The sequence below is a fragment of the Xenorhabdus thuongxuanensis genome, from assembly GCF_001908095.1.
Lineage (GTDB): Bacteria > Pseudomonadota > Gammaproteobacteria > Enterobacterales > Enterobacteriaceae > Xenorhabdus > Xenorhabdus thuongxuanensis.
Genome location: NZ_MKGR01000010.1, coordinates 1 through 57,671 on the forward strand (window position 1 = coordinate 1; position 57,671 = coordinate 57,671).

48 protein-coding genes, 1 tRNA gene and 2 pseudogenes are annotated in these 57,671 nt (G+C 41.3%); 20 read left to right on the forward strand and 31 right to left on the reverse strand.

Going from position 1 to position 57,671, the window contains the following annotated elements:
- Positions 1 to 193 precede the first annotated feature (193 nt).
- From Xentx_RS08635 to Xentx_RS19365, 3 genes and pseudogenes are all read right to left on the reverse strand, one after another.
- On the reverse strand, positions 194 to 1,705 hold the full coding sequence (locus Xentx_RS08635; RefSeq protein WP_074019853.1) for a DNA methyltransferase: 1,512 nt from the start codon (positions 1,703 to 1,705) through the stop codon (positions 194 to 196).
- Between the two features lie 9 nt (positions 1,706 to 1,714).
- Positions 1,715 to 2,818, reverse strand: a complete 1,104-nt coding sequence (locus tag Xentx_RS08640; protein ID WP_074019854.1) for a class I SAM-dependent methyltransferase — start codon at positions 2,816 to 2,818, stop codon at positions 1,715 to 1,717.
- A gap of 64 nt (positions 2,819 to 2,882) precedes the next feature.
- Positions 2,883 to 3,049: pseudogene (locus tag Xentx_RS19365) on the reverse strand (tyrosine-type recombinase/integrase); the annotation flags it as partial.
- A 99-nt stretch (positions 3,050 to 3,148) separates the two neighbouring features.
- Here Xentx_RS19365 and Xentx_RS08645 point away from each other — a divergent pair.
- Positions 3,149 to 3,910: an IS5 family transposase gene (locus Xentx_RS08645; protein ID WP_074019855.1), complete on the forward strand. Its 762-nt coding sequence runs from the start codon at positions 3,149 to 3,151 to the stop codon at positions 3,908 to 3,910.
- Positions 3,911 to 4,002: 92 nt separating this feature from the next.
- On the opposite strand, the gene abgT is transcribed toward Xentx_RS08645, so the two are convergent.
- Together abgT and Xentx_RS08655 are read right to left on the reverse strand one after the other, a co-directional pair.
- A complete protein-coding gene (abgT, locus tag Xentx_RS08650; protein WP_074019856.1) occupies positions 4,003 to 5,526 on the reverse strand; it encodes a p-aminobenzoyl-glutamate transporter in 1,524 nt (507 codons plus the stop codon).
- Positions 5,527 to 5,566: 40 nt separating this feature from the next.
- Positions 5,567 to 6,883 carry a M20 family metallo-hydrolase gene (locus Xentx_RS08655; RefSeq protein WP_074019857.1) on the reverse strand — a complete coding sequence of 439 codons (1,317 nt, stop codon included), beginning with the start codon at positions 6,881 to 6,883 and terminating at the stop codon, positions 5,567 to 5,569.
- Positions 6,884 to 7,145: 262 nt separating this feature from the next.
- On the opposite strand from Xentx_RS08655, the gene Xentx_RS08660 reads away from it, so the two are divergent.
- Positions 7,146 to 8,045: a LysR family transcriptional regulator gene (locus Xentx_RS08660; RefSeq protein WP_074019858.1), complete on the forward strand. Its 900-nt coding sequence runs from the start codon at positions 7,146 to 7,148 to the stop codon at positions 8,043 to 8,045.
- 95 nt (positions 8,046 to 8,140) lie between these two features.
- Here Xentx_RS08660 and Xentx_RS08665 read toward each other — a convergent pair whose 3' ends face one another.
- Together Xentx_RS08665 and Xentx_RS08670 are read right to left on the reverse strand one after the other, a co-directional pair.
- Entirely contained in the window at positions 8,141 to 8,668 is a 528-nt protein-coding gene (locus tag Xentx_RS08665) for a P-loop NTPase family protein (RefSeq protein ID WP_074019859.1), read from the reverse strand.
- Positions 8,669 to 8,860: 192 nt separating this feature from the next.
- A tRNA-Leu gene (locus tag Xentx_RS08670) sits at positions 8,861 to 8,945 on the reverse strand.
- A 397-nt stretch (positions 8,946 to 9,342) separates the two neighbouring features.
- Here Xentx_RS08670 and ampH point away from each other — a divergent pair.
- Positions 9,343 to 10,545, forward strand: a complete 1,203-nt coding sequence (gene ampH, locus Xentx_RS08675; RefSeq protein WP_074019860.1) for a D-alanyl-D-alanine-carboxypeptidase/endopeptidase AmpH — start codon at positions 9,343 to 9,345, stop codon at positions 10,543 to 10,545.
- A 79-nt stretch (positions 10,546 to 10,624) separates the two neighbouring features.
- On the opposite strand, the gene lptG is transcribed toward ampH, so the two are convergent.
- Together lptG and lptF are read right to left on the reverse strand one after the other, a co-directional pair.
- Positions 10,625 to 11,701, reverse strand: a complete 1,077-nt coding sequence (gene lptG / locus Xentx_RS08680) for an LPS export ABC transporter permease LptG (RefSeq protein WP_074019861.1) — start codon at positions 11,699 to 11,701, stop codon at positions 10,625 to 10,627.
- Entirely contained in the window at positions 11,701 to 12,798 is a 1,098-nt protein-coding gene (lptF, locus tag Xentx_RS08685) for an LPS export ABC transporter permease LptF (protein ID WP_074019862.1), read from the reverse strand. Before lptF ends, lptG begins: the two co-directional genes overlap by 1 nt.
- A 280-nt stretch (positions 12,799 to 13,078) precedes the next feature.
- On the opposite strand from lptF, the gene pepA reads away from it, so the two are divergent.
- From pepA to Xentx_RS08700, 3 genes are all read left to right on the forward strand, one after another.
- Positions 13,079 to 14,587, forward strand: coding sequence for a leucyl aminopeptidase (gene pepA, locus Xentx_RS08690; RefSeq protein WP_074019863.1), 1,509 nt, complete (start codon positions 13,079 to 13,081; stop codon positions 14,585 to 14,587).
- Positions 14,588 to 14,668: 81 nt separating this feature from the next.
- Positions 14,669 to 15,163, forward strand: a complete 495-nt coding sequence (locus Xentx_RS08695; RefSeq protein ID WP_074019864.1) for a DNA polymerase III subunit chi — start codon at positions 14,669 to 14,671, stop codon at positions 15,161 to 15,163.
- Positions 15,164 to 15,176: 13 nt separating this feature from the next.
- The gene (locus Xentx_RS08700) at positions 15,177 to 18,074 is read left to right on the forward strand and encodes a valine--tRNA ligase (protein ID WP_074019865.1); all 2,898 of its coding nucleotides are present in this window, start codon (positions 15,177 to 15,179) and stop codon (positions 18,072 to 18,074) included.
- Between the two features lie 314 nt (positions 18,075 to 18,388).
- Here the strand turns inward: Xentx_RS08700 and Xentx_RS08705 are convergent, their stop codons facing one another.
- The 5 genes from Xentx_RS08705 to Xentx_RS08725 all read right to left on the reverse strand — a co-directional run bounded on the left by Xentx_RS08705 (position 18,389) and on the right by Xentx_RS08725 (position 21,896).
- The gene (locus tag Xentx_RS08705) at positions 18,389 to 18,637 is read right to left on the reverse strand and encodes a colicin E3-like toxin immunity protein (RefSeq protein ID WP_074019866.1); all 249 of its coding nucleotides are present in this window, start codon (positions 18,635 to 18,637) and stop codon (positions 18,389 to 18,391) included.
- A 12-nt stretch (positions 18,638 to 18,649) separates the two neighbouring features.
- Entirely contained in the window at positions 18,650 to 20,407 is a 1,758-nt protein-coding gene (locus tag Xentx_RS08710; RefSeq protein ID WP_083600921.1) for a colicin-like bacteriocin tRNase domain-containing protein, read from the reverse strand.
- A 400-nt stretch (positions 20,408 to 20,807) separates the two neighbouring features.
- Complete coding sequence (locus tag Xentx_RS08715; protein ID WP_074019867.1) at positions 20,808 to 21,125, reverse strand: type II toxin-antitoxin system RelE/ParE family toxin; 318 nt, start codon at positions 21,123 to 21,125, stop codon at positions 20,808 to 20,810.
- Positions 21,122 to 21,391, reverse strand: coding sequence for a ribbon-helix-helix domain-containing protein (locus Xentx_RS08720; protein ID WP_074019868.1), 270 nt, complete (start codon positions 21,389 to 21,391; stop codon positions 21,122 to 21,124). The genes Xentx_RS08715 and Xentx_RS08720 overlap by 4 nt, the downstream gene beginning before the upstream one ends.
- A gap of 97 nt (positions 21,392 to 21,488) precedes the next feature.
- The gene (locus Xentx_RS08725; protein WP_074019869.1) at positions 21,489 to 21,896 is read right to left on the reverse strand and encodes a hypothetical protein; all 408 of its coding nucleotides are present in this window, start codon (positions 21,894 to 21,896) and stop codon (positions 21,489 to 21,491) included.
- Between Xentx_RS08725 and Xentx_RS08730 the strand changes: the two are divergent.
- Positions 21,897 to 22,033 (forward strand): annotated as a pseudogene (locus Xentx_RS08730) (DUF4277 domain-containing protein); the annotation flags it as partial.
- A 254-nt stretch (positions 22,034 to 22,287) separates the two neighbouring features.
- On the opposite strand, the gene Xentx_RS08740 reads toward Xentx_RS08730, so the two are convergent.
- The 3 genes from Xentx_RS08740 to Xentx_RS08750 all read right to left on the reverse strand — a co-directional run bounded on the left by Xentx_RS08740 (position 22,288) and on the right by Xentx_RS08750 (position 24,608).
- On the reverse strand, positions 22,288 to 23,190 hold the full coding sequence (locus Xentx_RS08740) for a pepsin/retropepsin-like aspartic protease family protein (RefSeq protein WP_074019870.1): 903 nt from the start codon (positions 23,188 to 23,190) through the stop codon (positions 22,288 to 22,290).
- 408 nt (positions 23,191 to 23,598) lie between these two features.
- Positions 23,599 to 23,931 (reverse strand): AzlD domain-containing protein, encoded by a 333-nt coding sequence (locus Xentx_RS20095; protein ID WP_074019871.1) that lies wholly within the window; start codon positions 23,929 to 23,931, stop codon positions 23,599 to 23,601.
- On the reverse strand, positions 23,928 to 24,608 hold the full coding sequence (locus tag Xentx_RS08750) for an AzlC family ABC transporter permease (protein ID WP_074019872.1): 681 nt from the start codon (positions 24,606 to 24,608) through the stop codon (positions 23,928 to 23,930). Before Xentx_RS08750 ends, Xentx_RS20095 begins: the two co-directional genes overlap by 4 nt.
- Positions 24,609 to 24,847: 239 nt before the next feature.
- On the opposite strand from Xentx_RS08750, the gene Xentx_RS08755 reads away from it, so the two are divergent.
- From Xentx_RS08755 to Xentx_RS08770, 4 genes are all read left to right on the forward strand, one after another.
- Positions 24,848 to 25,615: an amino acid ABC transporter substrate-binding protein gene (locus tag Xentx_RS08755; RefSeq protein ID WP_074019873.1), complete on the forward strand. Its 768-nt coding sequence runs from the start codon at positions 24,848 to 24,850 to the stop codon at positions 25,613 to 25,615.
- Positions 25,616 to 25,778: 163 nt separating this feature from the next.
- Positions 25,779 to 26,480 (forward strand): amino acid ABC transporter permease, encoded by a 702-nt coding sequence (locus tag Xentx_RS08760; protein ID WP_074019874.1) that lies wholly within the window; start codon positions 25,779 to 25,781, stop codon positions 26,478 to 26,480.
- The gene (locus Xentx_RS08765) at positions 26,458 to 27,222 is read left to right on the forward strand and encodes an amino acid ABC transporter ATP-binding protein (RefSeq protein ID WP_074019875.1); all 765 of its coding nucleotides are present in this window, start codon (positions 26,458 to 26,460) and stop codon (positions 27,220 to 27,222) included. Before Xentx_RS08760 ends, Xentx_RS08765 begins: the two co-directional genes overlap by 23 nt.
- Positions 27,223 to 27,278: 56 nt before the next feature.
- Positions 27,279 to 28,052, forward strand: coding sequence for an amino acid ABC transporter substrate-binding protein (locus Xentx_RS08770; RefSeq protein ID WP_074019876.1), 774 nt, complete (start codon positions 27,279 to 27,281; stop codon positions 28,050 to 28,052).
- A 219-nt stretch (positions 28,053 to 28,271) separates the two neighbouring features.
- Here Xentx_RS08770 and Xentx_RS08775 read toward each other — a convergent pair whose 3' ends face one another.
- Positions 28,272 to 29,426, reverse strand: a complete 1,155-nt coding sequence (locus Xentx_RS08775; protein WP_074019877.1) for a PrpF domain-containing protein — start codon at positions 29,424 to 29,426, stop codon at positions 28,272 to 28,274.
- A gap of 18 nt (positions 29,427 to 29,444) precedes the next feature.
- On the reverse strand, positions 29,445 to 30,194 hold the full coding sequence (locus tag Xentx_RS08780) for a sterol desaturase family protein (protein WP_083600922.1): 750 nt from the start codon (positions 30,192 to 30,194) through the stop codon (positions 29,445 to 29,447).
- A 672-nt stretch (positions 30,195 to 30,866) separates the two neighbouring features.
- Between Xentx_RS08780 and Xentx_RS08785 the strand changes: the two genes are divergently transcribed.
- Complete coding sequence (locus Xentx_RS08785) at positions 30,867 to 31,904, forward strand: helix-turn-helix transcriptional regulator (RefSeq protein ID WP_074019879.1); 1,038 nt, start codon at positions 30,867 to 30,869, stop codon at positions 31,902 to 31,904.
- Positions 31,894 to 33,108 (forward strand): MFS transporter, encoded by a 1,215-nt coding sequence (locus tag Xentx_RS08790; protein ID WP_074019880.1) that lies wholly within the window; start codon positions 31,894 to 31,896, stop codon positions 33,106 to 33,108. Before Xentx_RS08785 ends, Xentx_RS08790 begins: the two co-directional genes overlap by 11 nt.
- A gap of 53 nt (positions 33,109 to 33,161) precedes the next feature.
- Here the strand turns inward: Xentx_RS08790 and Xentx_RS08795 are convergent, their stop codons facing one another.
- From Xentx_RS08795 to moeB, 10 genes are read right to left on the reverse strand one after another with little or no spacing between them, the layout of a single operon-like run.
- Positions 33,162 to 34,328 carry an acyl-CoA dehydrogenase family protein gene (locus tag Xentx_RS08795; protein ID WP_074019881.1) on the reverse strand — a complete coding sequence of 389 codons (1,167 nt, stop codon included), beginning with the start codon at positions 34,326 to 34,328 and terminating at the stop codon, positions 33,162 to 33,164.
- 38 nt (positions 34,329 to 34,366) lie between these two features.
- Entirely contained in the window at positions 34,367 to 36,880 is a 2,514-nt protein-coding gene (gene pigE, locus Xentx_RS08800) for a prodigiosin MAP biosynthesis aminotransferase PigE (RefSeq protein WP_074019882.1), read from the reverse strand.
- Positions 36,881 to 36,890: 10 nt separating this feature from the next.
- Positions 36,891 to 39,302: a hypothetical protein gene (locus Xentx_RS08805; RefSeq protein ID WP_074019883.1), complete on the reverse strand. Its 2,412-nt coding sequence runs from the start codon at positions 39,300 to 39,302 to the stop codon at positions 36,891 to 36,893.
- A gap of 20 nt (positions 39,303 to 39,322) precedes the next feature.
- Entirely contained in the window at positions 39,323 to 40,390 is a 1,068-nt protein-coding gene (locus Xentx_RS08810; protein WP_074019884.1) for a hypothetical protein, read from the reverse strand.
- Positions 40,391 to 40,406: 16 nt separating this feature from the next.
- Positions 40,407 to 41,594, reverse strand: coding sequence for an MFS transporter (locus tag Xentx_RS08815; RefSeq protein ID WP_074019885.1), 1,188 nt, complete (start codon positions 41,592 to 41,594; stop codon positions 40,407 to 40,409).
- A gap of 6 nt (positions 41,595 to 41,600) precedes the next feature.
- Positions 41,601 to 43,265 (reverse strand): class I adenylate-forming enzyme family protein, encoded by a 1,665-nt coding sequence (locus Xentx_RS08820; protein ID WP_074019886.1) that lies wholly within the window; start codon positions 43,263 to 43,265, stop codon positions 41,601 to 41,603.
- A complete protein-coding gene (locus Xentx_RS08825) occupies positions 43,262 to 44,938 on the reverse strand; it encodes a CoA transferase (protein ID WP_074019887.1) in 1,677 nt (558 codons plus the stop codon). The genes Xentx_RS08820 and Xentx_RS08825 overlap by 4 nt, the downstream gene beginning before the upstream one ends.
- Positions 44,939 to 44,983: 45 nt before the next feature.
- Complete coding sequence (locus tag Xentx_RS08830; protein WP_074019888.1) at positions 44,984 to 45,256, reverse strand: MoaD/ThiS family protein; 273 nt, start codon at positions 45,254 to 45,256, stop codon at positions 44,984 to 44,986.
- Positions 45,257 to 45,269: 13 nt separating this feature from the next.
- Positions 45,270 to 45,677, reverse strand: coding sequence for a M67 family metallopeptidase (locus Xentx_RS08835; RefSeq protein WP_074019889.1), 408 nt, complete (start codon positions 45,675 to 45,677; stop codon positions 45,270 to 45,272).
- Between the two features lie 10 nt (positions 45,678 to 45,687).
- Positions 45,688 to 46,854 (reverse strand): molybdopterin-synthase adenylyltransferase MoeB, encoded by a 1,167-nt coding sequence (gene moeB, locus Xentx_RS08840; RefSeq protein WP_074019890.1) that lies wholly within the window; start codon positions 46,852 to 46,854, stop codon positions 45,688 to 45,690.
- A 638-nt stretch (positions 46,855 to 47,492) separates the two neighbouring features.
- Between moeB and Xentx_RS08845 the strand changes: the two genes are divergently transcribed.
- The 3 genes from Xentx_RS08845 to Xentx_RS08855 all read left to right on the forward strand — a co-directional run bounded on the left by Xentx_RS08845 (position 47,493) and on the right by Xentx_RS08855 (position 50,878).
- The gene (locus Xentx_RS08845; protein WP_208607564.1) at positions 47,493 to 48,317 is read left to right on the forward strand and encodes a class I SAM-dependent methyltransferase; all 825 of its coding nucleotides are present in this window, start codon (positions 47,493 to 47,495) and stop codon (positions 48,315 to 48,317) included.
- Positions 48,318 to 48,342: 25 nt separating this feature from the next.
- Entirely contained in the window at positions 48,343 to 49,878 is a 1,536-nt protein-coding gene (locus Xentx_RS08850; protein ID WP_074019892.1) for an aminotransferase class V-fold PLP-dependent enzyme, read from the forward strand.
- Positions 49,879 to 50,374: 496 nt separating this feature from the next.
- Complete coding sequence (locus Xentx_RS08855; protein ID WP_074019893.1) at positions 50,375 to 50,878, forward strand: GNAT family N-acetyltransferase; 504 nt, start codon at positions 50,375 to 50,377, stop codon at positions 50,876 to 50,878.
- Between the two features lie 106 nt (positions 50,879 to 50,984).
- On the opposite strand, the gene rraB is transcribed toward Xentx_RS08855, so the two are convergent.
- On the reverse strand, positions 50,985 to 51,407 hold the full coding sequence (rraB, locus tag Xentx_RS08860) for a ribonuclease E inhibitor RraB (protein ID WP_139292462.1): 423 nt from the start codon (positions 51,405 to 51,407) through the stop codon (positions 50,985 to 50,987).
- A gap of 232 nt (positions 51,408 to 51,639) precedes the next feature.
- On the opposite strand from rraB, the gene argF reads away from it, so the two are divergent.
- The 4 genes from argF (at position 51,640) to Xentx_RS08880 (ending at position 56,651) form a co-directional block, all read left to right on the forward strand.
- Positions 51,640 to 52,653 (forward strand): ornithine carbamoyltransferase, encoded by a 1,014-nt coding sequence (gene argF, locus Xentx_RS08865; protein WP_074019895.1) that lies wholly within the window; start codon positions 51,640 to 51,642, stop codon positions 52,651 to 52,653.
- Positions 52,654 to 53,018: 365 nt separating this feature from the next.
- The gene (locus Xentx_RS08870; RefSeq protein ID WP_074019896.1) at positions 53,019 to 54,164 is read left to right on the forward strand and encodes a trans-sulfuration enzyme family protein; all 1,146 of its coding nucleotides are present in this window, start codon (positions 53,019 to 53,021) and stop codon (positions 54,162 to 54,164) included.
- Between the two features lie 44 nt (positions 54,165 to 54,208).
- Positions 54,209 to 55,633: a Na+/H+ antiporter NhaC family protein gene (locus Xentx_RS08875; RefSeq protein WP_074019897.1), complete on the forward strand. Its 1,425-nt coding sequence runs from the start codon at positions 54,209 to 54,211 to the stop codon at positions 55,631 to 55,633.
- A 22-nt stretch (positions 55,634 to 55,655) separates the two neighbouring features.
- Positions 55,656 to 56,651 (forward strand): D-cysteine desulfhydrase, encoded by a 996-nt coding sequence (locus Xentx_RS08880; RefSeq protein ID WP_074019898.1) that lies wholly within the window; start codon positions 55,656 to 55,658, stop codon positions 56,649 to 56,651.
- 204 nt (positions 56,652 to 56,855) lie between these two features.
- On the opposite strand, the gene Xentx_RS08885 is transcribed toward Xentx_RS08880, so the two are convergent.
- Positions 56,856 to 57,479 carry a LysE family translocator gene (locus Xentx_RS08885; RefSeq protein WP_074019899.1) on the reverse strand — a complete coding sequence of 208 codons (624 nt, stop codon included), beginning with the start codon at positions 57,477 to 57,479 and terminating at the stop codon, positions 56,856 to 56,858.
- Between the last annotated feature and the right edge of the window lie 192 nt (positions 57,480 to 57,671).

A 57,671-nucleotide genomic window follows, 5' to 3' on the forward strand; every position in this document is an offset into this window, starting at 1 on the left:
TTTCCTTATTTAAGTTACGTATATTAGCTTGAACATCTATATCGTAACGGAAAGGTGTTTTTCTTGGTATAACCCTTGAACTCCACCCGCATAGCGGGTGGTTTTATGTTTAAGAAGCTAACGCATCTTAAACTGGCTAAAGCCATAATTAATGAAAAAGGGTATAATTCTTACTAATTATACCCTTTTTCATTCAATCAACCTTTTTCAATATTATCAGTCTTTCACTATTTATGGAATTAGCTTTATGCAAATCATATCTTTTATATACATCTAATTTAATATCATCGACAGAACTAAAACCATTCTCTTCTGCTATCATTTTAAGGTATGTTGGTGTATCAAGGTTAAATAGCTTACCGCCTAATGTAGTTTGATTATGCCCTACTACCAACGCAAAAGTGCCACTACTCTTTAGCATGGCCCACACATTTTTGAACATTAGTTGCATATCAGAAAAATAGCGATATACAATGAAAGGCATCGCCTGTCGACGGAAACCATCGTCACTACCAAGAGAATTTAACATATTATTACAAAGCTTATGCAACTCAATATTTATCTCTTTCGTATTTTGTTCTAACTCTAATCTTAAAAGTTTTTCTTCTTTTTTTGTCAATTCTCTCGAACCAATAAGATTATTTTCTAACTCTTTTACTTGTTTTGGAGATGACAGTCCTAACCAAATCAGGCTTAATCGTTGTGTATCTATATATGGCAGAGCTGTTGCATAAGGAGGGCTGGTTATAGCAGCACTGTACTCTTTATAATCGAGGAGGCTTTCTGTATCTCGAATATCAATATTATGAGCCCGGCTACTAATATGAACATTATCAAAATGACATACTCTTTTTATAGCATTTATACTAAGTGCAATTTCAGATACCGTATTATTAATCTTTGTCAAAACATCAATATCAGGGTATGGGCTTGTGCGACGTCTAATTCTCAAATCAGCAGGTTCCTGCAAAGAATATTCTCGCAGATTATTTGAACATACACAGAGAAATACATTCCTAATATCATTATTATCAATCAGAACCTTTGATAATTGTAATAAACACTCAAATATTTTAAAGTAATTTTGATCTAGCCATCTTGATAAATATTCACTTCGCTCATCAATCTTGATAACCACATCGTTATATTTTTTTCGACACTGAGTGATAACAAGGTCTGAGTATCGAATTAACTCATCGCCAGAAATTTTTACAGTTGAAAGCTTCGCGTTAGATAAAAAACAAGCTAATGGATTATAATCAAACCCTTCTGAGCATATGCCATTTAGCATTGCTTCATAGAGTGTTGTGCCACTCCCACAGAATGGTTCAAGTATCTTATCATTTTCTTTTATACCGCAAAGATTAATTATAGATGATACAATTTGCGGATTAAATTTTCCTTTATATTCATGCAATCCATGTGCGCCATATCTTGTTGATTGTTTTTTGTGGGAACCAACTTTAGGGCAAGATGCTTCTTTTAAAGCCTGATATGTTATTTCTTCGCCATTACCCCATGGTATTGATTTAATATAAGTTAATTTCTTTAAATTATTTAAGTAAGAGCTATCCTTCTGAATATTAAGAAATATACCTTCGGGTGAAACCGAATAACTAACTTGAGGGAAGAGTAATTGAACTTCCTTTTCAGCAAACTCTCTTTCATATTGAAACATACTATAATCAGGAAATTTTAACAACATGATTAAGCCTTATTTTTTTAAAACGACAATTGTTTCTTCTTTAATATTAGCATGATTTAAATTAAACGATTTTCTACTAGACTTTATCACCCTATTAAACTTCCCTACAGACATTAATCCAATACTCTTAGCTGCTTCCTCAATTAACAAGGCATTATCTACTAACTTTCCATGTATTTTAGAGCGACCTACAACTATTGCAATATAGCCGTCTTTTATCAAAACATTATCAATCATCAGTAGTGTTTTTGACATTTGATGATAAAAATCCATTTCGGTATGATGATTTTTTTTAAAGAAATGGGCCCTTGCACCAATCTCGCTTTCCTTAACGGAAACCGGATCATAACCTAACCACCACATACGATACTTATGATACAACCAATATTCATAAGCATTTGGGTATGGTGGCGAGGTAATTACAAGGCCTATTTCTGATGAAATATCAGACTTATCAATCTTTAAAACATCTTTATTTATGACACTAACCTTAGGAGCATTTTTATCAACTTTTACCGTCTCAAGTAGCTTTTCACAGCTATTCTCAAAAAGTTTATACACATCATTTGTTGTTATCTTTTTTTCAACTGCCGCATATCTCGTATCACTTTCCTGATTTGATACTCGAACAAGTATACTTGACAGTGCTAAATTTAATGCATTATATACTGCTTGATTTTCAGAATAATTTTCTATCGCTTTTCTAAACTTTGAAATTTCTTCTTGAATATCAGTTCTAAACCAATGATCAACGTTTGGGATATTATTTCCAACGATAAAATCTTTTCGATTCTTGGCATCTACCAGTACGTTTTTATAAGCACATCTAAAATCATCCGGTAATACTGAAGTTTTCACTCTGCTGATAAGGCACGCGATAGGGTTTAAGTCAATACCAATAGATTCATATCCCATTTTTTGGGCTACCGACATTGTAGTCCCTGAACCACAAAAAGGATCTAATATTACGCCTTTTTTAGGAGCTAGTTCCCTAATTAACTGTTCTGGTATTTCAGGAATAAATTTTGCTGGATACGGATGTATTGAATGTAGACCATCCTTATTATTGCTTCCAGAAAAATCCCAATCCAACTCTTTTAACCTTTCCAACATAACAAAATATTCACTTTATAAAATTAGACTACAATATAATGAAAGAGCTCAATTTAATTACTGATCAACAATCATTATCTGAAAAAAATGGTAATACGGTTCGAATCGAATTTTCATCAATATAATTTGCCCACCACTGCAACATAAGTCTACGCTCCTCCTTATGTATTAAGCCACACGAACATTATTGCGTTCCTGATGGCTCATCTGGCATTCTACCGCATCCTTTGATCATAGACTAGGGAGTGTTGATGTTTTGTGAGGGATTATTAGACAGCATGATGATTTGGTATAATTCCTTTCGCCAAAAAACAACCAGACCTCACCATCATGCCGCGAACTATGTTAACAGATCTCCATTGGAATAAGCTATCTGCGTTAATGCAACACACGGGTTGGGTTTATGAAAAGCCTAGGCACCGTTTGACCTTGGAAGGCATTCTTTATCGAATGAGAACGCGCATTCCCTGGCGCGATTTACCGCCAGAATTCGGCAAATGGCATAGCGTCTTTTCGCGTTTTAATGCCGGGTCAAAGAAAGGGAGTTTACAGCTCATTTTCAAATGGTTATCTGGGATTGCAGACAGGGAATGGTTGTTTATTGATGGCAGTATTGTCCGGACTCATCAGCATAGTGCAGGAGCGGATTCAGAGAAGGATGAAGCGATGGGTAAAAGTCGTGGTGGACATTCAACTAAAATCCATTTGGCCGTCGATAGTTTCGGCTTACCGATTCATTTTGAATTATCCGGGGGACAAGTGCATGACATTGTTCATGCTGAAAGTTTAGTCGAACACTCTCCCCCTTCGGACTTTGTGATAACTGACAAAGGGTACGATAGTCAGTCTTTCAGAAGTCATATTGAACAGCAAGGAGCCACACCGATTATTCCCTACCGAAAAAATAGCCGAAAATCGGACAAGCAAATTGATAAGCGTTTATACCGTTATCGACATTTGGTGGAAAATGCGGTTGCTCGAATAAAACATTTTCGTGTAATAGTAACAGGATACGATAAGCTTGAACTGAATTACGCCAGTATGTTGGCTCTGGCGTTTATCATTGTCTGGTTGCCCATGTGGGCTGAATGAATTATGACCTTAAAAAATCAACAGCCCCTAATAATCCCTCACAAAACATCAAAACGCCCTATTATCAGCCAGACGCTTTAAATAATCATTACTTACAACATCGGATAAATCCCCGGCCCAATCGGCAACCCAGCAAAATACCATCCTACTAATAACACTATCCAAACAGTATAAAACACCAGTGGATAAGGCAGTATTAATGTGTAATAAGTGCCTAACTGGGCATTTTTATAATAACGCTGGAGAAATCCCAAGAAGAGCGGCACAAAAGGTGATAACGGTGCTAAGGGCAAGACAGCAGAATCAGAAATACGGAAGACTATCTGGGCAAAAGCAGGGTGAAAACCCAGCAAGACAAACATCGGCACAAAAATCGGCGCCAGAATCGACCAGATGGCCGATCCACTCGCGATAAACATACACAGGAAAGAGGATAAGAACATTAACCCGATGAAAGCCGGAACACCTGTCATGCCTAAAGTTTCCAGTATGTCGGTTAACCCTATCGCCATAAATTTGCCCATATTGCTCCAGTTAAAGAAAGCAACAAATTGCGCCAAAGGGAAGACCATGATGATAAAACCCGCCATGCTTTTCATGGGATCAACCAGCAGCTCAGGAATATCATTAGGTTTTTTTATCTGTTTTATGGAAACACCATAGGTAATCGAAACCACAAAGAAAAACAGGATAATGACAGGCACGATCCCTTTTATAAATGGCGATGGAATAATTGTTCCGGTCTGTGGATCACGCAGTAAGGCATTTTCAGGGACGACCAATAACGCAATAATTCCAATGAAAACCAATGCTGATAGGCCACTCATTAACAATCCACGGTTCTGTTGCGGGGTGAGTTTTTCCAGCTTCTCATTGTGATTACCTTTCCATGCGGGAAGACGTGGCTCTACAAACTTATCCGTTAAAATTGCCCCTGCAATTGTCAGGACAATCACCGACGTTGCCATAAAATACCAGTTATCAATGACACTAACTTGTAAATCGGAATCAAGTATTTTGGCTGCTTCTGTGCTGATACCCGATAACAGAACATCGGTTGTAACAATCAATAAGTTCGCAGTAAATCCCGAAGCAACTCCCGCAATCGCAGCCAGTAATCCTGCAACGGGATGTCGGCCTACTGCAATAAAAATCAGTGCCCCTAGCGGTGGCATAATAACGAGCGCTGCATCCGAAGAAATATGGCTAAAAAAGGCAATAAATAGCACCATATAACTGGCATAACGTTGATTAATGCCAGAAGCCATTTTGTACATCAGGGCTTGCAATAACCCGACTTTTTCCGCAAGCCCCGCACCAATAACCAAGGCTAATATGGCACCAAGTGGGGTAAAACTACTGAAATTTTTAACGATATTCGGTAAGATCCACTGTAATCCTTCAGCGCCCAATAAATTTTTAACTCTGATAAGTTCTCCATTGGTGGGATTTTTTACACTCAAATCAAACCAGGAAAAAATAGCCGTTGCTATCATTAATACAGCGGTTAAATAAACGAATAAAACAAAAGGATTTGGAATTTTATTTCCGATTCTTTCAATCCAACCAAGAATACGCCCCGGACTTTTATTTACAGGAATAGTTGCTTCACTCATCGTTATTTCCTTTGTGCTTGCTGTCGTTATTATTTTGTCATCAGGTAGCATCGAAATAAGGGAGATGCAGTGCGATAGTCGCCAAGGTTTTTACTGCGGTTGTCATCACATTTTCATCAAAGTCAAACCGCTCATTATGGTGACCCGCGCTCAGTTCTGCGCCGAAAATAAGGTAGGTAGCTTGACCGCCATTCGCTTTGACACGTTCCATAAAATAGGTCGCGTCCTCCGATCCCGCAGATTGCTGACGGCTTTTGACAACAGACGAAAGCTCTGGAATATATTGCTGGGCTTGCTGGTAAATAAAATCGACCCATGCAGGGCTAGGTGGGCTACTTTGCGCAGCTCCCATTAACGCTATTTCATATTCAACACCCTGCATTTTTGCTGCCCCATCAATAATATTCAAGGCTTGATGGTAAACAAACTCATTGATCTCATTGGTTTTACCGCGTGTCTCCACTTTCATTAATGCGTGGTCAGGAATAATATTACGGCCAATACCTGCCCGTAACACCCCAACGTTAATTCGTGAACTACCCTCGCTGTGGTGAGCAATAGCATGCAACCCTAAAGTTGCGTGAGTGGCAGCTAACAAAGCATTTTTTCCCTCTTCAGGTTTGGCGCCAGAATGGGCGGCAACGCCACGATAAGTGATATCGATTTTGGTAGTGGCAAAAAAATTATCACTCCCGCAGACTAGTTCTCCTTGAGGCACACCAAGGCCAATATGGATAGCGATAAATAAATCAACATCATCGACTACCCCCGCTTCCACCATTGATTTTGCCCCTCGTGTTCCCTCTTCCGCAGGCTGAAAAATCAGTTTTATTTTTCCTGTCAGTTGGCTTTCATATTTTTTCAAGATATGGGCAAGCCCCAGGCCGATTGCTGTATGACCATCGTGCCCACAGGCATGCATCATATTTGCGTTGCAAGAGGAAAAACCTTCCGCGTAAGGGAGATGTCGATGAGTTTGCGCCTCATTCTGGTCAAGGGCATCCATATCAACCCGAAAAGCCAGAGTTGACCCAGGTTTGCCTGTATCGAGTGTCGCAACAATGCCCGTAAATCCACCTGAAAAATGAGGCAGCCATGCGGTCAAAGCGCCCTGCTTAATCGCGCGCTGTTCCTGTGCTTGTAATGCCTGCTCCGGCGGTACACCCATTCGGGCGTCTGCTTTGATAACCTCTTTTCCCATTTTCAGGCTATAACCTAAACAATGCAGTTCATCTGCCACGACAGTTGCGGTTCTGAATTCGAACCAACCTGATTCAGCAAACTGATGAAAATCACGGCGCCAGCTTTGTAATTTTCCGGCTATTTGCTGAATAGATTCGCTTAATAAAATATCCATAATCATTATCTCTTTTAGTTGTCTAAAAATATGGAGAGTGTTTTGCTTTATTTCATCAACATTGATTCACGTTAATAAATTAATTTAATCTAATTCTAATTAAATTATTTCTATTTAATTACAAGAATAGTTAATAAATATCTTCACTCTTTAATGTGGAACCTATTTTTATTACTCCACTCTAATGTAGACAGTAAATCCCATTTAAATAAGATACAATTAACTTTTCCTATATAATTAAAAGTTATCTCAAGAGAAAAAAATGACGACACCAATAAAACTCAATCAATTGCGTGCTTTTGTTGAAATCAACCGCCATGGCAGTATCAGGGCTGCCAGTCGTTCTCTGTCACTCTCCCAACCAGCTTTAACTAAAGCAATACGCGAGTTGGAGGATGCGCTCGGTACAAAATTATTTATCCGTAGTAACCAAGGTATTCATCTAACCGAATGTGGTAAAGGTTTTCTACACCGAGCAAGCCTAATACTTGAAGAGCTTAGGATTGCTCAGGAAGATATTCAACAACGTATTGGATTAATTGGTGGTGTTGTTAATATTGGTGTTGCAGGCAGTATTGCACGTACCATTATGCCAAAGATCATCACACAGTTTCACCGTGATTACCCGACAGTAAAATTAAGAGTAGTAGAGGGGCAATTATTGACAATGTTGCCTCAACTCAGACAAGGCGAATTGGATTTTACCGTGAATACCTATTATCCTGGCAGTCTGAATGCAGAATTGAATTTCGAAAAGCTGATGGAAAAAGAATATAAAATTATTGTACGGAAAGGACATCCCAAAGCGAATGCTACTTCTTTAGAGGAATTAGTGGATTGTGACTGGACTATGCCAACACCAAAAAGCACTTATTATCGTCGGTTATTTGAAAACTTTGCATCTCTGAATAAACCACCAATCTTTAGTGTTACATGTGAAACATTGATGTCTTGCATGAGCTTAGTCGCTGAAAGTGATTTTTTAACGATTGTGGCAATAGATGTGGTTAATGAGGCTTTATTTGATCAGCAATTTGTCGCTTTAAACCTTAGAGAACAATTGCCGTTTGCGACTTTTGGACTTATTCAACGCAGGGATACAAAGCTCACTCCCGCAGGAGAACATTTAGCGAGGCTTTTTCGGATGTATTGCCGTGATTGATTTTTAATTGTATCTGCTACATCGGCAAATAAATTCTGTTAGTTTATCCATTTAATGTACTTTTTCCACATGATGAAAATAATTTACATAAGTAACTACCGAATAAGTTCCCATTTATCAAATTGCTCCTTAATTTCTTTAATGGATGTCAGTTTGATCTTAGGTATGGTCACTTGTTCAAACAAGTCCGCATAACGTTTTCTGCTCTTTGGTGCGACAACGGAAATATGATGGATCATTTTCCATTTGATACTATCCCTATTACCTTCCAGACCACCATAGCGATTGCGTTGGAATAGTGTTCTATTGACATAACGGAGCAGGCTTGAGGGTGTTGAGACATCCAATAAAATCATCCCAGTTGCTCTAGATAACCGTTGTGGTAAACATTTTCTATAATTCCCATCTATCACCCAATTCTCTTCTTCTATTGCCATATCATGTAATGAGATGAATTCACCTACGGAACGTTCCTGCCAGTTCGTATTGGGTAAATGAAAAAGCTGATCCAGATGAATGACCTTCAAGTTACACTTCCTTGAGATAGCATTAGCAAGCGTAGATTTACCGCTATTTGAAGGCCCCATAATGCAAATTCTATTGCCTAAATCTGAAAGTTTCATTACATCCACCAGTAGTAATAGCGCCAATTTTTGTTATCGAGATGAGAGCACACGCTCACTTACATTAATGAAGCTATGATATGAGTAAACTCATAATGATATTGATGACCAGAATTCTTATAGAAGCTTTGCAATACGTGAATTTCAGAAATAAAAAAAGACGCTTCTTTTTATTTAGCGTCTTAATTTATATGGTGCCGAAGGCCGGACTCGAACCGGCACACCCGAAGGCGGTTGATTTTGAATCAACTGCGTCTACCGATTTCGCCACTTCGGCACTGAAATGGTTCGGAGAACGGGGGCCATTATACCTGTCAGAAGAGCATTCGCAACACTTATCCTTTCGATTTTGTTCAAGCGCCGAAAAAAGAATCACTTATTCTATTTTTTCACCAGACCTTTACCCGTAACGCTTAAAACCCAACCACCTTTTCCATCACATCCCGCAAATTCCTCTTCACACAATTCCCTCCAACCAATAGACAACCCATAAACTCCTTATATAATTCAAAACAATAAACTGCTATGAGGGAAATTATCATGACTATTATCAGTTGGATTTTTACAGGTATCCTGTTGGGTATCGTTATTGGTGCCATTATGGCGATATTTAAGAAAAACAAATAACAGCTTTATTCCCCCACTTGATCGCTCCCTGATTGGTTAATCCAAAAATGAAAAAACGGCTATATAAACTGTGTGCAGTTTCCGTCATGGCATGGGCGATTTCAGCTTGTGCAGATTCTGGTCATTCACACCAGAAAAAATTTCAGCAATCCAATGTGCAACCTGCAAAATGGGAAGTGTTCGAGAGTAATGACAATATCAAGAAAATAGCTACGGCATTAGTCGACCAGTATTCCCAATCCATCTTCGAAGAGGGCAATCCTTTGGGAATGGCGATGGTGGTCATCGATAATAATCAAGTCATACATCGCAGTTTTGGAGAAACTTATCCAGGGAGCGGCGTTCGGCCACGCCAGGATTCTTTAATTCGTATTGCTTCTATTACCAAATTGATGACCAGCGAAATTATGGTTAAGTTGGCACAGAAGAAACACCTCAAAATTACCGATCCGTTGCAGAAATACACTTATTACGGTGTCCCTGTGCCTAATTACGGCGCAGGTCAAATTCTATTGTATCATCTGGCGAGCCATACTAGTGGGTTGCCACGGGAACAACCTGGCGGAAAATGGGGACGCCCTGTATTTATTTGGCCGACCCAATCGAATCGTTGGGCTTGGCTGAAAACCGCTAGAATAGATGCCGCGCCTGGCACGACGGCTTCGTATTCCAATCTGGCCTATGATTTATTAGCTGATGCCCTTTCTAAAGCAACAGGAAAACCATATGCCCGTCTGCTGCAAGAGGAAATTACTCATCCTTATCACATGAAAGATACGACGCTGACGCCCACACCATCCCAATGCGCCCGTTTGATGGCAGGGGTTAAATCCAGCCCTTGCGTAAATACTATTGCTGCTGCGGGCAGTGGCGGGGTTTATTCTACTCCCGCAGATATGCAGCACTGGATGCAACAGTTTTTATCTTCCCATAATCAGTTAAGGAAACAGACTGCCAGTCGTGAACAAGGTATCTACTTTAAGCGAGCCAATCTGAAATCAATCAAAGGGATGGATGTTGCGGGCCAGGCAGATGGTATCGGTCTTGGCTGGGTATATATGGATGCTAAAGGTATTTATCAAAAAACTGGCGGCGGCGGTGGTTTTAATACCTATATGGCAATGATCCCTGAAAGCAATATCGGCGTATTTGTGGTGATGACGCGCAAAGAGCAAAGTAAATTTAGTAGCGTGACAAGTGGAGTTAATGAATTAGTTGTAGAATTGGCGCGCAATCATAATCAAATTTAGTTTCTTTAAGAAAGGAATCGCCTCCACTATTGAAGGTGGAGGCGATAAATGAATTTTATTATTTATCAGTTTGTTATTGCTATTTTCTATGTAAGAGTAAGTAAACACTCACTGCAAAAAACAACAAACTTGGCAACAGCGCCCCTAATATCGGCGGCATACTATAAACCAGACTAAGTGGGCCGAATATCTCATTCAAGACATAGAACACAAAGCCCATGCTGATACCCACAATAACCCTAAATCCCATCGGCACGCTACGCAGTGGCCCGAAGATAAAGGAGAGAGCCATCAACATCATTACCGCAACCGATAAAGGTGCGAAGATTTTCTTCCACATATTAAGCTGGTAACGCCCTGCATCCTGCTGGCCCTGTTGCAGGTAGGTAATATATTGATGCAGGCCGCGTATGGAAAGCGCTTCAGGATCGAGGGAAACCACGCCCAACTTTTCTGGTGTCAGCCGACTTTTCCAGTCCGCAGAAATACGTTGTGACCCAGTAATCTGCCCATTTTGGGTTAAATCGGATTCTTCAACCTGAGATAACTTCCATTGATGGTTATTTTGGTCATACACCGCTGAAGCCGCATATTTTATGGATAACAGTTTTTGATTGTCATCTACATGATAGATGCTGACGCCATTCAGGGCGTTGTCCTTTCCTACACTTTGGATATAGACAAAATCGTAGCCATCTTTCGCCCAAAGCCCTTTAGTAGTGGACATCAGTGAACCACCATACATTTTTTGGGAGCGATAATTACGGGCAAGCTGCTCTCCTTGCGGGGCAACCCATTCGCCAATTACCATCGTCAGCAAGACTAGTGGGATTGCCGTTTTCATGACGGAACCAGCTACTTGCAGACGGGTAAAGCCAGAAGCTTGCATAACCACCAGCTCACTGCGTGTTGCCAGTGCCCCCAAGCCCAATAACGCTCCAAGCAGAGCAGCCATTGGGAAGAAGATCTGAATATCTTTGGGAACGCTTAGCAGCGTATAAATACCAGCGGAAAGTGCGGTATATTCCCCCTGCCCTACTTTGCGGAGCTGATCGACAAACTTAATAATGCCGGAAAGTGATACCAGCATAAACAAAGTCATCAGGATGGTTTGCAGGATGGTCCGGCCAATATATCTATCCAATACCCCAAACATCATGACGCTCCTTGAGTCTTAAAGCATGAACGCAGTTTACGCATGGGTACGGTATCCCACAGATTAAGCGTCATAGCCAACGCAAAATAGACTCCATTGACCAACCACATCCAAAGTAGGGGATCTAATTTACCTTTACTACCATTGGAGTGCAGGGAGCTTTGCAACAGGAAGAAAATCAAGTAAAGCAACATGGCTGGCAACATACTGAGTATCCGCCCTTGGCGTGGGTTCACGGCACTTAACGGCACCACCATCAATGCCATAACTAGCACCGAAACAACCAACGTCAAACGCCAATGAAACTCTGCGCGGGAGTCGTTATCGGTGTCATGCCAAAGCTGTTCAATCGATTTTTGTTCAACTTTATTATCGATATTTGCTTTTTGATGTCCAATCGCCGCCTGATAATTGATGAACTCAGTAATACGGAAATCACGTAACAGTGCTGTACCTTCATAGCGCGTACCTTGATGGAGTACTGCCACCTGATTACCATTCGGACGCTCTTCCATATGCCCACCATCTGCAATGACTACAGAAGGACGCTGGTCATTCGTTGGACGGAGCTGAGCCAGAAAAACATTTTCAAAAGAATTGCCCTTCACATTACCGATATACAGCACCATGTTACCATCACGAGAAGGCTTAAACCGTCCCTCCACGATCGCCGCAAGGCTTGGATTGGCTTTTACATCCGCCAGTACTTGCGCTTTATATTTGGCAGACCACGGCGTGATCCAGATAACGTTAGCCGCCGCTACTACTGATGTGAATAGAGCCAGAATAAGGGCTGATTTCACCAATACACTTTTACCCAACCCGCAGGCATGCATGACGGTGATTTCACTTTCGGTATAGAGTTTACTAAACGTCATTAATACCCCAAGAAATAAACTCAGGGGCAAAATAAGCTGCGCCATCTCTGGCACACCTAAACCTAACAACGATAAAACCAAATTTGCGGGAATATTTCCTTCTACCGCCGCACCCAATACGTCAACTAATTTCTGGCTGAAAAAGATCAGCGATAAGATGAACAGTATTGCGATTTGGCTTTTCAGGGTTTCCCGTACTAGATATCTAATGATGATCACGCTTATTACGCCTGTGAAAACTTGTCTTTTTGCAGGAAAGTCGCTAACTTCGTCGTATATCTACCATTTATATGAATCAGTTTGGCTTCCCCATCGCTAAAATGATACCAAAGCATTCCATATATTGGTTCCCAATTAGAACATAGTTATCGTTATCTAAGTACCAAAAAATAATATGCTTAGCTTAACATAACCGTTAATTTTCTTTGGGATGAATTAATGCGGAACGCGGTATTTTAGCGATTGTATCCGTCTTTGTCTTTAAGATTCAGGAGAACTCATGGAGTTTAGTGTAAAGAGCGGTAGCCCGGAGAAACAGCGCAGTGCCTGTATTATTGTCGGCGTGTTTGAACCCCGCCGTCTTTCCCCTATCGCAGAGCAACTTGACAAAATAAGTAATGGCTATATCAGTGCCTTATTACGCCGTGGTGAACTTGAAGGCAAGGTAGGTCAAACCTTGTTGCTACATCATGTTCCGAATGTACTGTCTGAGCGTATTTTACTGGTTGGATGTGGAAAAGAGCGTGAACTGGATGAACGCCAGTATAAGCAAATTATCCAGAAAACGATCAATACCCTCAACGAAACCGGCTCAATGGAAGCAGTTTGTTTCTTGACGGAACTGCATGTGAAGGCACGTAATAATTACTGGAAAGTACGTCAAGCGGTCGAAACAGCCAAAGAGTCGCTGTATGTTTTTGATCAACTCAAGAGCAGCAAAAATGAACTGCGTCGCCCACTGCGCAAAATGGTGTTCAATGTACCGACCCGCCGCGAATTGACCAGCGGTGAACGCGCTATTCAGCACGGTCTGGCCATTGCATCGGGTATCAAGGCAGCGAAAGATCTCGCCAATATGCCACCCAATATCTGTAATGCTGCGTATTTGGCATCACAGGCGCGCCAGCTTGCTGACAATGTAGCCAATCTGACTACCAAAGTCATTGGTGAAGAGCAGATGAAAGAGCTGGGTATGAATTCTTATCTGGCGGTTGGCCAGGGTTCGCAAAATGAATCCCTGATGGCAATCATGGAGTATAAAGGCAGCACAGACGCCAATGCGAAACCTATCGTATTGGTGGGCAAAGGGCTGACTTTTGACTCCGGCGGTATCTCGATCAAACCCTCCGAAGGCATGGATGAGATGAAATATGATATGTGCGGCGCCGCTTCTGTCTATGGCGCTATGCGCGTTGTTGCCGAACTGCAATTGCCAATCAATGTCATCGGTGTCCTGGCAGGTTGTGAAAATATGCCTGGCGGACGCGCCTATCGTCCTGGAGACATTCTGACTACCATGTCCGGCCAGACCGTTGAAGTGACAAACACCGATGCGGAAGGTCGTCTGGTACTGTGTGATGCACTGACTTATGTTGAGCGTTTTGAGCCAGAATCGGTCATTGATGTCGCAACCTTGACCGGTGCCTGTGTCGTCGCTCTGGGTGGCCATTATACTGGCCTGATGTCTAACCATAATCCACTGGCACATGAACTACTGAATGCTTCAGAGCAAGCCGGTGATCGAGCGTGGCGTCTGCCGTTAGCTGATGAATATACCGAACAGTTAGAATCCAATTTTGCGGATATGGTAAACTCATGCGGGCGCTCTGGTGGTGCAATTACCGCAGGCGCTTTCCTGTCCCGCTTTGTCAGCAAATACCACTGGGCACATCTGGATATCGCGGGTACAGCATGGCGTTCAGGTAAAGCGAAAGGAGCAACAGGTCGTCCGGTTGCACTCCTGTCACAATTCCTGTTAAATCGTTCAGGTTTGAATTCTGATGATTAATGCTCCTGCCGCTTAATGGAATTAAGGGTATTGCAACTGCAATACCCTTACTGTTTCCAGTAACCTTGCAACCAAGAAACTATGAAAAACGCCACCTTCTATTTATTAGAAAAGCTATCATCATTAGAAAAGCTGTCACCGGAAAAGCGGTTATCGGAACAATCATCGTCAGATGATCTACAGCCACATGAATGGCTGGCATGTCAGCTTGCTGCTGAACAATGGCGTGCAGGGAAGCGGGTTCTGATTGCTTGTGAAAGCCAGCAACAGGCTGAAAAATTGGATGAAGCATTATGGCAACGAGAGCCGAGCCAATTTGTACCGCACAATCTTGCCGGTGAAGGTCCCCGTTATGGAGCACCCGTGGAGTTGTGCTGGCCGCAAAAAAGAGGCAATACTCCCCGCGATGTGTTGGTGACACTGCTTCCTTATTTTGCAGACTTTGCCACAGCTTTCCATGAAGTGATAGACTTCGTTCCTATTGATGAAAATCTGAAACAGTTAGCGCGCGAACGATATAAATCTTATCGTAGCGTCGGCTTTAATTTGACCATGGCAACCCCGCCAACCTATTGAATATCAAGACACAATGGAAAAGACACCCGCTACTCAAACGCAATCTGAGCCATCTCTCGATAAAACATACAACCCGACAGAGATAGAGCAACCCCTTTACAACCACTGGGAACAGAGTGGTTACTTTAAGCCGAATGGCGATACCAGCCGTGAAAGTTTCTGCATCGTCATTCCGCCACCAAACGTCACTGGCAGCCTGCATATGGGACATGCATTCCAGCAGACTATTATGGATACCATGGTGCGTTACCAACGTATGCAGGGTAAAAATACCCTGTGGCAAGCGGGGACTGACCACGCGGGTATCGCGACTCAAATGGTTGTTGAACGCAAGATCGCGGCAGAAGAAGGTAAAACCCGCCATGATTATGGCCGTGAAGCTTTTATCGACAAGATTTGGCAGTGGAAAGCAGAATCGGGTGGCAATATCACCAACCAGATGCGCCGTCTGGGTAACTCCGTAGATTGGGAACGTGAGCGCTTCACTATGGATGAAGGTTTGTCCAAAGCGGTTAAAGAAGCCTTTGTTCGCCTGTATCAAGAAGATTTGATTTACCGTGGCAAGCGCCTGGTTAACTGGGACCCAAAATTGCGCACTGCGATTTCTGATCTGGAAGTCGAAAACCGTGAAGTGAAAGGTTCCATGTGGCACCTGCGCTATCCACTGGCTGACGGCGCTAAGACTGCGGAAGGCAAAGACTACCTGATTGTTGCCACAACTCGCCCAGAAACCATGCTGGGGGATACCGGTGTTGCCGTGAATCCGGAAGATCCACGTTATAAGGATCTGATTGGCAAAGAAATCCTCTTGCCACTGGTGAACCGCCGCATTCCTATTGTTGGCGATGAACACGCAGATATGGAAAAAGGCACTGGCTGCGTGAAAATCACCCCAGCCCACGATTTCAATGACTATGAAGTCGGTAAGCGCCACAACCTGCCAATGATCAACATCCTGACTTTCGACGGCAATATTCGCGAAGCCGCAGAAGTCTTCGATAGCAACGGCGAAGCTTCTGATCACTACCCGACCGACATCCCTGCCGAATACCGTGGTATGGAACGTTTCGTTGCCCGTAAAGCGATTGTGGCCGAATTCGAAAAACAGGATCTGCTGGTTGAGATCAAACCTCATGACCTGACGGTTCCTTACGGCGACCGTGGTGGCGTAGTGATCGAACCAATGCTGACTGACCAATGGTATGTTCGTACCGCACCACTGGCGAAAGTGGCAATTGAAGCGGTTGAAAACGGTGATATCCAGTTCGTACCAAAACAGTACGAAAACATGTACTACTCCTGGATGCGTGATATTCAGGATTGGTGTATTTCCCGTCAGTTGTGGTGGGGTCACCGTATTCCAGCGTGGTATGACGCACAAGGCAATGTCTATGTTGGCCGCGATGAAGAAGAAGTTCGCCGCGAGAACAATTTGGGTACAGATATCATTCTGACCCAAGATGAAGACGTACTGGATACTTGGTTCTCCTCTGGACTGTGGACATTTTCTACCCTCGGCTGGCCTGAGCAGACAGAAGCACTGAAAACTTTTCATCCAACTGATGTGCTGGTCAGTGGCTTTGACATTATCTTCTTCTGGATTGCCCGCATGATCATGATGACCATGCACTTCATTAAAGATGAAAACGGCAAGCCACAGGTGCCATTCAAAACAGTCTACATGACTGGCTTGATCCGCGATGAAGAAGGCCAGAAGATGTCAAAATCCAAAGGGAACGTTATCGACCCTCTGGATATGATCGACGGTATCTCGCTGGAAAACCTGCTGGAAAAACGTACCGGCAATATGATGCAGCCACAAATGGCAGAGAAAATCCGCAAGCGTACCGAAAAACAGTTCCCTGAAGGCATTGAAGCCCACGGTACTGACGCCCTGCGTTTCACTCTGGCAGCGCTGGCTTCTACCGGTCGTGATATCAACTGGGACATGAAGCGCCTGCAAGGCTATCGTAACTTCTGTAATAAACTGTGGAACGCCAGCCGTTTCGTGCTGATGAACACTGAGGGACAGGATTGCGGCCAGAACGGTGGTGAAATGTCGCTGTCACTGGCAGATCGCTGGATTCTGGCAGAATTCAACCAGACCGTTAAAGTTTATCGTGAAGCACTGGATACTTATCGTTTCGACATCGCCGCGAACATTCTTTACGAATTCACATGGAACCAATTCTGTGACTGGTATCTGGAGCTGTCCAAACCGGCAATCAACAAAGGTACAGAAGCTGAAGTCCGTGCGGCTCGCCATACCCTGATTGAAGTTTTGGAAGGTTTGCTGCGTCTGGCACACCCAATCATTCCATTTATCACTGAAACCATCTGGCAACGAGTGAAAGTCGTCAAAGGCATCGAGGCGGATACCATCATGCTGCAACCTTTCCCTGCATTCGATCAGGCGAAAGTTGATGAATTGGCACTGAACGATCTGGAGTGGATCAAGGAAGCGATCATTGCAGTACGTAACATTCGTGCAGAAATGAATATCGCGCCAAGCAAACCTTTGGAAGTTCTGCTGCGTGATGCAAATGATGATGCACAACGCCGTGTCGCTGAAAACCTCAATTTCCTTCAGGCAATGGGGCGCCTTTCTTCTGTTACCGTATTAGCGGCAGGAGAAGAAGCACCTGTTTCTGTCACTAAACTGATCAATGGGGCGGAAGTTTTAATCCCAATGGCCGGTTTGATTAATAAAGATGCAGAACTGGCGCGTTTGGATAAAGAAATCGAGAAGCTGGATAAAGAAATCGACAGCATTGAGGCCAAACTGGCTAATGAAGGTTTTGTCAGCCGTGCACCGGAAGCCGTTGTTGCCAAAGAGCGCGAACGTCTGGCAACCAACAATGTCGCAAAAGAGAAATTACTGGCGCAAAAAGAGACTATCGCTGCACTATAATTTTTCCTAGTTGAAATTTCTTCATATAAGCCACTGTAATGTAATTTGCAGTGGCTTTTTTGTGCTATCTATTCTGCATTAACAGTATAGTATCCTGCACGCAGAATGGGGCATCATAAGGATATTAACGCAGCGGTTAATATTGCTGCATGGCTGTTTGATGATTTAAATAGGGCGAAATCCGCGAAAAATTTTGTGGGTAGACTGTACTGTGGTTGAAAGAGGAAATTCGCAATTGCGGATAGGTCATTGATATCACTATAATTGAAAATTGATTAATTAAAGTGGGACCGTGGTCCCACCTTAGCCAACAATTACTCTTGATAATCAAAAGAAATTTGATAAATATATTTATCAAAATTAATTGAATGACTAAATTTAGATTGTAAAACAGGAACCCATGTATCTAACACATCGAATACGCCGTTATTCAGTGTATCATTTAATGGTAGGCCACAACTTTCAATGATGGAATTATCGTACCCCAAATCTTTTGAATATTCTTCGCCAGCAAATTCTTCATTTGTTTTATTGTACCAAGTTAAGTTTAATTTAATTCCCATGATTCTTCTCCATTAAAGATATTTTTTTATATTACGTGTTAGGTCTGCAGGTTTCAATTGATTACCAGTTTTGGGGTCAAAAGAGCCAAGATGTTCTCCATTGCTGGCTCGATAGCCTTCCAGTTCGCCGTGTTGTGAGTCCCACTCATAAATTCTACGTCCTTTTTCACCAATCCATCGAGCTCGTTTTCCGCCGCTCCCTTGTTTTGGTGTTTTTGCAGGTCCTTTTCGTAATTCACCTAGTCCTTTAATATCTTCAGTTTTTGGAGCAGGATAATATTTGTGACCATCTTGCTGAACACCTTTACGTTGTTTTTCTTTTTCTTCCGAGACTTTTTGTTCTTTTTCTTTTTTCTTGCTTTCCGCTTTATTGCGGCTTTCCATTAGAGGAGCAAGGTCTCTTTTTGTTTGTTCAATGTTTCTATGAGCATTAACTAATCTTACTCCAAGCTGTAAATAAAAGGATTGTGTTGCAAGAAGTGTCTCAGATCTATAGCCTGGTTCTTTTTCTGTTCTGGCTACAGTTTCTTTTAAATAAGGCGTCTCCCCTCTCGTTAATAAAATATTAATTAGGCTTCTATCATTTATTTTAACCTCTTTTCTTATAAAATTACGTTGAAATTCGTTTTGTTGGAACACCAAAGGATTTTTTACTGGGTCACTTAATGTGAGTCCTTCTGGTGAGTTCAAAAGTTGGTTCAGATGATTTTGTTTATCCTGATATACACTATCAATATTTGTAAATTCTGTCTGAGCTTCATGAAGTTCTAATGTTGCAGCTAATAATGGGTGAGCAGCGTACCATTCCTGTTCTCTTTTCTTTGCCTCTTCCAGTTGTTTTTTTTCTTCTTCCACAGTAGGCGTTTTGGAAACGGAAATATAGATAGGCTCATGTTTGCCATCAAAATCAATAATTGCATGAGAGGTATCAGACATCAGTGCTGATGAAAACACCTCAACTGCAGGAGTAGGGACTACTGATTGGTTTTTGGACACATTGGTCTTAGCACTATCAATCTGGATTACCATAGGTTTCATTCCAGCAACAACTTGAGCAGTGTAATCATTAGATATAAAATGTGTCGATGTTCTTTCTGCTTTTACCACAGGAACGCTAGTCGGATTTCTGATAATCGCCATTTGGCGCTGTTGATTTTTTGTATCAACGACAGGTTGAACAACTACATCTGCAATAACTGCATTTTTTCCACGAATTTTTGCATTAATTTCATCCATCGCAAGAGAACCCACAAACAATGTTGTTACCGGCAGTGCTGTCACTTGATAAACATCCGTTATACCAAAACGATTCCACGCTTTATTTCTAGTATTTTCAATAGCTTCCCTTTCCATTTTTGCAATATTTTCAATGAGATCCTGTCTTCTTGATTCCAGGTCTAACAACAGTGATGCAATCCCTGCTACAGGGCCAGCAAAACGTGAGCCAAACCTAGCTATTCCTAAAGCTGAATCTGCCAGGCGCGTAGCAAAGGGCTTGGCACTGTCTATGTAATTCCCCGGGTTCATAAAACCTGTATCAAGAGTACCAATACTAAGTGTTGCGCTTAAAACTCCGTTGACTGGAAATGCCAGCGCTGGAATACCAGGTCTAGCCATACTGAGGGCTGCCACAGCGTAACCGGCTGAACGATTGGAATCATTATAACCACCAGAGCTACCGCCACCGTTATAATCGCCAAAGCCATTTTCATTTCCCCAGCCAGCATCCTTAGATGGTCCTGGTGATGTTACAGTCATTGTATCGTGCATTATTTTTCCTTTTTATTAATTAATATCATTAAATTCGGTGTGTTATAAACGGTTACTAAATAGATAAATAAATTAATAGTTACCGTTCTTGTTCATGATATTAACAATATACAAATAAAAATTTCACTTCATTTAACTGTATGATTAACAGAACAAAACATGTATTCTAAAAACTTAAATATTCAAATTATTGGGAATTAGATATGTTAAATAAAGTAATTTGCGACGAGTGCGTGCGGGCAGATAAATTTGAACAAATCTGCGTGCCGTGTCAGGAACTGGACTGGATTTAACAGATGAATCGGCCTGTGGTGTCTGTCATGGTGGCGGTACAGGAATGCCCTAAATGTTTGGGGAGTGGTGAGATTATTGAAGAATAAGTGGGACCGCGATCCCACTTCTAATGGTTATCATTATCACTGTGTAATAACGCCTCATAATCTTGTCCGCCATAGAACATACCAAGGATAGAGACAAAATTTGATTCTACTACAAACGCAATAACCACACGTTTTTTATAATTGGTGATTCTCAATCCTGGACGAACGTCATCGCGTTTAGTGCCACGATGGGGGAACGTAGATAGACTCTCACAGTAACTGACAATAGACTCAGTGTATCGCATAGCAATATTTGGCGAAGAATGAATTGGAATGTAATCATACAGTTCAATTATCTGAGTTTCTGCCTCAGGTGAAAATATGACTGAATGACTCATTTTGAATGCCCGTGCCGTTCCGCCAGACGAGCGCGAATCTGATCAATACTGAGGGCTCGTGATGGGTCAGATTTTAGAGCATCATAGGCAGGGCCAACCTGATTATTTAGCCAGTTTTCAACTGCTCTGTCACGCGCCAACAATGCTCGTAATCCTTCTCGAATAACTTCACTCTCAGTTGCATATTCACCACTACTGACCCGAATTTTCACCATTTCAGCCATCTCGTTCGGCAGGGTAATGCTCATTTGTTTTGTGGTTCGCATAGTGTTGATCTCCAATTAGACTAAGTAGGATTTAATCCTATCACAATAATTATTGTAGCCCAATTAATAGCTCAATTTAAATCCATGCTGTTCAATATTAATCAAAATACGCCTGCCACGCGTGAACCATAGCCTCTTTGATATTTTCAGCATTACCAACCCATGAATAGTGTTGGCCAAAATATTCAAATCTAATTACCCATTGGCCATCATCACGGCGATGTGGTGCGGAAAATCGTGGGCGTTCTGTTGGTTTTGGCTGTTCTATATGATGTTCAGCTATTTTATCTGGTTTTGCTCTTTGTTCTGGTTCATGTTCAAATTCATCCTCAATTTCTACCTCATCATCCAGTTCCTCGTCCTCATCGTCCTGAATGACAATATTTGGAAATTTATCTACCAGATGATATCGGCTATTTTCCCCAACTTGTTGTCCTAATGCGTCTGCTACAAATTCCAAATATCGTTTTGTCAGTGGTATGTTATCTCTATATTCTGGCTGCACATCCCCAAATATTCAGCGCACACGGTCTCTCACAGCGATGCTTTTCTAGCGATGATCTTTAACGGGATGGGGTTTCACAGCCGGACATTGCACATGTTTTCCGGCTTTTTTAACACAAGCCGATTTCGCGTTTAATGAAGCGGGGGGTGATTGAATAATTGCACCATCATTTTGTGCAATTAATGATACCGCCGGAGGATCATAAACAACAGTACCGGTGATATTTACCCTTTCACTGTAAGAGCCAAATGTAATTATTGATACGATAAAAACGAAAGTTAGCATGCCTGTTAGCAGACACATGGAGAGGCTTGATGGAATATTCAGACAAGATGCACCAAGCCATCCTTCTCGTTTGTGTTGTAAAGCTTCGGCACGATAGATTAAATTTTCATTCTTTTCTGTGCTCATTAGAAACAAAAACCTTCTTATTTTTAAAATCTATAATTATTTTTCGGTTTCTAAGGAAGCTGTTTCCTATGATGCCGTCAATTTTCCCCATATGTTGAAAATGTCCGTCAACAATGACTGCGCTAAACTGCTCCGGTTTTCCAGTTGTCGATTTCATTGTGAGCATTGTAGCTTCACATCCTTTGTTATCCATTTCCGGATTAACCGAGAGACAGCTTATTGGTATGTAGGACTTAAGTCTCTCACGCCATATTATAGATACTGTAGCACCTGTATCCAAAATCACGCGGTATTTATGGCCGGATTGCTCGACATCAAAAGCCATTCCTTCAGAGGATATTTGGAAAGGAAATTCTGTAAAACCTTTTGGAGTATTCTTTTTTTTATCAGTAAGACTATCCGCTATAGTTAGTGTATTAGATATATAATCCAGTGTTATCTGTTTACCTTTAAAAGCGCCGAGACCTACAACAGGTGTATTTGGTAATTTTCCTTTGTTATAAACCAATAGCCCCCATTGCTTAAATGGAGTCACGATCACATCTTTAAATCTCATATTATTTATGTCCAGAGAATGAGCCAGATACTTTATATTCTCCTGAACTTTTCCGGTTAAATCTGTACTGTGATAAGTACTTTCTTTTTTGAGTCCTTTTATTTTATTTATCTGAGATTCATAAAGGTGAAAGCCCATAGAAGAGCCAGTATCAACCATTGCATATACTGGCTGACCATCAATGATAAATGTCGTATAAGGAACAAAATATTCATCAAAATTCAGTTTTAGTGTTACGGTTCTTTTTATATTAGCAAGGGAACTTTCTGAAAATGTGGCAAAAGCAAAAAATAAAAGCATTGCTAACCAATAATTAAATTTTACCATTGTTCAAGCTCACTCTTTATATTCTTGGATATGGATATTTTCGATTATCGTTTCTTCACTGATGCCGGCCGCAATCAGGTGTGATGCGGCGCGACTGAGAAAAAGCCGCATTGCTTTTTTAATTAGATGTCATACCGAGACTCCAGATGACTCTTAGAGGATAGGGTTAATAACATACACAAATGTTAAACAAAAATCAACAAGTTATATATATTTGAGTTACAATACAAAATTAGTGTGCTATCGACCACTGTGGGGTAAGCAACCTGAGATTTGGATGAATCTTGAACTAATCACCTATTCCAGAATCAAAACTTTCTGTCAAGAAAAAACCGTCACTAAATATTAATATTACCTACTTAGAAATGGATATCTTAGTGACGGCTTAACCAGGATTCAGATATAAGATTAATTAAACAAGCATTGCATCAACATAAAAAATAGCAGGGAAAGCATTAAACTTTTTAATATTGATCTCGTATACTTACTAATAAAATAAGCCAACATCACCGTAATCAATGCGAAAACATATTTAATATTAAAATGTTCAATTAATTCACTGAGGGATAAATTATTCAATGAAATATTAACGATAATCGTCCCCAGGATAAAACAGATGGCATAATCCAGGGAAGTAATTAGCAGCCCCTTTTCCTTAAACCAGCGATTATGATTCACTAAAAAAGGAGCTATTCTTAATATGAAACTCATTAATCCCATCAATACGATCAACAGCATCATAATCTTCTATCCTTTCTGATTTTCCGTTCAATAAACGCAATCACTATTCCGCATAAAACAGGGACTGCCAGATCCATTAATTTCATATCTACTTCATTCAATAATGGTGCGCAACCCCCTCCCATCACTGTCGCCAAGACAGACATATCCTTGCCCGAACGCTTGGCAGTCAGGGAGGCAAAATGGATGGGAACCAACATCACGAGGAACAGCGAAAGGGAACCATAATCCAGATATTCGGCCGAAATATACCCCAGCAAAGTGGCACAAAATGTAATCACAAAACAGGGTACAGCAACGCCCAGATAAAAATGAAATTGGGACTTTCCATCCGTGATATTTTCCGCAGAGAGATGTGAATGTGTCACTGTATAAGTGCTGGCGCTAAATCCCAGCATCGACAGCAAAATATTTCGCTTAGGGATGCCATGAAAATATTGTGACATCACCATTGCCATCAAGAAAAAGCGGAAGTTGATCAGTAAGGCCAGAATAATAACAGAAAGTATCGCCCCATCAGTCAGATAACCTACCGCAGCGACTTGTAATGGTGCAGCATATATCAACAATGATCCGACTAACGTTTCCATTAATGGAATACCGTGACTTTGATAAAGAGCACCAATCGAAGTAAAAATAAGGAAAAAAGAGATACAAACAGGCAAAGAATCAACCATGCCTTTCCTAAAGAGTGAATTCAACACTTGGCACCTATATTTAACGTTATATTTAGGGTAACTGAGAAATCGATAAATTTTATGATAAATATAATTAAACGATAATCAATATAAACCTTATTGATTAGAAATCACATCAGGATATGATATAACTTTATTTTATATATAAAGCTTATGATATTACCGCTATAGTAAAAATAATTTTAAAAACAATAATTCCCCTCGGAGAAATAGATAACATGAAAGCGGTATTAAATATATTATTGGCAGGCATTATTCAATTGGGTTTCACCCACTTTACTTATGCACAATCTACTCTTGATAACATTCATTCCACAGGAATATTCAGGATTGGGACTGAAGGTGCCTATGCCCCATTCAGTTATCATGACACCTCAGGAAACCTGACCGGATTTGATGTGGAAATCGGTCGTGAAATTGCTCAGCGCATGAAAGTGAAGCCTGAATTTATTGAAGGAAAATGGGATGGTTTGATTGGTGGGCTTGATGCCGGACGTTTCGATGCCGTGATGAACCAAGTCGCCATTACACAGGAACGTGAGAAAAAATACAGTTTCTCTTTACCTTACGTTATTTCAGAAGCTGTACTAATTACCCGAAAAGATAACAACGATATTAAGACATTTAGCGATTTAAAAGGGAAAAAATCGGCGCATACTCTGACCAATAACTTTGCCCAGATCGCCAGACATTATGGCGCCGATATTATCGGCACTAATGGCTTTAATCAGGAAGTCGATCTGGTAAGTACAGGCCGTGCTGATGCCACCATTAACGATAAACTTTCTTACCTCGATTACAAAAAACATCGCCCGGATGCTCCGGTAAAAATTGTTGCCGCAGATACCCAGGCAGCACAAACTGCCGTACTATTGCGTAAGAACGACACTGAATTAAAAACCGCAGTAGATAAAGCCATTGCTGAGATAAAAGCGGATGGCACTTATCAACGTATCTGGGATAAATATTTCGCTGAAAACAACTGAACAATCATTAAAACAAGGGCCTGATGGAATAGGCTCTTAAAGTCTATCTCAGGTTCTAAGCTATAACTTTATTGTATATAGCGTTCACCTTTTCTTGCCATATCATCATTAAAACAACCACATAAAAAATAAACATATTTTTAATATCTATCAGGAAGGTTCTATGACTCCATCATGGCTCGATTTAGCGTTGGATTCTCTATGGCCGATGATTTACGCCGGCCTGACATTCACTATTCCCCTCACGCTGATTACTTTTGCTCTTGGAATTTCATTGGGGTTTGTGGTTGCTTTAATCAGGCTATATGGTTCTAAACCCCTGGTTGCTGTCGTTCGGTTTTATGTCTGGTTGATCCGCGGTACACCTCTGTTGGTTCAGCTATTCCTGATCTTCTACGCCCTGCCTAGCGTAGGCATTACTTTGGAAGCGTTCACTTCCGCCGTTATCGGCTTTACCCTGAATGTCGGTGCCTATACCTCAGAAGTGATCCGTGCCGCACTGATTTCTGTTCCCAAGGGGCAATGGGAAGCTTCTCACTCTATCGGCATGAGTTGGTGGCAATCACTGCGCCGGATCATTCTGCCTCAGGCGGCACGGGTTTCAATTCCTCCTTTGTCCAATACCTTTATTTCGCTGGTAAAAGATACCTCTCTGGCTTCCGTTATTACCGTGCCAGAAATGTTTCTGGCGGCACAGCGCATCGCCGCCGTCACCTATCAACCGTTAATCCTGTATACCGAGGCCGCCATTCTCTACCTGCTCTTGAGTTCAGTATTGTCAGCACTGCAAGTTCGGTTAGAAAAGAAATTTGCCCAGCAAAACAGTAATAAGGAAGCCAAAGATGATTCAGCTTACCAACATTGAAAAAAATTTCGACGGACAGAAGGTGCTGAAAAATATTAACCTGACCATCAAGGAAGGCAGCCTGACGGCACTTATTGGCCCTTCCGGTAGCGGAAAAAGTACCTTGCTGCGTTGTATTAATCTGTTGGAGATCCCACAGGCTGGCAAGCTGGAAATTGGTAAAGAGCAGATCACCTTTACCGGTAAGGAGCGATTGCCACATCGGGAAATCCAACGTTTTAACCTGCAAACTGGCATGGTATTCCAGAACTTCCAGCTTTTCCCTCATCTGACGGTGATTGAAAACATTATGGAAGGGCTGATTTGGGTACAAAAATGGTCCCGCGAACGTGCCAGAGAACGGGCGCTGGCGTTGCTAGAAAAAGTCGGATTATCCCACAAAGCGGATGTTTGGCCGAGTACACTATCGGGCGGCCAGCAACAACGTGTAGCAATCGCCAGAGCGATGGCACCTTCCCCCAAAGTGCTGCTGTGCGATGAACCAACATCGGCACTTGATCCTGAATTATCTAAAGAAGTCGTCTCAGTTTTAAAACAATTAGCAGGAGAAGGCACCACCATGTTAATGGCAACGCATGATCTGCGCCTGGCTGCTAATCTTGCTCATGATGTCGTATTTCTGGAATCTGGTGAGATTATTGAATCGGGGGCGGCAAAAACCCTCTTTACCCGCCCTGATAAGGTACGTACTGTCGAGTTTATCTCAACCCTGACAGAAACCTTACCGGACTGGGAAATATAGCGGGCAGTCACGGTACATTATTTATTCGGAGAAACACTGTTGCTTGGAGAAACGCAATGAAAAAAATTTTGAGTCTGTTACTGGCAAGTGCAACTGTCCTTGCTATTTCTGCTCCTGGATATGCCGGCAAAGATTTTGACGCCATAAAAGCCTCTGGCATCTTTAAGATTGGCACGGAAGGCACTTATCCTCCTTTTACCTACCACGATGCCAGCAATCAATTAGTCGGCTTTGATGTGGATATCGCACGGGAAATCGCACAGCGTTTGCATGTCAAACCTGAATTTATGGAAGTCAAATGGGATGGTTTGATTGCCGGATTGGATGCTAAACGTTTTGACGCTATTATCAACCAGGTTGGTGTCACCCCAGAACGGGCAGCGAAATACAGTTTTTCCATTCCTTACACGACTTCTCAGGTTGTGTTGATCACCCGTAACGATAACAGTGATATTAAAACCTTCGCGGATATTAAAGGCAAACGCTCAGCCCAATCACTGACCAGCAATTACGGGCAATTGGCAACGTCTTACGGCGCTAGCTTGGTCAGTACAGATGGTTTTAACCAGGCCATTGATTTGGTCGCTACCGGACGCGCTGATGCCACACTCAATGATCGCCTGTCATTCCTTGACTTCAAAAAACAGCGCCCTAATGCACCAGTAAAAATTGTTGCCCAGCAAACCGATGCGAGTAAATCAGCAGTCTTACTGCGTAAAGGAGATGCTGAGTTACTGGAAGCAGTTAATAAAGCCCTGCAAGAGATAAAGGATGACGGTACATATGCCCGTATCTCTGAGAACTATTTTGGCGTGGATATTTCCAAATAAATTTTTCTTTACCTGAGAATAAGGCGGTATTTTTATAAAACCGCCTTATTTATATTAAAAAACGCCCCCTTCATAAATCTTCATTATTTATTAATAGCAATTAATATAGTTAAATACAGTAAAGTATTTAACCAAATACTATAAAAAGAAAATTTATACCCCAATCAACTACAACATTATAGTTGGTACATACACTTAGGTTGCTCCATGAGATCTTCTTCAATCCGGTATTACATGCGACAAGATTAATTCATCACTGGGATTATAAATAAAAAACTCACCTTTCATCAGAATTTGGGCATTTCGTTGCGCGCTCGCATACGTTATATGCTCACCATCATGAGTGGTGCTAAACTCGGATATTCCAGACAAATGCTCAATCCGTACAGTAGCGTTGCCGTTAATTCTCTCCGAATAATAAATATGACTGGCAACAGTTCCAAGGAAACAGCAAGCAGCAGCTAGACAACACCCACCGGATAGCGCAATAGAGAGATGAACATCTTTGGGAGTAAGGTATCTGATATTAATATTCCCTTCGGATAAAGGAGGAGCAATAATGGCAACTTTGGGATGAGTGATAGATTCGCTTAACTCCTTTTCATTCATCACTGCGCCATCTTTCTTACGAATTCCCATTTTAATCCCCATCTCTATCCTGATTTCCATGATTTTCTCTTGTAATACTTTATTATGCTTAATTTCATCGGGATTTTCGTAACCTGTAATCCCTAAACTTTCTGCGTTGATAATAATCATTGGTACAGCAACATCGATGCAAGTGACTGGAATACCATTAACTTTGTCAATCAAGTTTCCTGTCGGAAAAAGAGCTTTTGTTTTTGAACATGCGGGATCTTCAAATGACACATTAACTTCTGGGAAATCACCAATAACGCCAGGTATATGTGCCAGTTGGTATTTAGGCGCTACATTCGCCATCGTGCACACAATATTCTTATTGGTATTTGTATTAAAAATACTTAATTTCCCATCAGGCATTAACCATTTTTCTTCCGGCAGATCTCTTATCACCAAGGGTATTGATGAAGTCATATTTCCGCAATTAATCTCCCACGATACGGTACTACTCTCTTTTTCAAGTTGTGCAAAAGTACTTATCACCTGTTTAGATTGATAATCGATATCAATGATAAAGGCTTTGTTGCTGGTGGTTATTCCCCTGCCTAATCCTTGTAGTTGTTTATTATTTTCATTTCTTCCTTCCAGGGGAACTCCCATTATATGCCTGAGGATCTCTTCCTTAAGTTCTTTTTTTTCTGGCAAATCTTTTTGTAGTAAAACGATACCGGTTGAAGTTCCACCTCTCACATAATAGAGAGGAATTCGAATGGGAAAAGATAGTTTTTTCATATTATTACCATGAATAAGTTAGTTTTTCTTTAATGGCCTTATTATAGATTCAAACATATCTACCTCTCGTTGATAGGCCAACCCATAATTCCAGTCTCTCTTAAAGGTTTCTTTATGATAAGTTTTAAATAACCTATCCCAAATAGAAAATATAAACGCATAGTTAGCATTGTTATTTTTATATTCTTTATCATGATGAGGTTCGTGGAATCGTGGAGTTGTAATTAAATAAGAGAGTTTTTCTTCAAATTTAATTGAAAACTTTAATTTTGAATGATGAAAAATAGCAATAACAAAACTGATAATAGAGTGAAGTAGAATAGCCTCTATCGATATTCCCAATAGCCAAATAATGATAACATTAAAAAAAACATGGAAAACTAATTCCATAAAATGTATTCTAAGCCCTGTTGTTGCATCCAAAATTTCATCAAGATGATGAATTTCATGAAACTTCCACATAAATTTATTTTTGTGGCTAATACGATGAAAAAGATATCCAGAAAAATCAAGAATGATAATACCTATTACTGTAGAAAGAATTGTTCCTGCATGGGATAATATATGCGTTAAAGAATGGGTGCTTGCATAAACAACAAGAGGCACAAGAAACAGAAATGAAATTATTTTTGTTAATAAAAAATTGAAAAAATTATTCTTCCAATGGCAGTTATAAACATCCGATATGTAATTTTTCCTTATATAAAAGACAATATCAAAAATAAAAAAGAATAAAAACCACAACACAAGAAAGAAATTAATCATCATACTCCCTAGATATAAATATACATAATCATAAGAAAGGAAAAATATATTTCATATACATTCAATAAAACATAAACAAGGGGTATATTTTTAGTAATTGATAGTTAAATATCAATATAACCATCTAATTATACTGTCTTTTATTTATTTTTCAGAAAAAAACTGAAGCAGTTATTAGGAGGTTCATGACTATACCTGCTAATACCCTCAATACTGGTTGCCCAACTCTATTGGAGATCACTTCTGGAGCGCGACTCTTGGATTCAAGGTGTTATGTTGGATGTAGACGGAAAGGATTTTCCTTGCAAAATATTATTTCTTTATAGGAGATATAACCATTGAAGTCATGACCCTTATCTGCTTATTTCTTGCGACAGTAGTAAAACTAAAGAACATTATTTGTTACGCTCTTCTTAAATTTTATATAAACAGAAACTATGGAATATAACATTTAATTCCCCAAAGATAGATAAGACAATATTGTTGCTAGTCGTTATATTATCCCAAAGAAACTTAATCAGTCAGACAACTCATAATTATTTTCATCCATAATATTATAAATACACTGACAAAGATCACATAACATTTTAAAAATACTAGACAATTATATATTCAATGTTGGATAAGAATAAAATCAATAATAATTCTTATTATCACTTGTGATGAGCTAAAACGATGAATGTGATTTCAAAAAAATCAACTAAAAACATCAGTAAAAAACAACCTATTGATTGTAAAGTTAATCTTGTGACACAAAATTTGCATTCCGATTCAGAATGCCGAAATATGGGTTGGTACAATATTTATCTCCCAAAACAACAGGGACAAAGTAACTTTCGTTGCTTTAATATTAGTAAAGAAATTTACTTCACCAAAAGCTACTATTACGGAAAAGAACCTCTGTTTTCTAAGAGTAACTACCTTTATGACACTACTCTTATGATCTTTGGCCTGAAAGGAAAAAGTCATCTAGGTTTCTCAGCAACACAATTAAACCACACGATCAGTGCAGGAGATATTTGGTTATTTAATCTTCATCATCTTCATAACCCTGCATTATATCGCCTTAGCACACCGAATCTCCGACATGAAATGGCCGTTCTCAAATTTCCTACAGAACGTTTAAAACGCGCCTTTTCAGCTAATGATAAACAACTTATGTCAATCTTTAATCTGGAGGTGTCCCATGTGGCAATACAACAGGATAATGATGAATGGATTGCTCCTCTGGTCGAGAACCCACTTAGAACCCCTTTTGATCGGATAAAAGCAGAGGGCAGGGCCCTAGAACTCATTTCACACTGGTTACTTCCTCTCGGGCAATATATTTCCATCACCTCAAAAAATCATTCAGACCCATGTTGTTATCAAAGTACTGCGGTAGAAAAAGCTCGCGAGATCCTGATAGCTGAACTGACTAATCCTCCAACCTTGTACGATTTGGCAAAACAAGTGGGAATGAGTCATACTCGGCTTAATCAGAATTTTAAAAGAAATTATGGAAAAACTGTTTTTGACTGGCTAAGAGGATATAGGCTACAGCTTGCAAAAACGTATCTTCAAGATAGACAATATAGTATCACTTTTATAGCACATTTATGTGGTTTCAGCAGCACCAGCCATTTCATACAAACATTTCGTCAACATGAAGGTTGCACCCCTGTTACCTATCGAACCAATTATCTCAGTAAGGAAGTGTATCATGTTGATTAAATTACCGACTCATTATCTTTCATTATTTCCTCTGATGATAATGCTTCTTGGGAACGCTATAGCACACAGTCTATTTATGATTGGTTTCCCAATTATAGGGCGCACTATGGGAATCAATGAATTGTTGACAGGAACATTACTTTCTGTTTCTGCTTTCAGCATGATGATTTTTGCTCCCTTCTGGGGCCGCTATACAGATAAATATGGGCAAAAAGCGCCTGTAGTCATCGGAATTGTGAGCACTGCATTATTTCTGATATTAACTGCTGGGGTGATCAAATTTCACACATCCCTTGAACTTACTATCCCACTGCTTTTTTCCTTGTTCTTGCTGTTAAAACTGACTCAATCTATTGGTGTTGCAGGACTTATGCCCAGCGCACAAGCGTATGTTGTAAACCAAACTTCACACCACGAACGTCTTTCAGGAATGGGGGTTATTGGAGCAACATTTGGCTTTGGCAGCATTATCGGTGGCTATCTTGCAATGAGTTCCGGCATAACACAATTTCCATCAGCGCTGTTTATTTTGGGGGTAATTATGCTCATCATTAGCTTGGGGCATCGTTTTTTGAAAACACGTCCACTATCCCATGCACCACAGAATACCATACTCCCTTGTTCTTCATACCCCCAGCCACACAACTCGATTTTACCCTTTGCTTTAATAACATTCTGCGTCTTACTGGTTTATGGCATGCTCCAGCAGACCACCGGTCTCAGATTACAAGATCAACTTGGGTTTTCTACTCAAGAGGCTTTAAAAGGAAGTGGGGAACTGTTGACTTCATCCATGATCAGTATGGCAGCAGGACAAGTTATATTCACTAATTTCACTACTAAGTACGCAGGTCGACTCATGATCATTGGATTTTTCTTCGGTTTGTTGAGTCTGATATATCTTGCGATAAGCAACACCTATATTTGTATGCTGATTGCGATGGTTTGTCTGGGAGGCGCCATGAGTTTGATTATTCCTGCCAACCTTACGTTGCTGAGTCAGGCCGTCGGTGAAAAACATCAGGCTTATGCAGCCTCAATTAATTTGATCGGCAAGGGACTAGGATGGGCTGCCGGACCTGTTATGGGAGTTATATTTTATCAATATACACCGACCCTACCTGTCTGGTTCTCAATGATATTCTTCCTTGTAGCACTAGGTATTGTGATTTATCAGCGAAAAAACAGGCTGATTTTACAATAAACTAATCATCATGAGGGCTCTGAAACAGATTGGAATAGAGCCCTCGGAGAACACTACACATCAACAATAATAGGTGCGCCCTGTTTGATTAAAGAGTTAGCAATAATATTACGATGGATTTCAGATGTTCCATCGATAATTCTGAATAACCGTGCATCGCGATAAAAACTTTCTATTAAATGCCCGTCATGGCAACCTGAAGCGCCAAAAATCTGAACGGCATGATCGGCAACTCTCCCCAGCAGCTCGGTAACAAACACTTTCAGCATCGAAATTTCTTCACGACACGATTCTCCCTTATCCATTCGTCTAGCTGTTTCCCACAACAATGCTCGCGCCACCCGAATCTCAATAGCACAATCTGCAAGTATGTATCGAATATTCCCAGTTTCAACAATAGGTTTTCCAAATTGGTGACGTTGCTTGGCATGTTCTGTCATCAGATCAAGTAAACGCACACATTTACCCAGACCACGTGCAGCAACTTTCGCAAGACGTGCCCTTCCCAGAGTTTGACATAATATTTTAAATCCTTGATTCATCTCACCCAGTAAGGAGTCTTCTTCCACATGAATTTGATTAAATATCAGTTCATTATGGCTAGTGCCAATAAATCCCATCATATTAAAACTCTTCCCGAGAGAGAAGCCAGGCACATTTTTGTCTACTAAAAACAGAGAAATCCCTTTCGCCCCCAGTTCAGGAGCCGTTTTCGCTGCCACAATAAAATAGTCTGAGTATTCGGCATCACTGATATACGCTTTTCGGCCATTAAGCACCCACCCCTGATCGCTCTTAGTTGCACAGGTCTTAATGGAAGCTGCATCAGATCCAGCCTCAAGCTCAGAAACAGCTAGCGAGCACCAACGCTTTCCCTTCAGTGCTGGAAATAAGTATCGTTCCTGTTGAGCCGCTGTACCCAGCATCAGACATTCATAGATATTTCCCGTTGCCCGCCTGATTAGAACATCTTTTGTCACCCCCAATTGTTCCTGAATGAGTACATTTTCAAATGTACTCAGTCCGACACCGCCATACTTAGAATCAATATTGGTCGCAAACAACTTTGATTCCTGCCCCAATCTCATCAGAGTCCTGGCTTGCTCCGGCTCAATTCCTCCCTGTTGAGTCACCGTGTTTTCCAATGACACAAGGTGTTCCCAAGTAAAGCGACGTGCTTTTTCGACCAGCACATGCTGGTCTAGTGTTAACTGAGTCATCACTCATTCCTTCTGACATCCAGATAAATTCAGATGATCTAATAATGAAATGTCGACATATCTTCACAAACCTGACGAAATGCCTCAGCAAAATATTTAGCATCATCGTGAGTAAGGGTTAGTGGTGGCTGAATCCGCATCACACGGTTACTATTTGCGGTCATAAATGTTAAAATCTGGTGTTCTTGTGCCAACTTAGTGACAATGCGCAAAACAAACATATCTTCCATGCCTTGCTCTATCTCATGCAGGGCCTCATCAATATGGTATTTAGCTTTATCTGACAACAGATAGTAGGTTCCAACAGCATCCCAACTGAAACGGTGAGCCAACTCATTAACTGTGGCAGCAACACTTCCAGCAAAGGGTTGCTCGAACTCAATGGCTAACATGAGGCCTTTTCCCCGAACCGATTTCACAAACGGATAGTCGCCAGCAACGTCCTGTAATAATTTTTTCAAATAGGATCCCACATCTATAGCGTTTTCGGCCAGTTTTTCTTCTTCAATCAACTTAAGTGCACTCAAAGCAACAGCAGCAGCCAGATTTCCTCCGCCAAATGTTGATGTATGCAATATAAATCGATCTATACTGCCATAAGCCGCATCCCACACTTTAGGGGTCGAAATTGTGGCGCCAATAGGAATGACACCGCCAGACAGCGATTTCGATAGAGTCAGAATATCAGGACACACCTGCTCCCACTCACAGTAGAACATTTTTCCAGTACGCCCCAGTCCCGTCTGGATTTCATCCAAAATCAGCAAACAGTCATATTGATCACAAAGACGACGCACAGCTTGCAAGTAGCCTTGAGGGGAAAGAATGACACCGCCTTCACCTTGGATAGGTTCCAAAATAAACGCAGCGATATTGCCCAATTTCAATTGCTGTTCCAATGCGACGACATCCCCAAATGGAATAGCATGACACTGGCTCAACAAAGGTTCGAAATGCTTACGGTGCTTCTCCCTTCCTGTGACGGAGAGAGCCCCCATGGTTTTTCCGTGATATCCATTTTCGCAATATAGCAATGTACTTTTATCCGATGCGGCCAGTGCCAATTTTATTGCAGCTTCAACGGCTTCTGTCCCTGAATTACTGAGAAATACTCGTGATAAAGCGCCCGGTGCTATATTAGACAGTTTTTCTGCCAATAGTGACGCCTGATATGGAATCGAGACATATTGAATAAAAGTAGGTTGTTGATGGGCTAAATAATTTGTTACTGCTGCCACAATGGCCGGATGGTTATGACCAACATTTACACATCCATAACCAGAAATAAAGTCATAGTATTCAATTCCCTGTGTATCAGTCAGTTTGAGTCCTTCTCCTTTAACAAATACTCTTTCCAGATGATTATATTCATAGAAATCGATCATTTCAGGGTTGATGTACTGGCGGAAACGTTCTACCGTCTCCCGGAAATTCGAAATACTAGGATGAGAAATCAGTTCTGCTGGAGGTTGAGGATGATGATAACGTCGGATCGCCACCCAATCCTGCTCTTTTACATGCCTTCCCAGACTGGCAAGCCGGGCCGGACTAAAACCATGTTTCAAGGCAATCTCTCCAATATTGAGAACCTTATTACAATCTAACTCTCTGCCGATAGAATAGAGTTCTGCCCGTTCTTCAAGAGCAAGAATCAGAGTTTCAGCCAGACATCCATTCATAAACATTTTTGGCTCAAACTCAGGCTGAGATCCGCCAAAAGAGATCTGATCATTGGCAGAAATCAATCCCCCATCAAGCAGGAGTATATCTCGCCTTGGTTCATCTTGAGGCAAAACATCCCGGGGAAGTGCCACATCAATCACCACTGAACCAGGTTTTAATCTGGCAGGGTCAATAACTCCACCAGTGGAGGTTGCCGCGACATAGAACGAAACGATTGGATAACATGTGCTAATATCATTTGTCAGCCGTATCTGAGCGTGGTAGGTTTCGGGCAGATAAGACAACAATTTTTCGGTAACCGCTTCACGGTGACGATGCACCAGGTGTAAGCGAACCCCTAAAGGCAGTAATAAGCGGGCAAGCACGAGTGCAATGGAACCTGGATAGCCAGCAATGGCTATTTCTGCCTCATCTTCACTTATATTTAAATTTGCCAGTGTATCGATTACATTCCGGTAAGCCACATAAGCTGTCAGAGAATTCCCTGTCGTCACCGGAACTACAGCCTGTTCGGCTGTTTGTAAACCGCGCTGGCCGACAATACCCGTGAATCCACCTAGCCCCACCAACTCAGCACCTTCTTCGCAAAGTTGACTAATTCCTGCAACTACACGCTCAGTAATCACTTTAGGCTGTGTTAGCATTTCTTCGGCAGTTAATGGCATGTAATGAATGATCCCACTACAGGTGGCTCCCGTTGCACTAATCACTTTTTCAAATCGTGTAAAAGGAACTAAGTTTTCATGCTGCCAAATATTCGGCTGAAATCCTTGAGCTTGATCACGGCAAGTTCGGATAAACATATCCATCAACTTTGAATGTCGCTTAAGTGGTACTGATGTAGGATGTGCAATAAAACCAAATTTCACGTTACATTCCTTATACTATATTGACACATTGCCATGCAGCTTCAGAGAGCAGGCTTAGCCCATCCCCATCGGAGTTATGTGAGAGCATGACGTCGATAAAATAAATAGCTTGAGGGGTTGTTAACACAGTTTCACAATAGGCTGCATCAAAAGTTGCCCAGCGCTCACGAATGACCTGTATTGTTCCATGTGGCTCAGAGGAAATCTGGACATTAGAAGTCGTGACCAGAGCTAGATAACGCGATGATGCAACAAGAGAGGACTGTTTTATCTCATTGGTTGCACTTCGCTTATCGATATATGATCGAATCATCGACAGCATACCATTGCACAAATAAAACACAGAAATATTAATCTTCTGTCGATGTGGATTTTGCATCAATGCTCGCTCAATATGATGTTCGATGTTTGGAGTTAAATCTCTGGCACCATCACCAATAAATGCCAGAATATTCTGAGATGATGTGCGAGCCAAATAGGGCAATGACATCAACGCATCTCCCATCAGTGCTCGACCATACCAACCGGAAAATCCTTTTCCTGTTTTCGGTAAATTCCGAATCGCGCTGACTCCGCATCTCCCTACATCATAAACACCTGTATAGACAAATCCCTGCTTACTAATCAGATGATGCAACTGTTTCCCTAAGTGGGCGTAAAAGTAATTGGGTGACATCGGCATCTGTGGCAGCCAATCTATCGGCGTTGTGTCAGGGCAATTCTGGACTCGTGCCAGTTCGCGACGACGATAAGCAAGCACCTCTTCATCCACATTAAGTCGGGCGAGCACTGTTTTTAAGAACGGGAGTAAATCACTATGTACAGCCAAATCAGTGTAAGGTGACATGTGTTCTGAACGACAGTTCACCTGAATAATATGACATTTATTTTTAAGTTTACTGGGAGAAAGCGGCGAGGATGCTTCATCGACTTTACTTTTGAGGAAAAAAATACTCTGGCTTTCAGGTGCAGCAAGCTCTTGTCCCTCATGTAAATAACGAAATATTCTGCGGCTGAAGCCGTAGTTCGACAACGTTCCGATATAGTTACTAACAAGCTTTTGCTGATGGTAATCACTGATCCCCCCCGGCGAAATCATCGCATCTGCTAACGCTATTCCTGCTTTTTCAGCAATCTGATAAATCAGTTCACGTTCTTGATCTGCCAAATGGCAACATTGCCACAGTATACGACGCTTGTCATGATTGATCAGAAACATCACGGCATCTATGACGGACGTTTCACTATCCTCAATCCGTGGAGACAAAAGACTCCACTGATTTGGATAGGGCAACTGTTCAGATTTCAGAGTGCATTCCAAAGCAGATTGGGTTGCCAAAATAAACACGGGACCGGGCTGTGACTGTAATAGAGCACCGATTTCACTCAACCGCTCAGGTAAGGTCGCTCTATCATCAATATAGACACACGGAATTCCTTTGGCTTCAATCGATTTCCTGCCATCATAATTTTGGTGCATCGTACCTTGAAATGGGTACCAGCTATTGCCAGGACTATCTGCACAAATGATGATACCTGGCGCATGGGCACGCTTTAGGTTGTATAATGTGCCACGAAACTCATCAATCATACCTGAAGTCGCTGCAATCACATAACCATGCTGATAAAATTGCCAGCCACAAAGTGCAGAAACAGCCAGGCTGTGCTCATTTGGCCCACTTTCACACAAGGTAGATGTATTATCACATAAGCGAAGCATGGAATCGATAAACCCAGAGATCATCGACCCAGTATAGTAGTGAAAGTCCCAACGCTCTTGGAAATGGTACTCCATATAATCATAGATAAACTGTGCCATCGATGAGGTCATCAATTTAGAAGTCGTTGCTCTAACGAGCAAGGGATTAATATAAACATTATCCAAATGATCCATCAGGTTTTTTAATACCTGTATTTCCCAAACCAGCGGATCAGACTGCCTAATATTGAACGTCACAGAATCCATCATTTGTACTTGTGCACTATCCTGCGTCATTTCTGACAACGAAAACAAACAAGAGTAGGGAGAAAATTTCCCAGAGTTCGACTCAAGCAACTGGAAAAACTGATGACAGACCTGTTCGTAATCCCCATGCTGTAAAAACAGATCATCAGCAATCACTAGATCGAGTGTTCTGTCTGGATGCAATGCCATATCGGCCAAAGCTTCATCCAATGTTTCATAGGTCATAACATGAAAAGAAAATTGATGTTTTTTCTGATAGGCCAGCAAATATTCTCTGGCTTGCTGAAGCAAGTAAGTCATAATAAAGTCAACCGAAACTGCTGAATTGGATTCCCAAACTCCACAGTCACCAGATTCAGTGCCAATTGACAATTCCAACTTGTTAATTGCTTCTTTCACACCTTGACTTACAATTTGAGACTGAGCGACCACACAAATTCCGATATAATGATGCATAGGCTCTCCATAATTATTCATCAGAATGTACTAGCTTTGATCGTACCTGAAGCGACAAGCAAAGCCTGACATAGGAAAAAGTAACCATAAGGCATTTCTGTAATTTCTTGGTTATTTTCAGAAGTGGTATAGCAACATCCAACAAACCTGATTGTTTCGTCCTCTTCGATAAAACTGGGATAAGTGAGTACCTGATGCAGTAAAACTTTGCCTCTTTCCCACCAGACAGAATGCCCGCCACAGGCTTCATCCAGCTTAAAAAAAGCCACAGCAATGATCAGTGTTGCAGAAGGATCAATAACAGGATCTTTATAATGCCCCGTCTTTGGCACATCGGAAGAATGAACGGAATAGTCTTGCCACCATACACTACAAGATAATTCCGCTACGTGGAGAAATGTTTCTGGATTATACAAAGCAGCACAGGCCATTCCTAACATTCCCCAACTTTGTCCACGTGGCCAACTGCCTGCCTCTCCCACTGGCTTCCATTTTTCTGAACTCTCTGACAGACAAAAATGACTGTGGGTATAAAATTTTCCTGAAGGGTGAATTAATTGATGGGCAGTTAATTGGGCATGTGCTTGTGGCATCTTCTGCCAATGATGATGTACTCCTAATTCAACCAATGCGGCACAAGGATCTATTGATAGGCAGTTGTTTCCATATTCTCCTCCTCCCATTTCAGTCCCAACAGGAAAGCCCTGCCAAGGAGCGAAGGTCTGACTCAGTTTTTCTTGAAATTGGAGGATAAGTTCGCCAGCCCGAGCATCATTCACTAAACGCAACGCGGGGCCAAATCCGTACCAAGCATTCATCGCCCGAAATATAGACTGAACATACTTCCCTGCTTGGATTTGATCCCAACGGAATTGAGTACGGGATATCAAAGTAGGATGATTTGAGAAATAACCTGCTAGCCAACAACTCCCCGTCCAGAATCCGGCAACCCAAGAGCCACGAGATGACGTCATCCATGACGGACTATCGATAAGTCGATATAAAGGAAAACGGGGAGCAATCTGTTTCTCAATATTAGCCACAGACATTGCCAATTTATGAATCAACCTCTGGTAATCGAAGTGCATAATGAGTGCCTTCTGCTTACATCATTTGTGACAAAGACCAGCGCAAACGGAGCACTGCAAGAAAGCTGAAGCTTAATAGTATTAACATGAACACCATTCCTGCCCATGTCGATCCAAAATAAGCCACCACCCACTGGAAAAGCAATGATCCCAATGCCAGCCCACCAAAAAATGCAAAAGAAACTCGTCCAGATGCAGTGGGTATCTCACCAAAACAATCATGATGCAGAATCATAGACATCGCCAGAGCATTGGTTGCTACAAGCGTACAACCAATCCCAATCACCCCGACATAAACCAGCCAGAGGTTTTGTGGGGAGGCATTAAATGTCGCAAGTAAAGCAAGAAATGCGAATACAAACAATAAAGCCAATAAATCGGATTCCTGCTTAAAGCGACTTGCCAGAGGCGTCAGCACCAAACGAGAGATCCAGCCCATCAACCCGAATAATGTGACAAGAAATGCAGCCTGACTAATAGGCATTCCCAATTGAGAAGCAAACATCGGTACCTGGGTAATAAAGGCTGCCAACACAATACCAACACAACCTTGCATTAACATAAGCATACTTATTGTGTTCAATTGTGCTGTTTTGTGGGATTTCATCTGTGGAATAGTCACTTTTGGCTGCCAGTCACAGATCGCAGCTAAAATCGCCATGAATAGACACACTGGAACAATAGCACCTAACGCTACCCGCCATCCCCATTGTGCTGCCATCCATGGCAAAATCGTCCCTGCCACCAATGCGGAGAGTTGAACTCCAGATTGCTTTAATCCCACCATGAACGATTTATGTGTAGGTGTCACCTGAGTCGCAATGGCCTGGTTGGTCATTGGATTTGCCAAAGCCTGCGCAATACCGCAGACTGCTATTGCCAGTATCATCAGCCAAGGATGATTTGCTAGAACCAATGCTGCAAATGCTCCACCAGTGAACAAAAACAACGTAATACTTGCCCAACGGATACCTAATTTTTTCACCCATCTTCCAGCGGATAAGGATAAAATAGCAGCTACACCAAATGCTGCTAGCGTAAATCCTCCCAGCAGTTCGCGGTCAATCTCACCCTCCTGTAACATAAAGGGAGCCAATGCTCCACTAGCATAAAGAATCAGCATAGGCAGTGCCATCGCTAGTACTAAAATAAATCCCAGCGATAACTCCATCTTTTTATTATGGGCTTCATTTTGAATCGCCATATATAATTACCTCCTCTGATGCACTGATTTATTTTCAATACAAGAAGTTGAGGTCAATTCTGATAACATATTACGAAGAGTAGGTTTATCAACTTTACCTGCAGGGCTAAGAGGTAATTGACTGAAATGGCAAAGATATTCTGGTAACTTGTGCTGTTCTAACCCATATGACCGCAAAAAATGTGCTACATCATTTAGAGAAAGTGGCTGTACGCCTTCCCGCAGTGACAAACAGAGACAAATTCTTTGTCCTAAGTCCCTATCAGGAATGGCAATACATGCAGCACTGACAATACCCTGATGATTAGTCATCAATTTCTCAATCTGAATAGGGCTAATATTGACTCCTCCACGGATAATGACATCCTTCTTTCTTCCCATCAAATTAAGATAGCCACTTTCATCAATGCACCCCAAATCACCAGTGTAAACCCAACCATTTTGATCTCGGTACTTTTCATCCAGTATAGGGGAGTTCACGTACTGCATGGGAGAAATTGGTCCACGAGCCGCAATCTCCCCAATCTGTCCCTGAGGCAGTGGTTGATGACGCTCATCAACAATTCGGATATCACAAATGGAAGGGTTAGGACGCCCAACCGTCATAGCAATCTTTTCTCGTGTATCAGTCAAAGCATTAAAACAGTTTACACCATCAGCTGATCCATAAAGGCTGATAAATCGACACCCAAATTTTTCATAACAGCGGTTAATTGTGGCTTCATCGATCAAAGCTCCTCCACTAACTAGTGCGACTAAATCACGAAGATCCAAGTCATTCAGGCGATCATCGGCAACAATTCTCTGGAACATGGTCGGTACACCGAGAATGTGAGTCGGGCGATAATCATGAATTGCCTCCAATGCCGCATCGACACTGAACTTAGGCAAAATTACAATAGTGCCACCCAGCCATGCTATAACACATGCACTGGCAGTAGAACCAAATGCTGAGCCTAGGGGCATCAGATACAAAGTAACAAACCTCGTATGGCTTCCTCTTAGTTCCTCCATAAAACGTCCCCGTCCTCCTAACAAGGCGTTATGGGAATATGCAACTAATTTAGGCTCTGATTCAGAACCGGAAGATATGAGAAAACGCACTGGATCATCAGCGGAAACCAAGGGAAATTGTGTTAAAGGCTTCCCATCAAGTAATGCTTCAAATGACAGCCAATAGTCACGAGTTTTTCCCACTGTGATCAATACACGTAGCGATAATATCAAAGGCCGTAACGCTTCGATAATCTGACATACATCACCCTGATCATGCCGGTTTTCAACAATAATCGCACGCGCCTGACTGCGCTTAAGGATCGACTCAATATCTAACCGACCTCTTCCTGGTGGAAAAGGGCACACCACTACTCCTATAGCAGCGGCAGCAATATCAATGACAATAGAGCGCCAACTGTTACTCAACTGATAAACAATCACATCACCACGCACAAGCCCTGCATTAGCCAGACCTGCTGCCAATCTCAAACTTTGCTGATAAATTTCAGAATAACGATAACTTCCATCCTGAGAACAAACCGCTAACCCATCAGGCTGTTTTTCAACTTGCTTACGAAAGGCTTCAAATACTGTTGATTCCGGATAAGCACCTGACGCTTTCCATTCATGGCGAACTGATTCGGGGACTAAATTGATAATACCTGCTGGATTCATAAGGGCCTCCATAATTCACGTAATTGTGCATAACTTCCTCTCATCAAATAGGGCTCAACAAGTGGATGTGTAGGGAGTGATGCCAAATCGGTACAACACCATTCGGGTAAGGAGCTCTCTTTTGGGATAGGCGAATTGTCGGTGAGAATGGGTTCTATCAACATCGTTGCAGCTCCCAGCAATGAGCTTCCAACATTCAGCCCTGACGTGCCTCTAACCCGACAGTAAAGAGCCATGATCGCTGCCTGTGCGGCAAGAATACCTCCGAAAATATCAGTCGCTGTAAACAACGTACCACCTTTAACACCCGCACTTTGGGCAATCACATCCGCCATACCGGAATAAGCCTGAGCCATAAAATCCGTACCAGGAATCATCATTTCATTGTCTAGTATCCCCCAACCACCTGCATAGACATACACCAAATCAGGGTGATTAAGACTTAAATCAGAGATATCCAGTGCTAACTCAGATGCTTTTCCCGGCGCCCAGTTGTGTATAAATAAGTCAGCATCATGAACCAATTTTTCGATGGTTTGTTTTCCCTCTGCTGATTTGATATCTACTTCAATCACTTGCTTACGAGCGTTCAAAGCCTGAAAACGGGCAGAAAAATCACCAGCCAGAGGAGGCATATCACGCAATGGATCGCCCCCCAGCGGCTCTATGCGCGTCACAGTCGCTCCAAGCATGGCGAGCAAATGCCCTGCCATAGGTCCTTGAATTCTCCGACAGGATTCCACCAGACGGATTCCTGCAAGTGGCAACCCTGATTTCACAGTGTCCGAGAGCATCCGAGCAGGCTTCTTGGCTTCATCACCAATGGCCTTAATAGACCAAGGGCCGAACTCAAGTAATGACTTTAAATCTCGATCCATCTTACGATCCTGAATACGCCTGACAGGGGTAATTGCAATTCCTGTCTGACGAGCCAGATCAGCCAAATTTGCATAGACATGACTGGCAAGCAGTGCCACCATCTCTTCAGGCAGTGACACAGTCCCTTTAGCATATCGCTGCATAAAGGTATGCCAGCCTCTGCCTATTTGCTGAATATCTGTCCCTAATTGAACCCAAAACTTCTGCCAAAGCTGTGGAGAAAGAGACTCTAATTCAAACAAGACACCATCAAGAGACACGAAAGGAGGCCTGAGAGAGACATCTGCTTCGCCACATGAGAACACTTCAGCTCCAGTTTCTGCAGTAGCGCCTGCCAGATATTGTCCGACAGCTAATACTCCGGCTTGCACTAAATCAAAAGTAGCTTTCTGTATTCTGCTGCCCCTGTTCTGTGCGATTAACCCAGCCAATAGTTGTTGTAATACCAAAGAGGCACTAATCACCGAAATATATTCAACACCTAACGGAACAATCCGATCCAATGAACGGCTATGAACAGCAACTAATCCGGTCAATGCCTGTAACGCGACTTCATCACAAACCTGTCCATTGATCACCGGCGAAGTAACCGTGAGCATAAATTGCCAACCTCCCTGCTCTTGCAGTATCACCACCAATTCGTTGTTCGAGGTCTGAACTGAAGATTCATTAACCACAATACCGATTTTCTCTGCCTGAGAATTTAATGCCCTTATAAACGGTGCAAATGCTGCATCGGCCTGACTAAATGTGCCACTGAGCCGCAATAACTGAAATATTTTTTTTCTTGGCATGAATACGCTCCCGATTACAATAAATAACGGTTCTAACGTTGTGAATTACCCTCCAGCCACTGCCGGAAGGATGGTGATCACATCGCCGACTTTCACAGTAGTTTGCAACCCTTTTCCAAATCGGATGTCATCGTCATTTACATAGAAATTGATAAACCCGTGAACATCTCCTTCCTTCACTAAACGATCTTTAATTCCAGGGAAATCAATATCTAATTTATCAATAACTTCACAAACACTTTCACCAGAAGAGATTACAGTTTTCTGGTCATTAGTGAATGTTCTTAAAATAGTAGGTATATGAACCATGACCGACATAATTATTATTTCCTCATTGAGTAATTTTTATGATTTCTTCGACTGCATGTCCCTGCACATATCGGTAGCTACGCAGTTCAAGCCGCGATGCTGGCGCAGTAGAAAGAATGACATGGTGAATCTGAGGTGAAACAGAAAAAGCTAAGTCTTCTCTACTCGGATAAGCTCGTGAGCCAGAATGAGAGTGGTAAAGAACTATCGGTTCCAGTTCTTTTTCTTCCATCTGACGCCAGACCTGAAGCTGTTGTCTCGAATCAAACCGGAAATAAACCTCGGAAGCAGCACTATTGTGCATAGGAATAACCAATTCAGGCTTATTGCTCCCACAGGGACCAACGATGAGTCCACAAGCTTCAATTGGATGTTCTTTCTCAGCATGTTTCACAATTTCATCCAATTGGACTTGAGATAACACTAGCATTGGATACTCCTTAATATGTAGCTTGTGAGGAATCAACTTGTCGGATCCAATTTAGGATTCCGCCTTCCAAACTGAATAGTGATTTAAATCCCTGTCTCTGCATGGCAAGCAGTACTTTTCGGGAGCGTCCACCCATCTTGCAATACACAACTACCGGACGTTGTCGATCAAGCAGTTTGAGACTTCTCCCATTTATAATTTCTTGTTGAGGTATCCCAATAGCGTTGTCGATATTACAGATAGCTCGTTCGCCAGGTTCTCGTACATCCACCAATTGAACAGCGTCTCCCCGCTCCAACATTTTTTGAAGCTCTTGCGGAGTTATTTGGGGAACAACCTCATCAGGAGTTTGTGATTTGAGACCACAGAAGATCTGATAATCTGTCAATTGTGTTATCGTCATACGATTTTGAGCACGGCGAAGCGGTAACGTACGATATGTCATATCCAACGCGTCATAGACCATCAAACGACCTAAAAGGCTTGTTCCTGCCCCCGTAATCAACTTGATGGCTTCAGTCGCCATAATAGAACCAATAGCAGCACACAGTACGCCAAATACCCCACCTTCAGAGCAAGAGGGAGCATATTCAGGTGGTGGTGGTACAGGATATAAATCACGGTAGTTCAGTCCCAGCTCACCCGGTGCATTTTCCCAAAACACGGACGCCTGTCCTTCAAAACGGTAGATAGATCCCCATACATAAGGCTTGCCAGCCAGCACACAAGCGTCATTTACCAGATAACGGGTTGAAAAGTTATCCGTTCCATCGAGTACCAAATCGTACTGACGGATCAGTTCTAATGCATTCTCTGGTTCAAGGCGTTGTTGATGGCAAATGATATGAGTAAGGCGGTTGGTTTCTTGTATCGACTGACGAGCACTATCCGCTTTGTTGCGTCCGATATCAGATTGACCGTGAATTATCTGACGTTGTAAATTTGATTCATCAACCACATCAAAATCGATAATTCCTATTGTTCCAATACCCGCTGCAGCTAAATAGAATAATATAGGTGATCCTAATCCCCCAGCCCCTATCACTAACACTTTGGCGTTTTTCAGACGACACTGGCCGATATATCCAATATCTGGCAGTAATAAATGACGGCTGTATCTCTCCTTTTCCTCTTTATCCAAGTGAGGTGCAGGCTCGACAAGCGGTGGTAGTTTCATTGTAATCCCTCCACTTTCTCTTTATCTGTCCCGCGTGCAAATAATCGGGACTTCAACATACGGCTAGCTATTTAAAAGGAGGGTAGTAGTAAAGAATATCAAACGCAGAGCTAATTTTTATCATTCTGTGAACGCAAATCTGGTTTGTTCGTCATTTGATATCAGATTGCTCCGTGTTTTATATCGGGCGACACCACAATCCCTATAGTGATATTGGACAGGAAAAACAATCTTAAGACGGGGCGGTTATCAATTGATTGGCTTCAACACATGTTATTCATGGAGTTTATTCTCGTTCATTCTTGCAATGAACTGCCTGAGCGATGAAGAAACCTCTAACCAAATTATCAAAATACTACAAGTATTCTGATAGAAATTAGAAAAAAACCTCCTCATTCTCGCAAGTTATCAAAAGTGACTCACAAATGAATTTGTCAATAAACAAAATTAATGAGCAACAATATCTATTTAACATGCTATTAGGCCCAATTCGCTTGAATATACTCGCATTCGCATTCCACCATAGATTGTTTGATCACTTCATCACTATGGCCGATGCAACCACTGTGGCCAAACAATTCAACTGGTGCCCGACACGATTAACATTACTTCTCAATTCTTATGTTTCCCTAGGAATTATGGAAAAACAAGCCCAGAGTTTTTCCATTAAATCTAATTATCAGCCTTACTTACTTAGTCATTCACAATATTATCTGGGGGAAACACTCTGCTCATTGGCAGAAATCAAATCTCTCACATTGACGAAATCCGATGAATGGCTGGTACAAAACACACAACCAAAACAACAAATGGATATGCATGACCAACGTTTTTGGCAAAAAGCGACATCGCGTTTACGGGCTTTTCACCGAAGTACAAGAAACCCAATCCTGTTATCTATCCTTCAGTCGCTTGATAACTGGCAAGATGGACTGCATTTCCTCGATGTTGGAGCAGGCTCTGCGGAGCTAGCCCAAAATATTTTAGCTATTCACCCACAAAGCAAAATCACGTTGTTTGATTTGCCTCTCTGTTGTACAGCAATACAAATGCAATTGATAGATTCGGATGGATTTGATGAATCTAATCCCTCTCAGTCCATCAAGTTTCTTCCTGGTGATATGAACACCACCCTTTTTGGTGGTCCTTACCAAATAATAGTAGCTGCGATGTCTCTCTATTTTGCTACCAATCTTCAATATTGTATAAATAGGCTCTGGGCATCATTGTCTCCCGGCGGAACATTGATTAGTTTTCACGAATCACTGAACCAAGAACGCACTCAACCTGAGTTTCATGTATTGGGCCGCCTCCCTGCTGAACTGGCAAATGGCCCACTTTCTATCGAATCAGATCAGATTGAAGAGGCGTTAAAAGCCAATCATCCCTCTCGTCTAGATACCCGAAAAATCCCAACTCCATTTGGAGAAATGACATTAATTATTGCCCATAAATGCATTTGACAATCAGGAAAAGGAAACAAGAACAATGTCATTAAGTATGGATCTTATCCGCCAATCGATTATCGGAGAATGCTGTCCCATTAAAACCCCGTTTGGTATCAAGCCGTTGATCTATGCAGATTATACGGCTTCTGGGCGAAGCCTCAGTTTTATCGAGCAGTTTATTCAGCAACAAGTAATGCCCTTCTACGGAAACACACATACCGAGACCTCAATCACAGGACTCCAAACAACATATCTGCGTGAGCAAAGCCGTCACATTATCCGCCAAGCGCTAAACGCCACCCAAGCCTATCATATTATTTTCACTGGTTCAGGAGCAACCAGTGCCATTAACCGCTTTATTCATATGCTGAATATTCCTCGTTATCAGGAACAAAAACCTGTTGTTTTCATAGGTGGTTATGAGCACCACTCCAACGACCTACCCTGGCGGGAAGCGGATGTAGAATTGGTTCGTATTCCACTCACTCCAGAAGGTATACTGGATCAAACAGAGCTAAAAACACAACTCTTAAAATATCAACATGTTCCTCTCAAAGTTGGCTCTTTCTCTGCTGCTTCCAATGTCACAGGGATTAAAACCGATATTAATGGAATCTTTAACCTACTCAAAAGCTTTAATGCACTATCATGTTGGGATTTTGCAGCCGCAGCACCCTATATGTCCATTGATTTACAGGCAATTCCAATGGATGCTATATTTATTTCACCTCATAAATTTTTAGGTGGTCCTGGTACACCGGGTTTGTTGGTGATTAGAGATAATTGTTTTAGCCAGACTATTCCTGGTCTTAATGGCGGTGGCACCGTATCTTATGTAAATGCATCGACTCACCAGTATGTCGACAATATCGAACGTCGTGAAGAAGGTGGCACGCCTGCCATAATTGAATCAATTCGTGCAGGGCTGGTATTTAAAATCCAACAACAAATTGGTCTAGACTACATTAAAAAACGGGAAAAAGAGCTGGTTGAACAAACACTCTTATATTGGAGGAATCTCCCTAATTTCGAGTTAATGGGTAATCCTTCCCTTCCCAGACTAGCCATCTTCTCATTTAATATTAAAGGACTGCACTATGGTGTGGTTGTTGCCATGCTAAATGACTTATTCGGAATTCAGGCAAGAGGTGGTTGTTCTTGTGCGGGACCTTATGCCCACCAGTTACTAGATATAAACCAAGACGATAGCCGGAATATCCAAGAAGAATTAGCACAGGGAAACAAGCTTGCCCGCCCTGGCTGGGTACGGCTAAATCTGCATTATCTGCTGGAAAAATCCACAGTTTGTTACATTCTGGAGGCCGTTTCACTCATCTCCCGCTACGGGCACTGGTTAGCAAAGCAGTATCATTACCACAATGACAAAGGTGTTTGGTTATACCAACAATACCAACCTCAATTGACCGTTTCTCTCGATCATCTAGAATTCTTTCACCAACAGAGGAATATCCGCCCAGAATCTCTTGAAGAATCCATGAAATCAGCTAAAAATACCCTGTTAAAAAGCAAGTCACATGTCAATAGTGAGAAAATCGCTAATATATTAAATGGTTAGCTGTTATGGTAAACTCCATCTCCTTTTTATTGGTGGCGCATAGATAAAGTTGATGTCTATTGTATTTTGCTTACAATCCAATCTAGAGTTAAAGAACAAATCGTCGATATAACCATAAATACGCTAGCATTTGCAATACTGCTCGTTTGCTGAAAGTCGCAAGGGTCACCGTCATGAGAACATGAAAAACTCACCGCCCAACACAACACATGCTTATACTCGTGACTGCTCCCCGCCCTATCGGGCGAGGCTTTCCACTTCACAGGCCGATGCTTGCGCCTAATTGAACGGGAATGACATTTGGCTTATCTTAGCAGTGGATGAACAATGATCTTTTGTTCGCCACAGAATATAATAGATGGAAAATTAGTGAATTTTTCCATTTAAACCACATGTATCCACGCCTCCATAGTGAGCTGATTACTTATTGATTAACTTAATATATTTCATGCTGTATTATTTCATTCCCTATAAATAAAAATATAAAGAGAAAATAATGACAGCAAAAACAACACACTACTACGTTATTCGCCCCATCACCCAACAAGACAATGCAGGCATTGCCGCTGTGATCCGTGAAGTATCTGCCGAGCATGGCTTAACCGCAGACAAAGGTTTTGCCGTTGCTGATCCAATTCTGGATACCCTGTACGAAGTTTACAACCAGCCACGCAGCGCTTATTGGGTTGTTGAAATGGATGGCGAAGTCGTTGGCGGTGGCGGTGTTGCTCCGCTGGCTGGTGGTGATGGTGAGACATGCGAGTTACAGAAAATGTACCTTTCATCGGTACTGCGGGGAAAAGGTATTGCCAAGCAAATCGTGAAACAATCCCTCGAATTTGGCACAGAGCAAGGTTTTAAACGCTGCTATCTGGAAACGACAGAGAATCTGAAAGCCGCCATTGCCTTGTATGAAAAGCTGGGCTTTAACTATCTTGATGAGCCTCTTGGCAATACAGGCCACAGTGACTGTGAAGTCAAAATGCTCAAGGCACTATAACTCCAATGGCCTTCAATATTAAAGCTACTCGTAATAAATCAGCCCCACAGTTTAAGTGGGGCAATTTGGTTTAACGCTACTTTTTTGACGCAATCTTCAAAAGATTTTAATGGAGTCTGGGTTCATCATCCTCAGGGGGAAAGAGATCACCGTCATCTTCATCATCAGGCGCGTTAGGATCTTCAAAGTACGTTCCCCAACCGTCGTAATTTACACCGATCTTTCCAACCAGATCCATAAGCTGCTCAACCTGTGCGTCGATCAATTCAGCTTCCAGACGACTTTCGCTGATCACATCACAGCACATCAAAACAACACCGTCTTCTGTTTCCAGCTCTTCCGCATCCGTTACTTCATAGCCTAATCTGAAAGCTTCAAGGGCTGCCTTTTCCAGTTGGTCAAAATTTTCTGCCGAAAAATGGTGCTCAATAATATAAAGTGCATCAGGATCACTGCCATCTTCCAATAATTCTTCGATGATCAAGCGAGTTTCTTCACACTGTTCTTCTAAAGCATGTGGGTCTGCCATGCCAATCCCCTCTGTCAGTTGGCTATCTTGTTTTGCATTCTCCCATCTTTTATGTGCAAAGGATATATCTATCCAATTTTGTTCTAAAAGAAATGAATAACTAAGCTACTGATCTATAACCTGTCTTAATACCTTCACTCCTATAAACGCTGAACACAGAGCTTGTAATTAAATTTTTTATCGATATATAGTGAATATAAATTCAATATTTTACTAATGGAGACAATGCATAATGAACCCATTTTTCAAGCGTTCTTTCCTAAAATTACTTGACATTACACCCACAGAAATTGATACCCTTTTAACTTTGGCTCATGCATTAAAAGCGAATAAAAAATCAGGTTCTGAATCTTGCTTACTCACAGGAAAAAATATTGCCCTGATTTTCGAAAAAGACTCCACCCGTACACGCTGTGCATTTGAAGTCGCGGCTCATGATCAAGGTGCCAATGTTACCTATTTAGGCTCAAGTGGTAGTCAGATCGGACACAAAGAATCCATTAAGGATACTGCGCGGGTACTTGGACGTTTGTATGATGGTATCCAATACCGTGGACATGGTCAGCAAATTGTCGAAACACTCTCGCAATACGCAGGGGTTCCAGTCTGGAATGGTCTGACTGATGAATTTCACCCAACCCAACTTTTGGCTGATTTAATGACGATGCAGGAACACAGCCAAAAGCCACTCTCTGAGATAAAATTTGCCTATTTAGGCGATGCCCGCAATAACATGGGCAATACCTTGCTGGAAGCTGCCGCATTGACGGGTATGGATCTCCGTTTGATCGCGCCAAGTGCATGCTGGCCAGACGAAAATTTGGTTGCAGAATGCCAAAAACAGGTTGAGAAAACTGGCGGTCAGATCACCCTGACAGAAGATATTACGCATGGTGTAAAAGGAGTCGATTTTCTATATACCGATGTTTGGGTATCGATGGGAGAACCGAAATCGGTCTGGCAAGAACGAATTGCATTACTGAAACCCTATCAGGTCAATATGGATGTTGTGAAACGCACTGGGAACCCAGAAGTTAAATTTCTGCATTGTCTGCCTGCTTTCCATGATGAAGAGACGATACTCGGTAAGCAACTGGCAGAGGAATTTAATTTATATGGTGGCCTGGAAGTCACTAATGAATTGTTTGAATCAAAACACAGCATTGTGTTTGATCAGGCTGAAAACCGAATGCATACCATTAAGGCCGTGATGATAGCAACTCTGGTGGAAAACCTCGTATTGTAATAGTTGATTCATATTTTGCTTCCGCTCGTACTGCAAAAATCACAATACCAACTTACCCAACTTACTTGGCTTCTGTATCTTCAAATAAGTTGGGTATTCTCCACCGACTTTCAGTTAAAAATCAGAAAATAACTATATCACTATGCATAAATTTCCAATATATTGATAGTCATCACATTAAACCAGATTTATTTAACAATTTGATTTATATGAAAAATTATCAATTTTGGAAAAAATTTTCTCTAAATTAAAAAATTTTTATTACTTTTTAGAAAAATTTTTTTATCTCCCTATGCCATATTCTTTCTAAATAGTGCAATATTTCCCCTAAAAAATATTAATAATCAATTTATAGGATTGCAAAAATGATAAAAAATATAGCCACAGCATTAATCCACGGCGGAAAACAACAGGACAAAGAAAATCATGCTATTTTTCCCCCCATTACAACAGCCAGTACTTTTGTACAGAAAGATTTATCTGAGCATGGTGAATACTGTTATTCTCGTTGCAGTAACCCAACACGCTATGCCTATGAAACATTATTAGCCGAAATAGAAAATGGTATTTACGCAACTGCAACCGCGTCTGGTGTAGCAGCCGCTGCTTTAGTCTTAAACTTGTTACCTAAAGAATCCCACATTATTGCTATGAAAGGAGTTTATGGCGGCACATTTCGTTTATTTGAACGGGTAGCAATTGAAAATAATGGTCATCAATTTGACTATGTCGACTTAAATAATCTCACTGAAGTTGAGGCTAAAATAAAAGATAATACTCGATTAATTTGGATAGAAAGTCCAACGAATCCATTATTAGAATTAGTTAATATCAGAAGTATTTGTGCATTCGCGAAAAATCACAATATCTTAACTTGCGTTGATAATACATTTGCAACCGCATGGAATCAAAAACCCCTCGAATTGGGAGCAGATCTTGTGATGTTATCTACAAGTAAATATATTGGTGGTCATTCGGATCTTATTGGTGGAGCGGTTATTACTCATCGAAATGATTTAGCCAATAAGCTAGATTTCTTAAAAACGACCATGGGTGCTATTGCATCTCCCTTTGATGCTTATTTAGCACTACGTGGATTAAAGACATTAGCGTTACGAATGTCAGCACAATGCGCTAATGCACTTGAAATTGCCAATTTTCTTCAATCTCATCCAAACATTGAACAAGTTTATTATCCCGGTTTACCCTCTCACCCGCACTATTCCATTTGCCAGCAGCAAATGCGCGCAAGTGGTGCCGTCGTTACGATTAAATTAAAAGGCGATCTGGAGGACACAAAGAGATTTTTAAGCAAATTACGCTATTTTGTTTTAGCAGAATCTCTCGGTGGTGTAGAAAGTATGGTTAACCATTCTGCAACTATGTCACACGGCTCCATGACAAAAGAAGAGCGTGAAGAGATTGGTATTTATGATACTGTATTACGCTTATCAGTAGGTATTGAAGATATTCGTGATTTATTAGCTGATCTTGAACAAGCATTAGAATAAATTTACTTAATATAAAAAATAACAAAAAATAAGGTGAGTAAAAAATGAATGATTACGGTATTTGGACCATCATTACCCCTGTTGTCACAATTATCTTAGCTATATTTACACGCCAGGTTATTTTATCTCTATTACTCGGTATATTAGTCGGCTTTACTGTCATTAATGACCATCATATTATTTTAGGTATACAAGGAACTATTGAAGGTATTATTGATACCTTTTCCTCCCCAGGCAATACAAAAACTATCATCTTTATGTTGATGATTGGTGGAATAATGCGGCTTGTGGTTGTTACAGGTGGCGTACGATCCTTAGTTCATTTACTAACCGATAAGACGCAACTTATTGAAAATAAAAAAGCTGTTCAATTTTTTGCAATGATCATTACATCATTAATTTTTATTGAAAGCTCAATTAACCAATTAATTGCTGGAGCATCAACAAAGAAATTAGCCAAAAATTACGGTATCCCACCAGAAAAAATGTCTTACATTATTCAAACATCCTGTGTTTCTGTTTGCTCTTCCGCCATGATTAACGGTTGGGGAGCCGCAATGATGGGGATCATTGGCATACAGATTTCCAGAGGGTTAATCAGCGGTGAACCATTTGATATCCTGGCAGGTTCTATAGTTTATAATATTATGGCTTGGTTATCGCTGGCTTCTGTCTTGTTTTACATTTTTTCTAATGTTTCTTGGGGGCCAATGAAAACTGCAGAAATGCGAACCTTACATGAACATTTAAATAGTGATATTGAAGATAAACACAGTGAAGATAGTAATGATATTATTAAACACCCCAACTGCCATACTTCATTAAACTTTTTCATTCCTATTTTATCGACGGTATTAATGCTCCCTATTGCCCTCTATATCACAGGTGATGGTGATTTTAGTAAGGGCAGTGGTTCAACCTCTATCTATTGGAGTGTTATGTTTGGAACTACTGTCTCTTTTTTCTGGTTCTTATTACGCCGCGTTTTAACCATCGAAACCTTTTTTAAAGAGCTTTATATTGGTTATGCCAGCATGATAAAAATAAGCTCTGTCATGGTATTGGCATTCTTAATGGGTAATGTTTCCGCTGATTTAAATACCGGTGCCTATATTGCACAAATGACTTCTGGTATCATTCCGGCAGGTTTTTCCATCGGCTTTATTTTCCTGATTAGTTCCATCATGTCATTAGCAACGGGCACCTCATGGGGAACATTTGCAATTATGATCCCCATTGGGGTACAGCTAGGTATTTCAGTAGGAATGCCTCCTGAGTATATGATTGGTGCTGCTATTGCTGGTTCTATCTTTGGTGATATGACATCTCCAATTTCCAGCGATGCTATCGTTGCATCAATGGCAACAGATTGTGACCATATTGAACATATTCGGACTCAAATGCCATATGCATTGGTTACTGCAAGTTTCGCTCTCGTCATTTATTTCTATTTAGGTCTTACTTATTAACTGGCAACCCGCTGAGGATAATATGTCTTTAAAAGAAAATTTAGCAAAATTTGCTCATGTTGATTTACTAAAAACGGCAACTATGATGGATAAATTGGAAAATTTATCCCACTATTTAGGGCGCGATGTTTATATTAAGAGAGATGATTTAACCCCCTTAGCGATGGGTGGGAATAAATTACGTAAATTGGAATACCTTATTGCTGACGCCTTACAAAAAAAGGCTAAAGTTATTGTTACCGCTGGAGCAATTCAATCAAATCATGTACGGCAAACAGCAGCTATTGCGGCGAAATATGGTCTAAAATGCGTCGCTTTATTAGAAAATCCCATTCAAAACTACGATAGTAATTTTCTCAATAATGGTAATAAACTGCTGACGGAATTATTCAACGCTCAATGTGTCATGTGTGATGAATTGACCGATCCAAATAAGCAAATGGAAGAATTGATTGATCAACTCAATCTCGAAGATGCTTATATTGTACCTGTCGGCGGTTCCAATGCCCTTGGTTCATTGGGTTATGTACGTTGCGCATTAGAAATTGCCGAGCAGCGCCCGAAGGATGTGGAGTTTGCTGCTGTGATTGTTGCCTCTGGAAGCGCAGGCACACATGCAGGGTTGGCTATCGGGTTACATTCTGTACTACCTCAAACGCCGGTTATTGGCGTTACCGTCTCACGTGTTACAACTGAGCAAGCACCGAAAGTGAGTCAATTGCAGAAAGAAATCAGCTCGCTCTTAGGCCAAACAACCTGTCCAGATATTCTTTTGTGGGATAATTATTTCGCTCCCATGTATGGCATGCCGAATAAAAAAGGGTTAGAGGCCATTACACTATTAGCGCAGAAAGAGAGTATTTTATTAGATCCTGTCTATACCGGAAAAGCGATGGCTGGGTTAATTGATAATGTGCTGAACAATAACATTGAAAGCCAGAAGCCATTACTTTTTGTACATACAGGAGGGGCTCCTGCATTGTTTTCTTATTCTGGGATAGGGTTATCAAATAATTGATTTATAATGATAAATATTTAAAACCATTCTAATTATGAAATATAAAAAGGAATACTGAGTATATACTCGCCTTACTCCAATATACAGGTTTTAAGATTTGAAAATTGCCATTAATTTAATAAGCTAGCTTTTACAGAAAAAACAGCTAAAAAGATGGCTGTTTTTTCTGAATTTAGTTAGATATTTTGCCCTCACTTGGCAAAATCATCGCCGACTACTTATCACTAACTTAAACGCAAACAGCAAAAATAATCCACCTGTCGCGCGGTTCATCCATTTAATGACATTTTCACGGCGTAATAGATGGGAAAGAGGGCGTGTGGCATAAATCAATAACAGTGACCACAATGTACCAAGCAAAACATGAATTGCCACTAAACTGAATATCCATAAAGTGGGAGAATGCCCCTGGGGTATAAACTGCGGTAGGAATGAAACATAAAACGCGCCCATTTTCGGATTCAGTACATTGCCCAACATCCCTTTAATAAACCAATTTTGGCCTTTAACGGAAGAAGATACCTCTCCGCCAAGATCCTTTTTGGGATACCAAATCATTTGAATGCCCAACCAGCATAAATACAATGCACCACACCATTTTAATATATTGAATGCTAGCTCTGATACGGCAATCAATGTACCGAGGCCGAATGCCACCATTGCTCCCCAAATAAAACATCCCGTATTAATACCAAGGGCGGCCTGAAAAGCTTTCTTACTCCCTTCCACCGTTGCAGTTCGCAGAACTAGCGCAGTATCCAGGCCAGGAGTCAATGTAAGCAATGTCGCCGCCACAGTAAATGCAAGCAGGGAATCCATAACGGTCATATCTATCTCCGAATACAAAAACAGAGGGTAAAATGAGATTACTGAAAATACTAAATTCCTTATCTTTACGCTGATCACATTCTGCCTCATTCTCTACCTATTTAATTCGCAGCAGATCATTAAATTTCATTGTTAATCGAGTAGTTAAAATTAAATTTTACCGACGCTTTGACATGTGCTTAAGGTTGACAT

Coding starts and splice junctions, on each gene's coding strand:
- Xentx_RS08635 (WP_074019853.1), bottom strand. CDS start 1,705: ATGTTGTTAAAATTTCCTGATTATAGTATGTTTCAATATGAAAGAGAG.
- Xentx_RS08640 (WP_074019854.1), bottom strand. CDS start 2,818: ATGTTGGAAAGGTTAAAAGAGTTGGATTGGGATTTTTCTGGAAGCAAT.
- Xentx_RS08645 (WP_074019855.1), top strand. CDS start 3,149: ATGCCGCGAACTATGTTAACAGATCTCCATTGGAATAAGCTATCTGCG.
- abgT (WP_074019856.1), bottom strand. CDS start 5,526: ATGAGTGAAGCAACTATTCCTGTAAATAAAAGTCCGGGGCGTATTCTT.
- Xentx_RS08655 (WP_074019857.1), bottom strand. CDS start 6,883: ATGGATATTTTATTAAGCGAATCTATTCAGCAAATAGCCGGAAAATTA.
- Xentx_RS08660 (WP_074019858.1), top strand. CDS start 7,146: ATGACGACACCAATAAAACTCAATCAATTGCGTGCTTTTGTTGAAATC.
- Xentx_RS08665 (WP_074019859.1), bottom strand. CDS start 8,668: ATGAAACTTTCAGATTTAGGCAATAGAATTTGCATTATGGGGCCTTCA.
- ampH (WP_074019860.1), top strand. CDS start 9,343: ATGAAAAAACGGCTATATAAACTGTGTGCAGTTTCCGTCATGGCATGG.
- lptG (WP_074019861.1), bottom strand. CDS start 11,701: ATGTTTGGGGTATTGGATAGATATATTGGCCGGACCATCCTGCAAACC.
- pepA (WP_074019863.1), top strand. CDS start 13,079: ATGGAGTTTAGTGTAAAGAGCGGTAGCCCGGAGAAACAGCGCAGTGCC.
- Xentx_RS08695 (WP_074019864.1), top strand. CDS start 14,669: ATGAAAAACGCCACCTTCTATTTATTAGAAAAGCTATCATCATTAGAA.
- Xentx_RS08700 (WP_074019865.1), top strand. CDS start 15,177: ATGGAAAAGACACCCGCTACTCAAACGCAATCTGAGCCATCTCTCGAT.
- Xentx_RS08705 (WP_074019866.1), bottom strand. CDS start 18,637: ATGGGAATTAAATTAAACTTAACTTGGTACAATAAAACAAATGAAGAA.
- Xentx_RS08710 (WP_083600921.1), bottom strand. CDS start 20,407: ATGCACGATACAATGACTGTAACATCACCAGGACCATCTAAGGATGCT.
- Xentx_RS08715 (WP_074019867.1), bottom strand. CDS start 21,125: ATGAGTCATTCAGTCATATTTTCACCTGAGGCAGAAACTCAGATAATT.
- Xentx_RS08720 (WP_074019868.1), bottom strand. CDS start 21,391: ATGCGAACCACAAAACAAATGAGCATTACCCTGCCGAACGAGATGGCT.
- Xentx_RS08740 (WP_074019870.1), bottom strand. CDS start 23,190: ATGGTAAAATTTAATTATTGGTTAGCAATGCTTTTATTTTTTGCTTTT.
- Xentx_RS20095 (WP_074019871.1), bottom strand. CDS start 23,931: ATGATGCTGTTGATCGTATTGATGGGATTAATGAGTTTCATATTAAGA.
- Xentx_RS08750 (WP_074019872.1), bottom strand. CDS start 24,608: ATGGTTGATTCTTTGCCTGTTTGTATCTCTTTTTTCCTTATTTTTACT.
- Xentx_RS08755 (WP_074019873.1), top strand. CDS start 24,848: ATGAAAGCGGTATTAAATATATTATTGGCAGGCATTATTCAATTGGGT.
- Xentx_RS08760 (WP_074019874.1), top strand. CDS start 25,779: ATGACTCCATCATGGCTCGATTTAGCGTTGGATTCTCTATGGCCGATG.
- Xentx_RS08765 (WP_074019875.1), top strand. CDS start 26,458: ATGATTCAGCTTACCAACATTGAAAAAAATTTCGACGGACAGAAGGTG.
- Xentx_RS08770 (WP_074019876.1), top strand. CDS start 27,279: ATGAAAAAAATTTTGAGTCTGTTACTGGCAAGTGCAACTGTCCTTGCT.
- Xentx_RS08775 (WP_074019877.1), bottom strand. CDS start 29,426: ATGAAAAAACTATCTTTTCCCATTCGAATTCCTCTCTATTATGTGAGA.
- Xentx_RS08780 (WP_083600922.1), bottom strand. CDS start 30,194: ATGATGATTAATTTCTTTCTTGTGTTGTGGTTTTTATTCTTTTTTATT.
- Xentx_RS08785 (WP_074019879.1), top strand. CDS start 30,867: ATGAATGTGATTTCAAAAAAATCAACTAAAAACATCAGTAAAAAACAA.
- Xentx_RS08790 (WP_074019880.1), top strand. CDS start 31,894: ATGTTGATTAAATTACCGACTCATTATCTTTCATTATTTCCTCTGATG.
- Xentx_RS08795 (WP_074019881.1), bottom strand. CDS start 34,328: ATGACTCAGTTAACACTAGACCAGCATGTGCTGGTCGAAAAAGCACGT.
- Xentx_RS08805 (WP_074019883.1), bottom strand. CDS start 39,302: ATGCATCATTATATCGGAATTTGTGTGGTCGCTCAGTCTCAAATTGTA.
- Xentx_RS08810 (WP_074019884.1), bottom strand. CDS start 40,390: ATGCACTTCGATTACCAGAGGTTGATTCATAAATTGGCAATGTCTGTG.
- Xentx_RS08815 (WP_074019885.1), bottom strand. CDS start 41,594: ATGGCGATTCAAAATGAAGCCCATAATAAAAAGATGGAGTTATCGCTG.
- Xentx_RS08820 (WP_074019886.1), bottom strand. CDS start 43,265: ATGAATCCAGCAGGTATTATCAATTTAGTCCCCGAATCAGTTCGCCAT.
- Xentx_RS08825 (WP_074019887.1), bottom strand. CDS start 44,938: ATGCCAAGAAAAAAAATATTTCAGTTATTGCGGCTCAGTGGCACATTT.
- Xentx_RS08830 (WP_074019888.1), bottom strand. CDS start 45,256: ATGTCGGTCATGGTTCATATACCTACTATTTTAAGAACATTCACTAAT.
- Xentx_RS08835 (WP_074019889.1), bottom strand. CDS start 45,677: ATGCTAGTGTTATCTCAAGTCCAATTGGATGAAATTGTGAAACATGCT.
- moeB (WP_074019890.1), bottom strand. CDS start 46,854: ATGAAACTACCACCGCTTGTCGAGCCTGCACCTCACTTGGATAAAGAG.
- Xentx_RS08845 (WP_208607564.1), top strand. CDS start 47,493: ATGGAAAAACAAGCCCAGAGTTTTTCCATTAAATCTAATTATCAGCCT.
- Xentx_RS08850 (WP_074019892.1), top strand. CDS start 48,343: ATGTCATTAAGTATGGATCTTATCCGCCAATCGATTATCGGAGAATGC.
- Xentx_RS08855 (WP_074019893.1), top strand. CDS start 50,375: ATGACAGCAAAAACAACACACTACTACGTTATTCGCCCCATCACCCAA.
- rraB (WP_139292462.1), bottom strand. CDS start 51,407: ATGGCAGACCCACATGCTTTAGAAGAACAGTGTGAAGAAACTCGCTTG.
- argF (WP_074019895.1), top strand. CDS start 51,640: ATGAACCCATTTTTCAAGCGTTCTTTCCTAAAATTACTTGACATTACA.
- Xentx_RS08870 (WP_074019896.1), top strand. CDS start 53,019: ATGATAAAAAATATAGCCACAGCATTAATCCACGGCGGAAAACAACAG.
- Xentx_RS08875 (WP_074019897.1), top strand. CDS start 54,209: ATGAATGATTACGGTATTTGGACCATCATTACCCCTGTTGTCACAATT.
- Xentx_RS08880 (WP_074019898.1), top strand. CDS start 55,656: ATGTCTTTAAAAGAAAATTTAGCAAAATTTGCTCATGTTGATTTACTA.
- Xentx_RS08885 (WP_074019899.1), bottom strand. CDS start 57,479: ATGACCGTTATGGATTCCCTGCTTGCATTTACTGTGGCGGCGACATTG.